The organism is Nocardia amamiensis NBRC 102102 (assembly GCF_001612745.1).
GTDB classification, from domain to species: Bacteria; Actinomycetota; Actinomycetes; order Mycobacteriales; family Mycobacteriaceae; genus Nocardia; species Nocardia amamiensis.
Window position 1 is genome coordinate 1 of sequence record NZ_BDBA01000114.1, and the last position, 42,300, is coordinate 42,300.

42 protein-coding genes and 1 pseudogene are annotated in these 42,300 nt (G+C 68.3%); 13 read left to right on the forward strand and 30 right to left on the reverse strand.

What is annotated here, in order from left to right:
• A partial coding sequence (locus NA4_RS21085) for a hypothetical protein (protein WP_067472517.1) occupies positions 1 to 508 on the forward strand: 508 nt, incomplete at its 5' end.
• 29 nt (positions 509 to 537) lie between these two features.
• Here the strand turns inward: NA4_RS21085 and NA4_RS21090 are convergent.
• The 3 genes from NA4_RS21090 to NA4_RS21100 all read right to left on the reverse strand — a co-directional run bounded on the left by NA4_RS21090 (position 538) and on the right by NA4_RS21100 (position 2,367).
• Entirely contained in the window at positions 538 to 765 is a 228-nt protein-coding gene (locus NA4_RS21090; RefSeq protein WP_067472520.1) for a hypothetical protein, read from the reverse strand.
• A 181-nt stretch (positions 766 to 946) separates the two neighbouring features.
• Positions 947 to 1,750, reverse strand: a complete 804-nt coding sequence (locus NA4_RS21095) for an SDR family oxidoreductase (protein WP_067472523.1) — start codon at positions 1,748 to 1,750, stop codon at positions 947 to 949.
• Positions 1,747 to 2,367 carry a TetR/AcrR family transcriptional regulator gene (locus NA4_RS21100; RefSeq protein ID WP_084497301.1) on the reverse strand — a complete coding sequence of 207 codons (621 nt, stop codon included), beginning with the start codon at positions 2,365 to 2,367 and terminating at the stop codon, positions 1,747 to 1,749. Before NA4_RS21100 ends, NA4_RS21095 begins: the two co-directional genes overlap by 4 nt.
• A 253-nt stretch (positions 2,368 to 2,620) precedes the next feature.
• On the opposite strand from NA4_RS21100, the gene NA4_RS21105 reads away from it, so the two are divergent.
• Positions 2,621 to 2,803, forward strand: coding sequence for a hypothetical protein (locus NA4_RS21105; RefSeq protein ID WP_067472527.1), 183 nt, complete (start codon positions 2,621 to 2,623; stop codon positions 2,801 to 2,803).
• 144 nt (positions 2,804 to 2,947) lie between these two features.
• On the opposite strand, the gene NA4_RS21110 is transcribed toward NA4_RS21105, so the two are convergent.
• Positions 2,948 to 3,424: an SRPBCC family protein gene (locus tag NA4_RS21110; protein WP_067472529.1), complete on the reverse strand. Its 477-nt coding sequence runs from the start codon at positions 3,422 to 3,424 to the stop codon at positions 2,948 to 2,950.
• 117 nt (positions 3,425 to 3,541) lie between these two features.
• On the opposite strand from NA4_RS21110, the gene fabG reads away from it, so the two are divergent.
• Positions 3,542 to 4,294: a 3-oxoacyl-ACP reductase FabG gene (gene fabG, locus NA4_RS21115; protein WP_067472531.1), complete on the forward strand. Its 753-nt coding sequence runs from the start codon at positions 3,542 to 3,544 to the stop codon at positions 4,292 to 4,294.
• 65 nt (positions 4,295 to 4,359) lie between these two features.
• Positions 4,360 to 4,707: pseudogene (locus NA4_RS21120) on the forward strand (carbohydrate ABC transporter permease); the annotation flags it as partial.
• Positions 4,708 to 4,748: 41 nt separating this feature from the next.
• Here NA4_RS21120 and NA4_RS21125 read toward each other — a convergent pair.
• Both NA4_RS21125 and NA4_RS21130 read right to left on the reverse strand, forming a co-directional pair.
• Positions 4,749 to 6,035 carry a YhgE/Pip domain-containing protein gene (locus NA4_RS21125; RefSeq protein WP_067472533.1) on the reverse strand — a complete coding sequence of 429 codons (1,287 nt, stop codon included), beginning with the start codon at positions 6,033 to 6,035 and terminating at the stop codon, positions 4,749 to 4,751.
• 23 nt (positions 6,036 to 6,058) lie between these two features.
• Entirely contained in the window at positions 6,059 to 6,553 is a 495-nt protein-coding gene (locus NA4_RS21130; protein WP_067472538.1) for a hypothetical protein, read from the reverse strand.
• Positions 6,554 to 6,748: 195 nt separating this feature from the next.
• Here NA4_RS21130 and NA4_RS21135 point away from each other — a divergent pair, with 195 nt between their 5' ends.
• Positions 6,749 to 7,384: a TetR/AcrR family transcriptional regulator gene (locus tag NA4_RS21135; RefSeq protein ID WP_067472540.1), complete on the forward strand. Its 636-nt coding sequence runs from the start codon at positions 6,749 to 6,751 to the stop codon at positions 7,382 to 7,384.
• 44 nt (positions 7,385 to 7,428) lie between these two features.
• Here NA4_RS21135 and NA4_RS21140 read toward each other — a convergent pair whose 3' ends face one another.
• The 6 genes from NA4_RS21140 to NA4_RS21170 all read right to left on the reverse strand — a co-directional run bounded on the left by NA4_RS21140 (position 7,429) and on the right by NA4_RS21170 (position 13,902).
• Positions 7,429 to 7,710: an FAD-dependent monooxygenase gene (locus tag NA4_RS21140; protein WP_067472542.1), complete on the reverse strand. Its 282-nt coding sequence runs from the start codon at positions 7,708 to 7,710 to the stop codon at positions 7,429 to 7,431.
• On the reverse strand, positions 7,707 to 8,735 hold the full coding sequence (locus tag NA4_RS21145; protein ID WP_245671516.1) for a VOC family protein: 1,029 nt from the start codon (positions 8,733 to 8,735) through the stop codon (positions 7,707 to 7,709). Before NA4_RS21145 ends, NA4_RS21140 begins: the two co-directional genes overlap by 4 nt.
• Entirely contained in the window at positions 8,732 to 9,592 is an 861-nt protein-coding gene (locus tag NA4_RS21150; RefSeq protein WP_444980041.1) for an alpha/beta fold hydrolase, read from the reverse strand. The genes NA4_RS21145 and NA4_RS21150 overlap by 4 nt, the downstream gene beginning before the upstream one ends.
• 191 nt (positions 9,593 to 9,783) lie before the next feature.
• Positions 9,784 to 10,008, reverse strand: coding sequence for a hypothetical protein (locus tag NA4_RS21155; protein WP_157129186.1), 225 nt, complete (start codon positions 10,006 to 10,008; stop codon positions 9,784 to 9,786).
• A gap of 116 nt (positions 10,009 to 10,124) precedes the next feature.
• Positions 10,125 to 11,792: a sigma-54-dependent Fis family transcriptional regulator gene (locus NA4_RS21160; protein ID WP_157129187.1), complete on the reverse strand. Its 1,668-nt coding sequence runs from the start codon at positions 11,790 to 11,792 to the stop codon at positions 10,125 to 10,127.
• Between the two features lie 808 nt (positions 11,793 to 12,600).
• Positions 12,601 to 13,902: a Dyp-type peroxidase gene (locus NA4_RS21170; RefSeq protein WP_067472554.1), complete on the reverse strand. Its 1,302-nt coding sequence runs from the start codon at positions 13,900 to 13,902 to the stop codon at positions 12,601 to 12,603.
• A gap of 101 nt (positions 13,903 to 14,003) precedes the next feature.
• Between NA4_RS21170 and NA4_RS21175 the strand changes: the two genes are divergently transcribed.
• A complete protein-coding gene (locus NA4_RS21175) occupies positions 14,004 to 14,456 on the forward strand; it encodes a MarR family winged helix-turn-helix transcriptional regulator (RefSeq protein ID WP_067472609.1) in 453 nt (150 codons plus the stop codon).
• Between the two features lie 35 nt (positions 14,457 to 14,491).
• On the opposite strand, the gene NA4_RS21180 is transcribed toward NA4_RS21175, so the two are convergent.
• The 4 genes from NA4_RS21180 to aztB all read right to left on the reverse strand — a co-directional run bounded on the left by NA4_RS21180 (position 14,492) and on the right by aztB (position 20,698).
• Entirely contained in the window at positions 14,492 to 16,339 is a 1,848-nt protein-coding gene (locus tag NA4_RS21180) for a hypothetical protein (protein ID WP_245671518.1), read from the reverse strand.
• Positions 16,340 to 16,581: 242 nt separating this feature from the next.
• Complete coding sequence (gene aztD, locus NA4_RS21185; protein ID WP_067472557.1) at positions 16,582 to 17,751, reverse strand: zinc metallochaperone AztD; 1,170 nt, start codon at positions 17,749 to 17,751, stop codon at positions 16,582 to 16,584.
• 23 nt (positions 17,752 to 17,774) lie between these two features.
• Positions 17,775 to 18,692, reverse strand: a complete 918-nt coding sequence (gene aztC / locus NA4_RS21190) for a zinc ABC transporter substrate-binding protein AztC (RefSeq protein ID WP_067472560.1) — start codon at positions 18,690 to 18,692, stop codon at positions 17,775 to 17,777.
• Positions 18,689 to 20,698, reverse strand: a complete 2,010-nt coding sequence (gene aztB, locus NA4_RS21195; RefSeq protein ID WP_067472563.1) for a zinc ABC transporter permease AztB — start codon at positions 20,696 to 20,698, stop codon at positions 18,689 to 18,691. Before aztB ends, aztC begins: the two co-directional genes overlap by 4 nt.
• Positions 20,699 to 20,739: 41 nt before the next feature.
• On the opposite strand from aztB, the gene aztA reads away from it, so the two are divergent.
• Positions 20,740 to 21,438: a zinc ABC transporter ATP-binding protein AztA gene (aztA, locus tag NA4_RS21200; protein ID WP_245671519.1), complete on the forward strand. Its 699-nt coding sequence runs from the start codon at positions 20,740 to 20,742 to the stop codon at positions 21,436 to 21,438.
• A gap of 65 nt (positions 21,439 to 21,503) precedes the next feature.
• On the opposite strand, the gene NA4_RS21205 is transcribed toward aztA, so the two are convergent.
• Positions 21,504 to 22,634 (reverse strand): MCE family protein, encoded by a 1,131-nt coding sequence (locus NA4_RS21205; protein WP_067472622.1) that lies wholly within the window; start codon positions 22,632 to 22,634, stop codon positions 21,504 to 21,506.
• 244 nt (positions 22,635 to 22,878) lie between these two features.
• Here NA4_RS21205 and cyp51 point away from each other — a divergent pair, with 244 nt between their 5' ends.
• Positions 22,879 to 24,240, forward strand: coding sequence for a lanosterol 14-alpha demethylase (cyp51, locus tag NA4_RS21210; RefSeq protein WP_067472566.1), 1,362 nt, complete (start codon positions 22,879 to 22,881; stop codon positions 24,238 to 24,240).
• Between the two features lie 121 nt (positions 24,241 to 24,361).
• Here cyp51 and NA4_RS21215 read toward each other — a convergent pair whose 3' ends face one another.
• Together NA4_RS21215 and NA4_RS21220 are read right to left on the reverse strand one after the other, a co-directional pair.
• Positions 24,362 to 25,612, reverse strand: a complete 1,251-nt coding sequence (locus NA4_RS21215; protein WP_067472628.1) for a hypothetical protein — start codon at positions 25,610 to 25,612, stop codon at positions 24,362 to 24,364.
• A gap of 5 nt (positions 25,613 to 25,617) precedes the next feature.
• Entirely contained in the window at positions 25,618 to 26,169 is a 552-nt protein-coding gene (locus NA4_RS21220; protein ID WP_067472625.1) for a nuclear transport factor 2-like protein, read from the reverse strand.
• 311 nt (positions 26,170 to 26,480) lie between these two features.
• Here NA4_RS21220 and NA4_RS21225 point away from each other — a divergent pair, with 311 nt between their 5' ends.
• Positions 26,481 to 26,876: a helix-turn-helix domain-containing protein gene (locus NA4_RS21225; protein ID WP_084497299.1), complete on the forward strand. Its 396-nt coding sequence runs from the start codon at positions 26,481 to 26,483 to the stop codon at positions 26,874 to 26,876.
• Between the two features lie 142 nt (positions 26,877 to 27,018).
• Here the strand turns inward: NA4_RS21225 and NA4_RS21230 are convergent, their stop codons facing one another.
• Positions 27,019 to 27,531: a hypothetical protein gene (locus NA4_RS21230; protein WP_157129188.1), complete on the reverse strand. Its 513-nt coding sequence runs from the start codon at positions 27,529 to 27,531 to the stop codon at positions 27,019 to 27,021.
• Between the two features lie 255 nt (positions 27,532 to 27,786).
• Here NA4_RS21230 and NA4_RS21235 point away from each other — a divergent pair, with 255 nt between their 5' ends.
• Complete coding sequence (locus tag NA4_RS21235) at positions 27,787 to 28,437, forward strand: DUF6968 family protein (RefSeq protein WP_157129189.1); 651 nt, start codon at positions 27,787 to 27,789, stop codon at positions 28,435 to 28,437.
• 168 nt (positions 28,438 to 28,605) lie between these two features.
• Entirely contained in the window at positions 28,606 to 29,970 is a 1,365-nt protein-coding gene (locus NA4_RS21240) for a WS/DGAT/MGAT family O-acyltransferase (RefSeq protein ID WP_067472578.1), read from the forward strand.
• 63 nt (positions 29,971 to 30,033) lie between these two features.
• Here NA4_RS21240 and NA4_RS21245 read toward each other — a convergent pair whose 3' ends face one another.
• A complete protein-coding gene (locus NA4_RS21245; RefSeq protein WP_067472631.1) occupies positions 30,034 to 32,148 on the reverse strand; it encodes an AMP-binding protein in 2,115 nt (704 codons plus the stop codon).
• Between the two features lie 293 nt (positions 32,149 to 32,441).
• Between NA4_RS21245 and NA4_RS21250 the strand changes: the two genes are divergently transcribed.
• Positions 32,442 to 32,675, forward strand: a complete 234-nt coding sequence (locus NA4_RS21250; RefSeq protein WP_067472581.1) for a hypothetical protein — start codon at positions 32,442 to 32,444, stop codon at positions 32,673 to 32,675.
• A 7-nt stretch (positions 32,676 to 32,682) separates the two neighbouring features.
• On the opposite strand, the gene NA4_RS21255 is transcribed toward NA4_RS21250, so the two are convergent.
• The 3 genes from NA4_RS21255 to NA4_RS21265 are packed head-to-tail and all read right to left on the reverse strand — an operon-like array spanning position 32,683 to position 34,431.
• Positions 32,683 to 33,522 carry an RNA polymerase sigma factor SigF gene (locus tag NA4_RS21255; protein ID WP_067472583.1) on the reverse strand — a complete coding sequence of 280 codons (840 nt, stop codon included), beginning with the start codon at positions 33,520 to 33,522 and terminating at the stop codon, positions 32,683 to 32,685.
• Positions 33,512 to 33,952 (reverse strand): anti-sigma factor, encoded by a 441-nt coding sequence (locus NA4_RS21260; protein WP_245671520.1) that lies wholly within the window; start codon positions 33,950 to 33,952, stop codon positions 33,512 to 33,514. The genes NA4_RS21255 and NA4_RS21260 overlap by 11 nt, the downstream gene beginning before the upstream one ends.
• A complete protein-coding gene (locus NA4_RS21265; RefSeq protein WP_067472586.1) occupies positions 33,952 to 34,431 on the reverse strand; it encodes a Dps family protein in 480 nt (159 codons plus the stop codon). Before NA4_RS21265 ends, NA4_RS21260 begins: the two co-directional genes overlap by 1 nt.
• 394 nt (positions 34,432 to 34,825) lie before the next feature.
• Between NA4_RS21265 and NA4_RS21270 the strand changes: the two genes are divergently transcribed.
• Positions 34,826 to 36,313 (forward strand): mannitol dehydrogenase family protein, encoded by a 1,488-nt coding sequence (locus tag NA4_RS21270; protein WP_084497300.1) that lies wholly within the window; start codon positions 34,826 to 34,828, stop codon positions 36,311 to 36,313.
• A gap of 188 nt (positions 36,314 to 36,501) precedes the next feature.
• Here NA4_RS21270 and NA4_RS21275 read toward each other — a convergent pair whose 3' ends face one another.
• From NA4_RS21275 to NA4_RS21300, 6 genes are all read right to left on the reverse strand, one after another.
• Entirely contained in the window at positions 36,502 to 37,260 is a 759-nt protein-coding gene (locus tag NA4_RS21275; RefSeq protein WP_067472592.1) for an acyl-[acyl-carrier-protein] thioesterase, read from the reverse strand.
• 167 nt (positions 37,261 to 37,427) lie between these two features.
• The gene (locus tag NA4_RS21280; RefSeq protein ID WP_307188596.1) at positions 37,428 to 37,931 is read right to left on the reverse strand and encodes a DUF3703 domain-containing protein; all 504 of its coding nucleotides are present in this window, start codon (positions 37,929 to 37,931) and stop codon (positions 37,428 to 37,430) included.
• Between the two features lie 222 nt (positions 37,932 to 38,153).
• Positions 38,154 to 39,158 (reverse strand): helix-turn-helix transcriptional regulator, encoded by a 1,005-nt coding sequence (locus NA4_RS21285; RefSeq protein WP_067472595.1) that lies wholly within the window; start codon positions 39,156 to 39,158, stop codon positions 38,154 to 38,156.
• 77 nt (positions 39,159 to 39,235) lie between these two features.
• Positions 39,236 to 40,654: a ribosome biogenesis GTPase Der gene (gene der / locus NA4_RS21290; RefSeq protein WP_067472598.1), complete on the reverse strand. Its 1,419-nt coding sequence runs from the start codon at positions 40,652 to 40,654 to the stop codon at positions 39,236 to 39,238.
• A complete protein-coding gene (gene cmk, locus NA4_RS21295; RefSeq protein ID WP_067472648.1) occupies positions 40,651 to 41,358 on the reverse strand; it encodes a (d)CMP kinase in 708 nt (235 codons plus the stop codon). Before cmk ends, der begins: the two co-directional genes overlap by 4 nt.
• A gap of 35 nt (positions 41,359 to 41,393) precedes the next feature.
• The coding region (locus NA4_RS21300; RefSeq protein ID WP_245671521.1) for a pseudouridine synthase at positions 41,394 to 42,300 on the reverse strand (907 nt) is incomplete at its 5' end.

Genomic DNA, 42,300 nt, shown 5'->3' on the forward strand with positions numbered 1-42,300 from the left:
CTTAGTCGGCAGTGGAGTTCCGGGCCATGTCGTCAACGGTGATATCGCGGCGCGCACGCACGCGATACCGGAGCGACCGAGCGAGTGGGACCCCGGAATGCTGTGGTGGGGTGCGCACACCGTGCTGGTGACCTACCCGACCGCACCTCGGCGCTCTGAAACCGTCAAGCATTTGGTGGTACCAGTGGACCACGGGCGGCTGGCATTCCCGGTCTCATCGCAGTCGGCCGAAGCGCGACGCCTGGCTCACGAGCAGCGAGTCATCGTGCAGGCCGGCGACTGGCGAGGCAGCCCCGCCCTGGGATCACGGCAGCATTACGGCACGGCCGAATCGGTGCGCACCGGCCCGCTGTTCGACAAGGTGCAGGCAGGCATCCGCACGAAATACGCGAAGCGAATCGGCCTGGCACGCCTGGCGCACAGGTTTGCCCTGGGTGCGGCGCCCTACGCCGACATCGCGGTGGTCGTCACCGTGCACGAGAACGGATTCTTCGATGGGGAGGTGTGAGAATCCACCGCTGCCTGCCGTCGGGTTCGCTACCCGTACGGCTCGATCCGGAGAACGTAGTCGAGGTCTCTGATTCGTTCGGCTACATCCAGCGAAGCGTTGACGACCAGCCGATTGGCGCCGCCGTCCTGGTCGACCTGGGCATCGGTGGTTTCCAGCCACTCGAAGAAGTCCCGCCGAACGGCCGTCGGAGTGGCGCCGCCGCCGGTGGCTTCCGGCTCCAGAACGATGAGATATCTGCGGTGTTGCGCCGACATGATGGCCCTCCTTCGGCCGTCCCGGATGCAGCGGCGAAAGCGGAGTGCCCGCCATCAGGACATGCCCCTGTGACGCCGGAATACCCGTCGAGGCGGACCACACGCGCGGCCTCAGCGGTGATTCCGCAGATCAGGTTCGAGCAGCGCGGCTGCCCGTTGGTCTCGGCGGGCCGCGCCGCCGTCAGCGGTAGTCGTCCACGTGGTCGACGGCCCACTGCGCGAACGTGCGGGCGGGGGCGCCGGTCACCGATTCGGCGGTAGGGCCGACCGGGCTCGGTCCGGTTCCGGCGGCGGCCCAGAGATCCAGCACCGGGCGGTAGTAGAAGTCGGCTGCCTGCTCGTAGCTCAGCTCGACGAGGTCGACGGGCTCGCCGAGGGCGGCGGCGATGGCGTCGACCTGCTGGCGATGCGAGAGGGACTCGGGTCCGGTGAGCGGGTAGATCTGACCCGCGTGACCGGGGACGTCGAGTGCGGTGATGGCCGCGGCGGCAATATCCGCTTCGTGGATCGGAGTCAGTTGCAGACCTGGGAAAGGCACCCGGACGACACGCTCGGATTCGATGCTGGAAAACCAGGTGCGCGCGTTGGCCGCGAAAGCGCCGGGCCGCAGGATGGTCAGCGGCAGACCCGACTCGCGCAGCGGGTTCTCCACCGCGAGATGCATTGCGCCGATCGGGTTCTGGTCACTGACCGCCGCGAGGGAGGACAGCAGCACGATGTGTGCGACACCGGCCGACTTCGCGGCGTCGATGAAGGTGTCCAGGCCTTCGCGCGCGGCGTAGTAGAAGACCTTGTCCACCCCGTCGAGCGCGGCGGCGACCGATCGCGGATCGGCCGGGTCGAGTCCGACCAGTTCGATACCGTCAGGGGCGCTCGCGCGGTCGGGTTGAGAACTGGCCGCCCTGACCGGCTTCCCGGCTGCGAGCAGCTGATCGACGACCGTGCGACCGACAATGCCGCGGACACCGGTGACCAGGTAGGTCATGACGTTTCTCCTTCGGAACGGGAATTGCTGAGATGGGCGAGAAGGCAGCGCAACTGTTCGCCGTAATGCCGCTCGAACTCCGCCGATTGCGCATCCATGCCGAACAACTCGCGAACCTGAGCGGACAGCAGCACCGGTACGACGACCATCCCGAGCAAAGCGAGGCGAAGGGCGGCCGGGTCGAGATCGGCGGCGATCTCGCCGCGCTCTTGGCGGCGCCTGGTGTCGGCGATGTCGTCCGCGGTCAGCGGCTGGTCGATGGATGGGGTGGCATCGGACAATGCCCGCCACATGAGCAAGCGAACGCCGCGCGGGTCGTGCAGCGCGTCGCGCAGATATTTGGTGACCACCTCCGCCAGCGGCAGCGCGGGGTCGCTGATGGTGGACTCCCGCTCCAGCCACCGCTGCCGCATCGCCTGGTAAAGACCTTCTTTGCCGCCGAAGTAGTAGGTGATCAGCTGTTTGTTGACGCCCGCTCGCTCGGCGATGTCGCCGACCCGAGCCCCCGCGTAGCCGCGTGCGGCGAACTCCTCCAAGGCGGCCTCCAGCAGGCAGCGCTTGGTGCGTTCGGCATCGCGGACGCGATTGTCGGGATCCGGAGTGCGGTGAGCGGGCACCAGCACAGGGTAAGCCATAATTTTACAAATGGATAATTAATTTAGCTGCACGGATGACTGCTACGGATTCGCCGCGTCCGCGAATTTTTTGGACAGTGCGCCCTGGTCAGCCACAGAGTCCATCGCTGGAGAGTTGCTACAGGGGCGGTTCACGCCGATACAGCCTTGTCTACGCCACCGCATCGGCGGATGATCGGAGAAGAGTCACCACTGGCTCGGGTCGGGGAAAATCGCTCAGCCAAGGAACGTCATCATGTTTACCAAAGCCGCTCAGGCGATTGCCGCAACCGCCATCACACTGTTCGTCGGCGCCCTGTTCGCTCCGGCAGCATCGGCCGCTCCGGCCTCACCCGCACCGACCACCGACGCGTTGGGTCCGGTGGTGGTATGCCTCACCGTCCCGGCGGGGTCGGTCGCTCTCAGCTTCTGCATCTGACGTTGCGATCCGGCGGAAGGTAGCGCGGCATCGGACATTCCGGTTGTCGCGCGATAGGTGGCCACGTCGAGCCCGCTCAGCCGTGTGCTGAGCGGCGTATACCGCTATGCGCGGGGCCTCCCCCACGACCCGCGACGGCATTGCCTACTGCCGCGACGAAATCCCCCGGCGCTCGGCGAGATCGGCGAGCCGGACGACGGATGCCAGCAGTTTGTCGGAGGTGGTCGCGCGGGCGCGGACCTGACGCTTCTCGTCGGTCAGCGAAGTCCAGTCGTAGGTGTGGGTGACCAGAGTCCGCGCATCGTCCACCGGTTCCAGTTCCCAGCGCCACAGATGGCCGGGCGGTTCCTTGCCCGGTTCGGACGGACGCCAAGCAATGCGGCGGCCCTCTGCGAACTCCACCACGTGGTTGTCGCGCACGGCCCCGTTGGTCAGGGTCGTGCTGAACACGTCCCCTGCCGCCCGCACCCGCTGGCCCGGCGCGGCCTCCGAAAGGTTGTCGTTGCCGTCCCAGCGTGGCTGCTGGGAAGGATCGGCGATGAGCTGGAAGATTTCGACCGCACCCGCGGCGATTTCACGGCTGGCGCTGACAATGCGAGGAACTTCGGTCTCGTCGGTCACATGCCGATCGAAACATCGAGGCCGACGACCGAGCAAGCCTGCCCCGCTGATCACTGCCACGGCCTGCCCGGTGCGGTATGACTGAATCCGACATCCGATCGACGAAGGGATGCGCTCATGAGCGAGCGAGTTGCAGTAGTGTCCGGCGCCGCGCGCGGAATCGGCGCGGCGATCGCCACGCGATTGGCGGCGGACGGGCTTCGAGTCGGCGTGCTGGATTTGGATGCGGCCGCCTGCGCCGACACCGTCCGGGCGATCACCGAGGCGGGCGGGCAGGCCGTCGCTCTGGGCGCCGACGTGTCGGACGAGGAGTCGGTCTCCGCCGCGGTCGGGCAGCTGGAGACCGAGCTCGGCGCGCCGACCGTCGTGGTCAACAACGCCGGCATCCTGCGCGACAACTTGCTGTTCAAGATGAGCGTCGACGATTGGGACGCGGTGCTGAACGTGCACCTGCGCGGCGCCTTCCTGCTCACCCGCGCGGTGCAGAAATACATGGTCGAACAGAAGTGGGGGCGCATCGTCAACATGTCGAGCACGTCGGCGCTCGGCAACCGCGGCCAAGTCAACTACTCGGCGGCCAAGGCCGGTCTCCAGGGCTTCACCAAGACTTTGGCGTTCGAGCTGGGCAAGTTCGGCGTCACCGCGAATGCCATCGCGCCCGGATTCATCGTCACGGACATGACCGCGGCCACCGCCGCCCGCGTCGGCGTCTCCTTCGAGGACTTCCAGAAGGCCGCCGCCGCGCAGATCCCGGTGCAGCGCGTCGGCCGTCCCGATGACATCGCGCACACCGCGTCGTTCCTGGTGAGCGAGGGCGCGGGTTTCGTTTCCGGACAGGTGATCTATGTGGCGGGCGGTCCCACCGACTGACCGCGCGGTCCCCCTCGGCGCCCGTCCCCGTGCGGTGCCGGACGGGGACGGTAGCGTCGCAGGACATGAGACGGCGTGGGGCTCGTTGTGCCGTGACGAGTTATGTGCTGCTGCTGCCGAGCCTGATCGGAGTCGGGGCGTTTCTGTTGTTGCCCATCCTGGTGGTGGCCTGGCTCAGCGTGCACAGCTGGAACCTGTTGGGGCCCATGGAGTTCGTGGGACTGCGGAATTGGCGCTCGGTGCTGCGGGATCCGGCCTTCGGCCATGCCCTGCTGGTGACGTCGGCGTTGACGGCGATCGTCGTGCCGGTGCAGACCGTGCTGGGATTCGCGGTCGCGGCCCTGCTGGCCCGGCGCGGTGTGCACGGTCTACGGGTGCTGTACGCGCTGCCGTGGATGTGCTGCGATCTGTCGGCTCTCGGACGCTCCGGCGGCAGGTCGCTGCAAGCTTTCCGCTACTCTGCGCCGCGGGCTCGTTCCGGGCTGCGCACAAGCCCTTTTCGGTCATAGAAGGCAGTTACCGCCGCACCGGAACACAGGCCGATGATCAGGCCGAGCAATGTCATCCAGACTCCGCGTTCCAGGCCCGCCGCGCCGCTGGCTTCGAAGTACAGGATGGCGCGAATGCCCAGAAAGACCTGGTGCATCGGCTCGAATGTCGACAGCCAGCCGAAGTAGGCGGGCGTCGCTTCGATCGGCACCGTGCCGCCGGCCGAGGGAAGGCCGAGAACGATGAACAGGATGAGGTTCACCAGCATTCCGGCCGCACCGAAGGCGGCGAGTATCGACAACGCGGTCACACCGACCGCGAGGATGGCGAAGGTGCTGTAGAGGAACAACAGCAGAGCTTTGTCGATTGGCATGTCCAAAGCCGTTCCGACCGCGAGGAATACCGCGGAAAGGATCGGTGCGGCGACGGCGAGAATGCCCCATTTCATCAGCAATGTGCGCACCCGCGAGATCGGGGTGGGGGGATAGTGCACGTACCAGGGCCCGTATTCGGTCGGGGTGAATCCGAGGGACGCATCCACCATGGTGTGGATGATCATCGCGCCGGTGAATCCGGCCAGCAGTATCAGCAGCGTGTAGAAGAAGGCCGACAGGCCGCCGCCGGTGCCTTCGGGCAGTGGCCGATACGGCGCTACGACCACGTCGATCGGTTCGGCGAGCAGCAATTGGCTGGCTCCGGCCAGTTGCGGCGGGCTTTCCCCGGAGGAGCGCAGCCGGGCGTCGACGGTGTCGGTGAGCTGCTTGCCGACGGTGGCGTTGACTTTCTCCAGCGCTTGTTCGGCGATGCGAAGCGTGATCTGGGTGGCGTACGTGCCGGTACGCGGATTGGTTTGAATGGTGATGACCGGCTGATCGACCTTGCCGGACACCACACCCGCGGCGCCGAGGATGGCGAGCCGTTTGGTGAAATCGCTGGGAATGACGATCGCGCCGTAGATCTTGCCATCACGCAGCAACCGTTGCAGTTCGGTGATACCGACGACGCGCAGGTCGACCTTGTCGGCCGGGATGTTCGCCGTCATCGCCTCGGTGATCTGATTGCCGACGTTGGCCGGTTTCCCGTCGAGTGTGTCGCCTTCGTCCTGATTCACCAGAGCGAGCGGCAGGTCGTGCAGATTCTTCTCCGGGTTGACGACGTAGCCGAGGTACATCGTGGACAGCAACGCCATGAGCAGGGTGAGCACCACGACGGGTTGGATCCACGTGCGTGCACGCGTCGGTTTCGCTGCCATGGGACCGTTCCTTTCACGGCGTACTAGCGGTGGCGTGTTCGGTTGTCGGGATCGGCGTGCTTGTTCGCGTGAGGCCGGTTCGGCGAACGCAGAGCTATCTTTACCCAGTGGTGCGGCCGCCGACCGGACGTGGATTCGGAGTTTCGCCGGTGCGGCTGCCGCGACGGGTGCAGGAAGGACACGCCCGGGTCGGACACCGACAACGCCTGGGCCTGAATCCCGTAATAGTCCATGAACGCCAGCGCTTGCTCCGGCGACCAGTCCGGTGTCGGGTATCCGCCGACGGTGACGTGGCCGTGGTCGAGCAGGGCCGCGCGGTAGTCCGGCGGCAGGAAATGCGCGTGCACGTCGATCCGGTAGGTGCCCGACGGCGCGGGCTGCTGGGTTCGGGCTGGAGCGGCCTGGGCGATCGGCATCGTCCGCACTGCCGCGGCGACACCGAGCGTTCCCGCGGCGGCGCCGCCCAGCACGCGGCGGCGGTTCATCTGTACGCGGGCGGTCCAGCGGGATTCGGGCACGGACGTCCTCACTTTCCGGATCGAGAAGCACAAGGGAGTGGTGGAATCAGCTGACGGCTGGCCGGGCCGCACCGGCCGTCGTTGGCGTGCTGCGGGGTGTAGCGCACGACACACCAGGCGTACCGAAGTCGCGATCGAATCTGATGGTTTCCTCAGATACGATTCCGGTAACGGTATCGCAGGATCGGAGGACCGATGACAGAACCCGCGGTGCGCAACCGCATCGACCGGCGCCGGGAACGCACCCGCAACGCGCTGCTGGGCGCGGCGCGGAAGTTCTTGTCCGAGGGTCGTTCCGCGGTGAGCATCCAGGAGATCACCGATGCCGCCGACGTCGGGTTCGGCACCTTCTACAACCACTTCCAGTCGAAAGAGCAGTTGTTCGACGAGGCGATACGGTCGGTGCTGCTGGTCTACAGCGAGATGCGCGACGACATCGTGGCGTTGTACGACGACCCGGCCGAGGTGTTCGCGGTGAGTTTCCGCATGACCGGCCGGTTGCAACGGCAGGTGCCGGAGATGGTCCGGGTGCTGCTGAATTCCGGCATGTCGGTGCTGCTGCGTGACGAGGGGCTGGCGCCGCGCGCCCGTCGTGACATCATCGCCGCGCAGGAGGCGGGCCGATTCGAGCCGATGGATCCCGACATGGCGGTCATGGCCGCGGGCGGGTCGCTGCTGGGCCTGTTGCAGATGCTGGATGCCCGGCCGGACGCCGACGCCGGAGCGCTGTCGGACGAGATGACGTTTCATGTCCTGCGGATGTTCGGCATGACCAAACGGGCGGCGCAGAAGCTCACCTCGACGCCGCTTCCGCCACAGCCACAGCTGTAGGCCTGCCGCCGAGTTGGGCGGCGGGCCAGGCCTCCCGTCGCGGTTCACCTGGACCCGGCGAACTGCGCCAGCACCCGGCCATCGCCGCGCACCCACTGCACGGTGCAGTCGATGTTCATGTCGGCGGCGAGTTCCTCTGCCGCACCCGCGGTTTGGAAGACGCGCATGCATTCGTCGTCGGTGTAGACCGCACGCGCCAGCCCGTAATGCTCCGGCTCGCGTTCCAGCACCAGCGCGCTCACCCCGCGCCGGCCGAGCAGATTGGCCAGGGTCAGGCCGGTCGGGCCGAGGCCGACGATCACGACGTCGAAATCCGTGGTTGTCATCGCGACAGTCCTCCCGCCAGTTCGGGAACGGTCGTCTCCGGCGTCCGCACGGTCCGCAGCGCTTGGCGGAACTGCGCGAACTTGTCCAGTACCGTCTCCCCGACCGTGGTGTGCCCCCAGATGCTGATGCCTTGATACGTCGTCGGTTCCCAGGTGGATTCCAGTTCGGGACCGATCACCACCGGATTCCAGCCCACCTCCAGCTCGAAACCGGACGGCGTCACGCAGTAGAACGACAGCTCGCGATCATTGGTGTGCTGGCCGACCGACCACGCCATGCGGAAACCGAGAGCGGTCACCCGGCCGTAGGCGGCCAGCATGTCGTCCAGGGTGGCGGACTGAATGTTGATGTGCTGCACCCGAGTGCGAATCGGATCGATCTTGACGCCCCGGATATCGGCGATCGCGATCGAGTGATGGCGTTCATTGACGCGCAGGAATCGGATCTTCATCTTCAGCCCGGAGACGTTCTCGTCGATGTAGTCCGTCAGACGCGAGTCGAAGACCGTGTGGTAGTAGCCGCGCATCGCTTCCGGCTCGCGCGACACGATCGCCACATGTCCCATGCCCGCCGCACCGGTGATCCAGCCGGAGCTGAGCATCCGCAACGGCTCCGGTGTGGTCACCGGCGCGGTGAAGATCTCCTGCGCGATGCCCTTGGGCCCCGGGAACCGCCACAATCGCTGCACACCGCGCAGCGCCGCCTCCTCCGGTGTGCACTCGATGATCGGCACGCCGCGATCGGCCACACGGGCGATGATGCGGTCGAAGCTCTCGTGATCGTCGACCTGCCAGCCCAACGCGGTGACATCCTCCGCAGGGCCGCGTCGGATGAGGAATCGGCAGGCGTGGTCGTCGAGGCGGAAGCGCAGGACATCCGCGCGGAGCTCGTCCACGTGCAGCCCGATGGCGTCCGCGCCGAACCGCCGCCAGTCGTTCAGCCGCTGCGACTCCACCGCGATGTAGCCGAGGTGGACCGCGCCGAAGACGGAATCGTCGGTGTTGGGCCGCAGGAAGCCGTTCACGAGCTCGCCTGGAGGAACTCGGTGGCCAGCGTGTTGAACAGGTCCGCCCGCTCCCACTGCACCCAGTGGCCGGTATTGGCCGACAGGTACAGGTCGCAGTTGGGCATCGCGTCGGCGAGCATGCGACCGCCCTCGGGACGGTTGACCTTGTCCGCGGCACCCCAGATCACCAGCGTGGGATGGGTGACCTCGCGCAGGCGCGCGTCGCGGGTGAAATCCATCCGCCACAGGGTGCGCAGCGCCAGCGGTCCGGACGGGCGGCGCAGCGGCGGATTCGCGATCACCTCCGGATCGATGCTGGCCCGGTAGCGTTGCTCGATCACCTCGTCGGGCACCGCTGACCCGTCGTACACCAGGTATTCGCGGATGAACCGGATGATCTTCTCCCGGCTCGGTCCGCTGCCCGGGTAATAGTTCAGCAGCTCCTGCAGGCCCTTGGTCGGGAGCGCGCGTGTTGTGCCGACACCACCCGGACCCATCAGGATCATCCGGCCCACCTTCGCCGGCCGCTCCATCGCCAGCCGCAGCGCCGCCGCACCACCGTAGGAGTTGCCGACCATATGCGCCGAGGCGATGCCGAGTTCGTCCAGCAGACCTGCGACCGCCCGCGCGAGGTAGCCGAACGGATCGGACTGATCGACCCACTTCGCCGACCGCCCGTAGCCGGGCATGTCCGGCACGATCACCCGGAAATGCCTCGCCAGCGCGTCGATATTGCGGGAGTAGTTGGACAGCCCGGTCGCCCCGGGCCCGCCACCGTGCAGCAGCACCACCGCGGGACCGGCCCCGGCCTCGCTGAAGAAAATCTCGCGCCCGCCGACCCGGACCGTCCGCCCGGTGCCCACACCCTTGTCGATGCTCGTCACAGCTACCTCCACGTCCATTACTGATGAAATCATCAGGTACGAGGAAAGCATCTGTCAAGCAGAAAATGATGAAATTGTCAGGACCGTGGCTGTCGTCATCTCAAGGGTGGCACGACGGGACGAAATGGGACATCAGCCGCCCGAGCAGCCTGTTCGAGCGCAGCTGTCCGATGGCTACGGCCCTATTCCCAGAGCCCGGCGCACGGCAGCTGCGGCAGATGCTCGTCCACGTCGTCGTCGACGGTGACGACCAGGTCGAGGTGCGGGCAGGTACGCCGCAGCGCCTCCGAGACGCTCCTGGCATGGTCATCCGAGGCGCGAAATGCCAATTTCAGGGCGCCCGATTCGATCGTGATGCGCCGGATCCGCCCCGCCGGCATGCCGGTCCACACAGAATCCGGTGTCACCGTGGCTGCGGCGGGACTTCTGCTACCGCGGTCATCCTGGTGCCTCCTGACATCGCGCTCTTCGCATGTGGTGTGGACTCCACCAACGCTAGGGACGCGACGCGGCTGCGCAGTGTTCAGGAAATGGACAGTCCGCCGTCGGTGATCCGCAATGCCTTGAGCCTGGCATACAACGTGGTGCGGCTGATGCCGAGATCTCGCGCCGCCTTGAGCTTGTTCCCGTCGTGGCGGCGCATGGCTTCGATGATGGCCTCGAGTTCGGCACGCTCCCGGCCGGACAGATGCCGCACGCGGGAAGCCACGCGATAGGGCCTCGGCAGATCGCCGACGGTCACGTCGCCTGCGCGCCGATGCCGCACCACGTGCGCCAGCACGGCCTTGAGCTCATGCAGATTCCCCGGCCATGGCTGGGCTGCCAGGACTTCGATCACGCTCGGCAACAGTCGTATGTGGGCAGCGGGATCCAATTCCCGTACAAGGCGTTCCGCGATCGCCGCGAGTTCGGGTCCCCGGTGGCACAGCGGGGACAACTCCACCCGCTGCAGGCACACCGCGGCCAACGCGGCATGCGCACCGCGCAGCTCGGACAGCGGTGGCGAGGTGAGGATCAGCCGCGGGCCACGGCCGGCGGAAACAGCCTCGGTGAGGATGTCGGCCAGCGATTCCGGCAGGAGGTCGATATTGTCCACGCACAGCGTGCCGATGGGTTGGTCCAGCCGCTCACGCAGCCGCTTCCCCCACGTTCGCTCGCCCTCGACGGCGACGTCGGCGCCGCTGCGGAACTCCACCGTGTCCTCTCGGGCGAGTCTGCGCGCCTCGGTACTGCGCCCGGTGCCGCGGGCGCCGGCGACCAGGATGGGCCCGGTGCGAGTCGTGGCCTCGACATCCCGCCGCGGGGCCAGGCGCATGGGGCGGGCGCCGGGTGAGTCGATCGGTTCGAAATGGAACAGGGTGCCGCCGCCGGCCCCGGCAATCTGTGCCAGGTGAGCACGGACGGCGACGCCGGAGGCGAGGGTCAGGTCGGTGGCGTGGGCGCCGCGTTCGAGATCGTCGGTCAGCATCCGCAGCACGGCGTAATCGGCCGGACTGAGCAGATCAAGAGCCGACTTGTTGGTCAGCACGATGTCGTCGCCGACGGCGGCGACCGCGCGACGCTGCCGGGAGACCGACTGGAAGGCGGCGAGCAGGGCGCGCTCCGATGCCTTCGACTGGTCGAGCAACCGCTGCTCGATGTCCTCCGCGGCCCGCATCAGGAACGGAGCCAGCAGCGGGTTCACCGCCGACGATGAGCCGGTGATGTCGAGGACGCCCTCCACCCGCCGCGTCACCGGGTGCCGGATGGGGTGGCCGTAGCAGGTGAACGCCTTGAAGGGTTCGATGTAGTGCTCGGCGCCATGAACGATGATCCCCTGCCGGGTTTCGATCGCCGTGCCCAGCGCATTGGTTCCGATCGTCTCTTCGGCCAGGCTGACTCCATCCCGGACGCCGAGCTTGACCAGCGCGGATTCGAACTGCGGGTCGTCGAACCAGCTGTACACCAAACGGCAGTCACGGTCGGCGAGCAACAAGCTGAACGCGGTGCCGGTGAGGGTCTCGGCCATGCGATCCAGCACCACCGCGGCGGCTTCGACGAGACGGCTGCTTGGATCGAATTCAGCCACGGGAAGATCGGCGAAACCGTCGAACTCGGGCGCTACGCCGCAGAGCTTCGAACGCTTCCACGACAGCTCGATTTCCGGTCGCGTCACCAACGCTCCGGTTCCGGGGTCGTGAATCGAGGACACCTCACTCCTCACGTGCTGCCTCGCGGCTGTCACAGACTCCGACACGAGATCGGATCCATGGCCGCCGCGCGTGGCCTTGCCATGTGCGAAATCCAGAGTACTCATCATGAGTGTTTCACATCACATCAGATACTGGTCGGCTATCACAGCACCTGTCACGGCCGCCACCGCGCCGACGCGAATCGCGAGGTCAGAGGGTTTAGGTTCCTCCTTCGTTACCTGCCCGCCCATGGTGGGTCACGCCAGCCGTTCGCCTGTGACCTCGCCGCAACATTGTCCAGAAACTGAACAGCACCCGGGCCGCGCAGCGTCATAACTTTGTTACCAGGCGATCGGACCGGCAATGGCGCCGAGTTTCCCGGCAATGGCGCCGGGAGCGTCAGGAGAGTGACAGCCGGTCACCGAGGACTTGCCGTACACGGCGGTCGCTCTCCTGACGTCCCGAACGCCCGACGATGTCCGCAAGACCCAGGAGCACGGATCGCGACCAGCTGTGTCGCGTAACCATCGCACCTGAAGCGCCGGATCCGCCGGTCGTGCACGACGCGACCGATAGCCGGTCCGGGCAGTTCACCGGAAAGAGAAGTGGTCCAGTTGCCGTATGCCAGAATGACCTCTCGCGCCACCGACAGCGGCCGGCTTCCGAACAGACACTGGATACCGGCAGCCGATACGAATCCGTTCACGCTCGACGATCTCCGCGTCGCTGCTCGTGTCCTGGGGTTTCCCGACGTGCGCTCCCTCGTCGGCAGCCTCCTCGAGCTCAGCGCGCCCGAGGGCGGACCGCAATAGCGCACTCGTCGCACGATCAGACGCCGAGGGCCGCCGCGATGGGCTCGCCTGGCGCGGCACCGGGGGGAATGGCGAAGATGGCGCTGCCGGTGTGCTGGATCAGGCCGTTGAGCCGGTCGGTGGCGGCCAGGGCGCGCTGGGCTCGGATGAATTGGTTCGGCGGGTTGTTCATGTAGGCGGCGAACAGCAGGCCCGCGTCGAGTTGGTTGTGTCCGCCGTGGGTGTGGTTCGGGTCGGTGCCCGCCGGGTGCTCGTGCGGCGGTGCGGATTCCGAGGCGCCGGCGAGTAGGACGCCGTAGTCGTAGTTGTAGCCGCGGCGCAGCATCGGGATGCCGTGGACGAGTCGCACGTGGGCGTCGGCGGGAATTTCGAGATCACCGTCCGCAGACCGGGCATCCAAGTCGATCGGGTCGAATTCGGTGCGCCCGCCGAGCGGGGCGCCGTCATCGCGGCGGCGGCCGATGATGCGGTTCTGCTCGGCGATCGGCAGCTGGTCCCATTCGGCGGTCTTCATCCGGATCTTGCGGAATACCAGGTAGGTTCCGCCGTGGAACCAATCCGGCTCGCCGGGAGATGCGACCCATACTGCGCGATCGAACTCCGGCGTTCCGGCGCGAGGGTTGGCCGTACCGTCCTTGTGCCCGAACATATTTCGTGGCGTTCCGGCACCCGGTCGGCTGAGGAAGCCCTGCTGTGTCCACCGCATGCGTGCGAGACCTGGCATGCGTGCCCGGAAGGCGCGAAAGGTGTGGCTGACGATCTGCGGATCGTCGGCGCAGATCTGGACCAGCACATCGCCGCCGCTCCACGCGGGCTGGAGAGCGTCTCCGGCGAATTCGGGCAGTGCATGCAGGTGTTCCGGTCGACGGTCCGCCAAGCCGAACCGGCCGTCGAAGATGCTCGGGCCCAGACCGAACGTCACCGTCAGCCGGGCCGGATCGAGGCCGGTGGCGAAGTCGGTGTGCGCACTGAATCCCGGTGGTGTGCCAGGCTTTTCGGGAGCCGGGTCACCAGCCGCGAGCGCGGCCGCCGTGGCCGTCCATCCGGCGAGCAGATCCCGCAGCGCCGCGCGATCCGGCCGCGCGATATCGCAGGCCAAGAACAGCGCATGCGACTGCGCCGGAGTCGCGATGCCCGCTTGCCTGGCCCCATGAAATGCCTCGACATGGGACCCGGCGGGCTCCGCGCCGATCATCCGGCCAGTCGCGACACCGGCCGTCGCCGCACCGGCGGCGGCGAGCGCCGAACCGAAAAGGCCGCGCCGCGACACCCGCCACGACGGATCATCCTTACTACTCTTGGTAGTAGATTCGCTCATACGCGCCGAGCGTACTCGAGCCGCATGTGATCTTCAACCAGATTGAAGGTTGCCCGGCCTACCCGGATCGGCTGGCCGAGGCCGTGCGAGAGACTGAAGTGGTGACCACCGACAACGGCCGCCCCGGCTTCCCAGCGACCAGCGCATCGATCGTCGTGCTGATGCTGGCGCGGCGCGTGGAGGCCGAACTCGCGGCCGCGCTCGCGCCGCTGGATCTCACCGTCGCCAGGCTCGGTCTCCTCGGTCATATCGGCAGCGTGCCCGGGGTGTCGTTCAGCGATCTGGCACGGATGTCCGGCATCAGCGTGCAGGGCGTCCACACCGCGGTGAAGGCCCTCATCGGCGCCGGGCTCGTCCGGGATCGCACGGCGCGCGCGGGGTCCGCGTCGACCATCGAGCTCACCGCCAAGGGTGCCCGCCTGCTCGGGGACGCGCAGCAGGTGGTCTCCGATGTCGACGAGCGCCTGTTCGGAGCGCAGGGGGATCCGATCCAGCGGACAATAGGCGCCGCAATTGCGCTCGCATTCGCGCAGAATCGGATACCCGGGCGGTAATTCGCCGATGCGCCGTCGACTCGGCTTCAGAGAAATCACTTGTCATACGACGCGACACCGACCGGTCCGATGCCAACGCATAGATCGAGACCTGGTGTGGCAGAAGCGATCCGGAGCGATGTGCCGCCGCCGACTATCCGGACGAATACCGTATTCGGCCCCTCCCGGACCGGGGCCGCAACGGCTTTCCCGTGCTCGAAGCCGACAGTTATCCGGCCGTCCTGGTTGGCGAAGTAGTTGAGCTGCGCGGTCCACTCGTGCTCGAACATAGGCCCGTCCAGGTGCAGATGGACCGGCGCGGCGTTGGTGATCCGGTACCCGCAGCCCGGCTGCGGACCGGGAAGGATGATTCGATTCCACCAAACCACTGCTTCGACGATCTCTCCGGTGTCGGTGATCATCCGCAGATGCGGCGTCGAGTCGGCGAAAGCGCCGGGAGCGGCGACGGGCGAGAGCACCTGACTGGTCAGGTTCTGGGGATAGGCCAGGGGATTCAGCACATGCCACGGCACTTCCTGCTCGAGCAGTGGTGCACCGTCCCACCCGGCCAGCGCTGATTTCACGTTCGTCACATACGTTCTGGTCGGGCCGACCCGCCACGATCGCACGAAGGTATAGGTGGACCACAGACTGCTCACGAGAAAGACCACCAGCGCGGCGACCACGACACGGCGCCCCGGGAACGACACCGATCCGCGTGACGGTTTCGGCCGGGCACGCGCCAGCAGCGCACCCGCGGCAGCCAGCACCACCGCCAGGTCGGCGAAGTAGCGCAGGGACTGCATCAGTTCCGCCGCGGTATTCGGTCCGCTGCGCGCCAGCGCCACCGCTAGCTGGACGACCAGAATGTAGGCCACGATCGCCAGCCAGACCGGAACCACCCGCAGCCGGGCGCGGACCGACCAGACCATCAGCCCGGCCAACGCGAGCCACGCCGCCGGCACTGCCCAGTCCGGCGGATCCGCCCACGGTGTGGACGGTAACCACCGCTCCCAGACCCAAGGGCCGCCGAACAATGCCGGGACGATGCCGAGTGATGCCGCGCCCGGCAGCAGATCCCGCAGCTCGCGCAGGTCGTCGGGCACGACGGGGCCGCCGACCACCGCGAGATAACCGATCAGCCAGCAGGCCAGCACCGAGCCGGATCCGGCCCACAGTGCCGCACCGCGTCGCGCGACCACACGAATCGGGGACTCGCCACCATCGACATAGCGAGCCAGGGCCACTGCCGCGAACGCGACTATCGGCACGATCACCGACTTCTCGAAGAACAGCAGCGCCACCGCGAACACCACGGTCCCGGAAATGGCGTACCGGCGCCGACCGCTGCGGACCAGCAGCATCGCATCGCCGATCACCCAGGCGACGGCGAATTGCAGAGGCAGCGCGTTCAGGGCAGCCGACCACCACGCGAACGCAGGCAGCGTCAGCGGGCAGAACAGATAGAAGACCAGCGGGGGCAGGATCGTCCACCGCACGCCCACCAACACCAGCAGCATCCGCAGTACCGCCACGGATGCCGCGAGCTGGAGTACCAGCAGCACGGCCACCGGCCCGGCCCAGGCCAGCGGCGCCATCGCGGTCACCGCCCACGCGGTGGCGAAGGCCAAGGGCATGAAGTGCCCGTCATGGTTGTACAGCAGCAGATCCGCCGACCACAGCGGGAATCGGGCCGCTCGGCCGACCAGGATGAGATCGTCCCAATAGAAGTAGCCGCTGTCGGCTACCCACCAGCGGATCGCCAGCTGCGCCACGATGAGACATCCGGCCGCGACGACCACCGGCCGCGCATCCCGAATCCTGCGGGCGAAGCGGACCGTCGCCGACGATGGCGGCCGAGGGACGCGCACGGGCTCCGGCACGACGAGCGCGGCAGTGTCCATGTCATCCCACGGTAGCGCCGGTCGGCTCCGGAACCCATTCCACTCGCCCCGGTGTTTCCCCGGCTTACGCTTTCCAGACCGCAACCAGTCCTGGGACCTGTCAGCATCCTGGTTCTGCGGCAGCACGCGTATCGAGCACCCGCGGTCCCGAATGGCCGGGCAGCGTGCGCTGCGCGGGGACGCTGGTCAGCGGTTGACGCGGCGACGACGTACGCCCGTCCGCCGCACCGCTGGGACCGGACTCAGTGGCCGACGACGCCGCTCAGCTCGTTCGGCGTGCCGGGCAACGTGACGGTCGCTGTTTTCGCTCCGGTCGCCAGATCGATCCGATGCACCTGCTTGGTGGCGGGATCCGAGACGTACGCCGTGCCGCCGCGGACGAACAACGCAGGTCGCGGTTTCTGCCACTGCAGCGGTTCCTGCCAGGGGGCGGTGACCGGAATGGTGCGCACGACGGCGCCCGCGACCGGATCGATCACGTGGATACGGCCGTCCGTGCCGAGGACGAGGGCCTCATCGTGCGGGCCGCGGCCGAGCGAGCGGAAGGTGTAGCTGGTGCCGAGATCGACAAGGCGCAGCGTGCCCGTGACCGTGTCGATCAGCGAGATCTGCTGTGGCCGTTCGAGTTCGGCGTCTTTGTCGCGCTTGTAGTCGCCGAGCACGATGGGTGAGGTCGCGCTGCCCGCCTGGTTGCCGATCCGGCCGTATTCGGTGGGGCTGGTCACTTTGCCGATCACGCCGTTGCGGTAGACGAGCACACCGTTCTGGCAACCGATCACGACGGCCTCGCCCGCGGCGGTCGCCTCGCCGTGCACTCCGGGGCAGTCCTCGTTGCGCGCCTTCTCGGTGCGGTTCTTGTCGAGCACCGCGATGCCGGTCCGCTTTTCTTCGGTACCGAGCGTGACGACCAGTTCACCGTTGGCGAGTTCGATCGCGACGCCGTGGTGCGGGGCGGCGGCACGGTAGGTGGAGGTCTTCGGTGTGCCCTCGGCGAGATCGGCGGGGTCGAACACGACGACTTCACCGGTGCCGTCGCTGAACAGCACGGTTCGCCCGGCATGGCGCACCACATGGCCCGGCTCGGGACCGGGGAACCGTGCACCGGTGAATTCGGCAGCGGTAGCGTCGAAAACGCGGAAACCGTCTGTGGTGGAGACGATCAGATGGCGGTCGTCCCCTGCCGGGTTGAGCCGGTTGAAGCCGTCGAGGTCGACCGTGCCCGCGAGCTCCAGAGTGGTTCCGTCGAGGACGTAGATGCCGCTGTCATGGGTGAGCGCGATCGGATCGGCGATGTGTTTTCGCGGGGTGTTCTGGTCTGCCTGCGTGCCGGCGCCGCAACCGGCGACGGTGAGAACGGCGGCCATCAAGCCGGCCAAGCCCGCCGATTTCGTGGTTCGTGATCGTGGCTGCATGGATTTCCTTCTGTTGGGCGGCGCTAACCGGTGGTGAGCCCGCGGACGATGGCCTCGGTGTTGGCGCGCATCATGTCCAGGTAGGTGCCCGCGCCGCCGCCCGGTTCGGTGAGCGACTCCGAGTACAGCGGGATCACCCGCACGTGCAGGCCGGCCTGTTCGGCGAGCACCCTGGCCAGGCGATCGGGTTGCGAGGAATCGGCGAAGATCGCCCCGACCCCGGCGGCGCGGATCGTTCCGGCGAGCGCGGCCAGATCCGACGGGCTCGGCGAGGCCAGCGTGGTGCCGCCCGGAATCACGGCGCCGACCACGGCGAAGCCGAATCGCTCTGCGAGGTAACCGAAGACGTGGTGGTTGGTGACCAATTTGCGTCGCTCGGCGGGAATCGTGGCGAACCGATCGGTCATCCAGCGGTCGAGCCGATCGAGTTCGGCGAGGTAGCGGTCGGCCCCGGCACGGATCGCGGCGGCGTCGACGCCGTCGACGTCCGCGATGATCCGATCACGGACGATCTCGACGGCTCTGCGCACGCGACGCGGGTCGGTCCAGAAGTGCGGATCCGGCCTGCCGTTCGCGTCGTCGGCGGAGTAGCTGATCGGATCGATCTCCGTGCCGACCGAGACGGCCGCGACACCGGACCGCTCGGCTGCCTCGACGTTGCGCAGCACGTTCTCCTCGAGGCCGAGACCGTTGTAGACGATCAGGCTCGCGCGTTCGAGCTGGGCGGCCTGCTGGGCGGATATCGCGAAGAAGTGCGGGTCGGCGTTCGGCGGCATCAGGACGGTGACCTCGACCGCGTCGCCGGCGATGGCACGGGTGAGGTCGCCGAGAATATTGGTGGTGACGATGATTCCGCCGCGGTCGGCGCCGGAATTCAGGCATGCGGTCAGCGCGAGCAGCGCCGCGGCGACCAGTGCGCACAGCCGGATCGCGGGCTTCATCGGCCGACCTCCACCATCACCGTCGGGCTGACATCGAGGGGGAACGTTCGTGCGCTTCGGAGGTTGTCCGCGTAGTCGATCTCGTGGATCACTTTGCCCGCAGGATCGTTGACATAGGCGCGGTGGTCGTCGACGAGGATCACCGGCGCTTGGGCGCCGGCGGCTACCGGCGCGGTCAGCGGTCGCGCCGCGGTGGACTCGCGCCCGGACGCCGGGTCGTAACCGTGCAGCACGCCGTCCTCGGTGAGGGTCAGCACCGCGGTGCCCTCCCCCGCCGTGTTAGCCGCGACCACCGGGCCCGTCTCCAGCAAGGTCCACGTCGTGCGCCTGATGTCGAGCATCCAGACGCCGCGCCGCCGGGCCGGTGCCACCAGCGTCGTGCTGCCGGGGCGATGGAAGAACTCGACCGCACGGTCGCCATCGGCGACCGCGTGCGGATACGGGATCTTCGCACCCGTGAACACCGCGTCTCGCGCCGTCACCACCAATGCCCCGTCGGCGCAACCGAAGACAACGCCACGCCACGTCACCGCCGAGCCGCGCGGGTTCGGGCATCCCTCCGCGATGGCCGCGGCCGGTGCGCCGTCCCGGGTGCGTACCTCGATGGCTCCCCTGGCAGGCACCGAAACCAGCAAGTGCTCGGCGTAGGGCACGGCTGCCCCCTCCGCGATCACGCCGCGTTCGTGCAGCGAACCGGTGCCGAGCGCGGACCGGTCGAGCAGCGTCGTGCCACCCGCTTCGAAAGCGACTGCCGTGACACTGCCGTCACCGTGCACGGCCGACATCGCACCACCGGTGAACGCGCCGAGATCCCGCGCAGGCGCTCGGTAATAGTGCACATGGTCGCCGTGGTCGACCGTCCACGCGCCCGCGTCGACGGTACGCACCCGGCCACGGCCGGACAGGAAGGCGAAACGGCCGTCGCCGCCGATACCGTCGACACCTTCGGTCCGGCCGAGGTCGATGACGTCCCCGGTGATGAGATCGACAACCCGCACAGCGCCGGTCTCCTTGTCGGCCACGACAAGACGCGGCTGCGCTTCCGCGGTCTCCTCGGCGCCCTCGACATAGCCGTGCGGCGTCACCTCCACCGGCTGGGACGGCCCGCTCGCGCCGCAGCCGAGCAGCGGCGCGAGCGCAGCGAGGACCAGCGACAATGCCAGCGGTTTCGACGTCGGACCGGTCGAGCGAACGCGATCACGCAGCCAGGCCGACAGCGCGGAGAGGAAGAACAAAGCGACGGCGGTCGCGGCGATCGTCGCGCCCGCCGCGGTGCCCGCGTGCCACGAAATCACCAGTCCGGCAGCCGTGGCCACCGCACCGAGCGCCGCGGCGGTGAGCATGATCGACCGGATGCGATGCACCCAGTAGACCGCGGCGGCGGGCGGCGCGATGAGCAGGCCGAAGACCAGCAGCGTGCCGACGATATGGAACGACGCGACGATCGCCAGGGTCACCAGACCGATCAGCGCCACATGCGCGAAACGGGGTCGCAGCCCGAGAGTGTGCGCTTTGCGCGGATCGAAGGTGAGCGCGACGAACGCCCGGTGGCCCAGTACCGAAACCACGGCCGCGAGAAGCACTGCGGCCGCCAGGTACCACAGCTCCCGTTCCCGGACGGCCAGTACGTCACCGAAGAGAAATCCGGTCAGGTCGACCGCGAACGACGGCGAATGCGACACGATGATCACCCCCACCGACAGCATCCCGACGAACAGCAGCCCGATGCCTGTGTCGGGCGCGAATCTGGTGCCGCGGCCGAGCACGGAGACCCCGACCGCCATCGCCGCCGCGCTGAATGCCGCGCCCAGCAACAGGTTTCCGCCCAGCAGGGCCGCTATCGCGACACCCGGCAGCATTCCGTGCGCCATCGCGTCGCTCAGAAATGCCATGCCGCGCACCACGACCCACGTTCCCGCGATGGCGCACAGGCACGACACGAGCAGCCCGCCACACAAGGCCCGCTGAACGAAGGAAACCTCGAACGGGGCGACCAACCACTCCATGGCGCAGCACTCTACAATGATAACGATTATCATTTCAACGAGTGATCGAGGAAGCGGTGCCGCCACCAGATATCCGTATCGCCGAACTGTCGGCCGGATACCGAGGACATCCGGTGCTGCACGAGCTGAGCGGCACCATTCCGGGCGGACAGGTGACCGCCCTCGTCGGGCCGAACGGGTCCGGCAAATCCACCCTGCTCGGCGTGCTCGCCGGTGTCATCAGGCCCACGTCGGGAACGCTCAGCCCGGGTCACGCCCGACCGGCATTCGTCGTGCAACAGAGCAGCGTCCCCGCGACCCTGCCGATCACGGTCCACGAAACCGTCGCCATGGGCCGCTGGGCGCACCGCGGCGCGTGGCGCCGCCTCACCCGGCGGGATCGGACGATCGTGCGCGAATACCTCGACCGCATGGACATCGCCGACCTCGCCGACCGCCGGCTCGACACCCTCTCCGGCGGCCAGCGCCAGCGCGCACTGCTGGCCCAGGCACTCGCGCAGGAATCCGGCCTACTCCTGCTGGACGAACCGACGACCGGGCTGGATTCCCTTGCCCAACAGGAGATTTCCGAGGCGATTGGCCGAGTCTGCGACCAAGGCGTCACGGTCGTGCACGCCACGCACAGCCGCGAGGACGCACTGCGCGCCGATCACTGCCTCCTTTTGCGCGGCGGGCGGATCGCCGCCCAAGGAGATCCGCACACCGTCCTGCACAGCGAGCGAACCACCGAACCGGCCTGAATCGCGGCGCACGGAAAACGCCGCCTCTGCACAGCAGACCGCTCTACGTTCAGGTGCACACCGAACTAGCGTGGCACTCCCGGCATTCCAGCGAAGAGAATCCGAAAGACGCTGGGAGCGTGGAGCACGACCTGGGCTGATGGAACATAAGGAGCGCCTTCGTTGGTGTCGGTGACGGCGTAGTCGGCGTGGCTGCCGGGGACGCGGTCGAGAACCCCTTCGCAGCGTGGGCCGCCGGTGGCGTTCACCTTCGGCAGATCGTCGGGGTAGGTGTAGGGCCGAGCGCCGTACATGAAACCGGCGTTGAAGATGGCGCCCGGCACGGTTCCGCCGACGATGGCTTCGGCCGCGGGCAGCGCCTTCGCGATGCCGACGACCACGCAGTACAGCACGGGTGAGTACCGGTCGAGCAGGGAGCTGGTCGGTCGCAGGAGTTCCACCGCCGCGGCGAGACCATGCTCGTTCTCGGCGAGCACCGCCCTGGTGGTGTCGGCGAACCCGATGAGCTCGAGCAGCAGGGCATCCACGTCGTGCACACCGGTGGTGATCGTCTCGCTCGCGACGGTCGCGTTGTCCACGGTGCGCAATAGATCGGGAGCGGTGTCGGCGTACAGTCCGGCGACATCCCGGGTAGCCGACAGGTCTTGTTGCAGCGCAGGCAGGCTCGGATTGAGCTGCCGCAGATAGTCATCGGCGCGGGCGAGGAGATCGCCGAACTGATCGCCGCGACCGTGCAGTGCGGTGCCCAGCGCGGCCAGCGTGGCGTTGAGCTTGCCGGGTTCGACCGCGGCGAGGATGGCGCTCAGCCGCTGGAACAGCGTGTTGTACTCGACGGTGACGGCGTCGGCGCGGATCGTCGCACCCGGCCGCAGCGGCGTCGGCGACGGCATGCCAGGCGCGACGAAAGTGACGTACTTGGCGCCGAACACCGTGGTGGAGCGGATCTCCACCGTCGCGTTGGCGGGCACCAGCCGCAGCAACTCGGGGTCGAGCGCCAGCCGCAGGCGTACATGGTCGTCGCGATATTCCACAGCGCTCACCCGTCCGAGTTCCACCCCCCGCATCCGGACCTTCGCATCGGGGTCCAGAACCAACCCTGAGCGGGGCGCCTCGACGGTGACCGTCGCGGTGGACCGGAACCGCCCCGCGTACATCGATACGGCGAGCACGACGACCGCGGTGATCAGCAGAATCATCACCGCCCCTGCGAATTTCAACCGAATCGCCCGCCACACGGCCAGCCGCGCCCGTTCGCGGGAATCTTGCTTCGGATGCACGGATCACCTCTTACCGCGGGCTGTGCAGGCGAGGCACGCCATCCGCCCTGACCCCAGTGACGGCGGCGGGTCGGTCCCCTTGCCCGACACTTCTCAATCGTAGTACTGTCCAGACACGTGTCCATGATAGGTTGCGGGCACCGATCCGGGGAAGGATTTCCACATGACGCTGGTGACACCGCCGCGGGTATCCGGAGGCGACCACGAGCACGGCCATCTGGAGGAGTTCCGCGTCGATCCGATCGGGCTGATGCGCCGGGTCCGCGAAGAGTGCGGTGACGTCGGGTCATTCGATCTGGCGGGCCGACAGGTCATCCTGCTGTCCGGCGCGGAGGCCAACGAATTCTTCTTCCGTTCCGGCGACGAGGACCTCGACCAGGCCGCCGCCTATCCGTTCATGAAGCCCATCTTCGGCGACGGCGTCGTCTTCGACGCCGGCCCGGAACGCCGCAAGGAGATGTTGCACAACCAGGCATTGCGCGCGGAGCACATGCGCGGCCACGCCGCGACCATCGCCCGCGAGGTCGAGCGGATGCTGGCGCGCTGGGGCGATGCAGGGGAGATCGACCTGCTCGACTTCTTCGCCGAGCTGACCATCTACACCTCCTCGGCCTGCCTGATCGGCGTGAAGTTCCGCGACGAACTCGACGACCGCTTCGCCCGCCTCTACCACGACCTCGAACGCGGCACCGACGCATTGGCTTACGTCGACCCGTACGCCCCGATCGAAAGCTTCCGGCGCCGCGACCAGGCGCGCGCCGAGTTGGTCGACCTGGTCCAGGCCATCATGGACCGCAGGGCCGCGAACCCGCCCGCGGGCAAGGACGACCGGGACATGCTCGACGTGCTCATCTCGATCCCGGGCGACGACGGCCGGCCGCGGTTCAGCGCCAGCGAGATCACCGGCATCTTCATCTCCATGATGTTCGCCGGCCACCACACCACCTCCGGCACGGCGGCCTGGACGATCATCGAACTGCTGCGCCACCCCGGGATATCGCGTCAGGTCGTCGCCGAACTGGACGAGCTCTACGCCGACGGCTCCGACATCAGCTTCGGCGCGCTGCGCCGAATCCCCCGGCTCGAAGCGGTGCTCAAGGAAACGCTGCGCCTGCACCCGCCGTTGATCATCCTCATGCGCGTGGCGCGAGGCGACTTCGATGTCCGCGGCCATCGCATCGCCCCCGGTGACCACGTGGCCGCCACACCAGCCATCTCGAATCGGATTCCGGAGGACTTTCCCGATCCGGACGCCTTCGATCCCGGCCGCTACCTCGACCCCAACCAAGCGGACATCGTCCACCGCTGGACCTGGATTCCGTTCGGCGCGGGCCGCCACCGCTGCGTCGGCGCCGCGTTCGCACTCATGCAACTGAAGGCGATCTTCTCACTCCTGTTGCGCGACTGGGAGTTCGAGATGACCCAGCCGCCGGACCACTACCGCAACGACCACTCCAAGATGGTCGTGCAACTCGCGCAGCCATGCACCGTCCGCTACCGGCGGCGCAAGCCCGGCACCGCGTGAGCGGCCCGTGGCCCCGAGCGGGCTCCTCGTATCGCACTTGGCGTAGACATAGGCCAGTTCGGCGGCGCGGTAGCGGTAGTCGACGTTGATCGGCACGGCCGCCGATTGCCCCTTGGAGCTGTCACACGACGGTGAGTGGAAGGGGTATCCCCCGGTCGGTGAAGGCGAACGCGGCGCCGGTGCTGAACCGCGTCAGCGCGACCTCCGTCGCCTCCCGGAACGGTTTCGCACCGAGCGCGATCTCGGCGGTCCAGCCCTGATCGGTGCCGGCGACGGCCTCGGCGCGGAAGCGCGGATTCACGCCACGCACCAGTGCGTTCAGCGGGCCGAGGTGGTGCGGGCCGAGCAGCGACGGCCAGGTTCCGTCGGTGTGGGCGCCGCTGGCCGCCGGAAACGTCAGCCGGACACGGCCGTTGGCTTCGGCTACCTCGATCCCCGTGTAGCACAGCGGGTTCAGAGCGGGATGCAGGCGCAGCACCGTAGCCAGCGCCCGGGCGTCATCGGTGAGGCCGAGGCAGTCGCGCAAGCGCTCACTGGTGAGCCCGGCGATCCCGGCGAACTGTTTGCGCCCGATCTCGAGCGCCGCAGGTGCGTCCAGCCGTGCGCGCACCGCGATCATGAACCCGAGGGTCAACAGGTGCTGTTGCAGGCAGACCTCTTCGGCGATGCGCACCAGCGCCGAGCGGGAGAAGTCGGCGAAGCGCACATCGCTGAGCAACGGCCCCGAATAGTCCGGCCGCCCTTCCTCGGCGCGGTCGATCGCGGGCAGCGCGAGCCCCGCCGCCACCGACCCGGCGACGAGTTCGGCGTTGGGCGGCACCGGCGGTGGCACGTGCGTGGGATCGATGCGGACGGTCCACGCGCACACCGGTTTCCGGTCGGCCGGTCGACGCGGAGGTCGGTGGATCGGCCGGACCTGGGCGTGCGGATTGGTGGCCAGTGCCGTCGCGTCGAACGTCGGGTCTTCGATGTCGTGGCACATCGACACGACGAACTCCTCGCCCATCGGCTCCACGTCGGCGAGCGCGCCACACTGGTCGAGCCAGAACTCGCCATGGTCGTGATCGTCGACCCGGAACCGGAAATCCATGAACTGCGGTGGCGCGCCGATATCCAGTTGCAGCCCTTTGAAGATGGTCTCCACGCCGTCGCCGGTGAAGCCGAGTGCGCGCTGCATGCGCCGGGTGTAGACCGGGCTGGCCAGCTGCCACTCCTCGATCGCGATCGCGGTCATGCCCTCCCGGCCGAACGCGGCGATGGAGTGCGGCATGCCCGAGCGGTCGATGAGGTGCCCGCACAGGAGCAGTTCGGGAACGAGCGCGGCCAGGGTCGGACGATCCAGGTCGGCGAATCGGCTGTGTGGTGTGGCCATCGCGGTCACCACAGCGAGACCGGCGATTCGCCGACCCGGTACCACCCGGGCAGCGGTCGGCCTGAGACCGAACGCTCGATGCGCCGCTGCATGCCCGGCGTGAGCGCCTTGTTCGTGATCATCTCCAGGAACAGCGCGGAGACATTGCCGAAGTCGAAGAAGTCACGCTGCCAGGACCATTGGAAGTCGCCGCCGTAGCGGAACCAGCTGCCGCCGATGCCCTCGGGCGAGTAGTTGCGCCCGTCCGGGCGTTCGGCCGCGCTGATCTGTTTCCAGAACCCGATGACGCTGCCGGTGCGTTCGTCGACGACGAACTCCTGATACGGGTAGGTCCAGCCCTCCAGCCCGGCCATCTCCTGGCCGAGGGCGAGCTCGCGGATCTCGTCGCGGCCGACAGCCATGAACTCCTGGGTCGGACCGTAGTTCCACCCGTAGGTGGCGTCCTCGGTGTACATCTGCGCGAGCGGCTTCCAGTCGCCCTTTTCCTCGCAGCGCTGATTCTCCACGATCCAGCGCTGGATCATTTCGTCGAGTTCGGCGCGTTCGAAACCTGGCATCAGTCGAACCTTTCGGGCCGGGGCGGTCTCGCCGTCGCCCGCGATCGACAAGCCTTGGTGCGGCCGTGATCACCGAGTGACGCTCCCGAGAGACACCTAGCTGGACATGTGTCTGGACGCTACCACCGCCCGTTTTGCCGGACAATCCCCGAACAGCCGGTCACCCGCAATATCGCGCGCCGCCTCGGACCGCCAGCGCCCGGCGCGTCGCAACGGGTCGGGCAACCGCGCTCGCCCATGATGTTCAGCGTTCATCGGCGCAGAGGGCGCCGCCCGGCGCCGTGTGCCGCAATCGATCGACTCGACCGAGGATGGGAGAGCGTGTGGGGAAGATGGGCAGGCGGAAGCGATCCAGGCTGATCACCAGCGGGATCCTGCGCGAAAAGCAGCAAACGAGAGAACCCGGTGATCCGGCGAAACCGGCGCCGGAACTCGCGGAGGCCGTCGAGGTCGTCGCCGCGCTGGACCTCGACGCCCTCGCGACACGCGTGCGTGCGCGGCGCCGCGAGATGAAGTGGACCCAGGCGGACGTGGCGGGCAACGGCGGCCCGGCGGCCAAAGCGGTCAGCGAGATCGAGCGGTCTCGCAATCCGCAGCCCAGCACCGAGGTGCTGGACAAACTGGACGCAGGGCTCGGCTGGCCGCCGGGCACCAGCGCGACGATCCTGCACGACGGCGTGGCCGGCGAACTGGCCGCGGCACACTGATCAGCGGTTCGAAAACCGGTCGGCCGGAGCGCCTTTCGCGCTCCGACCGGCCGCGCCGTCATGTTGCTCCGCGGACCCCTCAGCGAGTGCTCTCGCGTCGCCGGAATACGCGAGCCCGGCGGTGTGGGACGCAGAACCGCCGCTACAGCGGCGCGGTTGTCGTGTTCGAGCGTCCGACCCGTTCGTCGTTGATCAAGTGGTAGGCGCGACCCAAGTCGTCCAGCACCCGCTCCCATCGAAGCTCCGCCTCGTAGCCGCGCGGGTTGTGACTGAGCAGCAGCAGGGCCTCGGCCGCGTCCGTCGAACGCGCGGCGGCGTCCAGCAGGACCGGAACCGGCTCCACGGTGGTGCCCGCCGCCAGTGCGCCGATGCGGTCGTGCAGCCAGTGCGCGTCGAAACGTGCCTGCTCCGTGGGATTCTCGCCGTCCACCGGACGGGTGCTCACCGCGGCGGCGCGGGCGGCCTCCGCATCGTCCATGGTCGTGGTGACGACCTGCCGCAGTTCGCTGCTCGCGACGCGGTGTAGCAAACCGACTAAAAGGACACGCTCCGCGTTCGGGCCGCGCAGACCGGCATCTCCCAGCCGCGCGCCCACTTCGTCCGGGTTGATCCGGAGAATCGACAGAACCGCTCGTAACTGCGCAATCGTTACCACTTCGTCCGCCCCTCCTCGTCGTTGCGGGCCCCACCATCACATCTGGACGACAGCCTGCCAAACCCACCGCATGTTAACTGCCCAGTAGCCATCTTTCGATCCAGCGTGTCTGAAGATCACATCGCTCAGCACAGCCCGGTCCGGGTTCAGCCGACACCGGACCGTCCCGCGATTATCGTCCGCGAACCGGCTCTGCGGTCCAGGTCACCGTGATCCGCAGGATAACCGGCGAGAGAGTTGGGTACTCCATTCCCTATGAGAGCGATACCGGCGCGGGTCACTGGGGACGCGACCACGCCCGCAGTGCGCGATTCCGAGCTCGGCGGTGCGATCGCGAGCACGAAATGGCGTCGCATCAGGGAGGTGATCGCCACGCGCACCGTCGCCGATGCCACGCGGGAAGTATCGATCGAGGTCGGCAAACCACAGATGGCGCCGGGCGACACCGGCGTGGTGTGCGGATTCCGCATCCAGGGCATCGGCGAGCGCTGGGCGCACGGCGCCGATTCCATCGCGGCGCTGTACCGCGCGTTTCAGGAGATCGCCGACGAGCTGCGACAGGCGAACGACCGGGGCGCGCACTTCGAAGTGACCGAGCCGTCCGATCCGCGATTCCCCGCCACCCCGACCCGCCCGTCGCGCGCCGCGACGACGGCCATGCACGAACCGCAGGCCCTCATCGCCGCGCGCACGCTGCGCGATGCCGACAGCTCGCTCTCGATCATCATCGGCAGGCCCTACCTGGCGGCCGACCGGCGTAACCATCTGTGCCGGTTCCACATCAGCGAGCAGGGCGCCTCGGTGGCCAGCGGCGTGGACGAAATCCAGGCCCTGCACAGCGCGATCCACTTGATCAGCGAGCGCCTCGAGCTGCCCGCCGATTGGCCGGTGAGCCGCTTGTCCTGAGGCTCGCGCGGAACAATCACGGAAAACCGCCCAGCCGGTCCGGATTCGGCATCGAATCATCGGTTGGTGGATTGTCGTTCGACCGGCGCAGTTCCCCTCCGGCGCCGACACTCCCCGTGCCGAACCGGACCGTGGCGACGCCGCGGCGTCGCCAGGAGGGAACTGCCCATGGAATTCATCTCGCCGCTGGACGCCTTGTTCCTCATCGCGGAATCACGCGAGCACCCGATGCACGTCGGCACACTGCAGATCTTCGACCCGATGGACAGCACGGGACCGGAGTTCGCCCGGCGCGCGTACGCGACGCTGGCGGCCGAGGAGGACTTCCATCCCACCTTCCGCAAGCGCCCGGCCCGGCTGTTCGGCACACCGCAGCTGGCGTGGGCGGTGGAGCGCACCATCGAACTCGACTACCACCTGCAGCGGTGGGCATTACCCGAAACCGGTGGCCAGGACCCGCTGGTGGAGATGACCGCCGGACTGCACAGCACCCTGCTGGACCGCCACCGGCCGCTGTGGGAATTACACCTGATCGAAGGGCTCGCAGGCGACCGCGTCGCGATGTACGCGAAGATGCACCACGCCCTCATGGATGGCGTCGCCGCCCAGCGCCTGCTGCAACGCACGCTGGCCAGCGACCCCGACTCCCGCGAGGCGCCGGCGCCCTGGCATCTGCCGCCTTCGGACCGGCGCCGCGAGAACCCGTCCCCGCCGCGCACGCTCGGTGGGGCGGCGCGGGCGATGTTCGCCGCGGCGGGCTCAGCACCCGCCCTCTTGCGCCTTGCCCGCACCGCGTTGGTGGAGCAGCAGTTGACGCTGCCGTTCGCCGCGCCGCGCACGCTGTTCAACGTCCCGATCGGCGGGGCACGCCGCTGCGCCGTGCGCTCCTGGCCGCTGGATCGCCTCCGCCAGGTCAAGAAGATGACCGGAACGACCCTCAACGACGTGGTGCTGGCCATGGCCGCGGGAGCGCTGCGCGCCTATCTGATCGCCCATCAAGCCTTGCCCGACAAACCATTGGTCGCGATGGTGCCGGTCTCGCTGCGCCCGGAGTCCGACGAGGGCCACACCGGCGGCAACGCCGTGGCCGCGCTGCTGTGCGGTCTCGCCACCGATCTGGCCGATCCGGCGCAGCGGCTCACGGCGATCAGCTCGTCGATGCACCGCAGCAAGGAGATCTATCGCGAGCTCTCCCCCGTGCAGGCGGTCTCGCTGTCGGCGCTGACGCTGAGCCCGCTCGCGCTGGCCCTGCTCGTCCCCGCCACGACCGCGCTGACCAACCCGCCGTTCAACATCGTCATCTCCAACGTTCCCGGCCCGCGCGAACCCCGGTACTGGAACGGCGCCCGCCTTGATGCCGGCTACCCGCTGTCCATCCCGCTGGACGGCCAGGCGGTGAACATCACGCTCACCAGTAACGCCGACGCGCTCGATATCGGCATCGTCGCCTGCCGCCGCAGCGTGCCGGACGTGGCCACGCTGCTCGACCACCTCGAGACGGCGCTGTCCGATCTGGAAGACACCGTCTACTGACTGCCGGCTGAGGGAGCGGACGGGCCTCCTGCCGCTCTACTCACCCGGGTGCCCTGTTCCCGTTCATGTCGAGCCTGCCGTGCCCAGTCCGTTGATCGAGGGCGGCAGCGGCTGTGGCATCGCGCCGGGACGGGCCAGCAGGCGCTTGAGGATCTTGCCGGTGTCGCCGCGCGGGAGTGCCGCCAGGAACGTGACCTCACGGGGCACGGAGAAGCGGCTCAAGCGATTTCGGATATAGGTGCGGACCATGTCCGAATCGAGCCCGGCGCCCTCGCGTTTGACCACGAAGGCCACCAGCCGCTGGCCGAATTCGTGGTCTGGCACGCCGACCACCGCGACGTCGCTGACCTGCGGCAGGTGCGCGAGCGCTTCTTCCACCGGGCGCGGGAAGACGTTCTCGCCGCCGGAGATGATCATCTCGTCGTCGCGGCCCGCGATGAACAACCGTCCCGCGGCGTCCAGGTAGCCGAGGTCGCCGGTGTCGAGCATGCCGTGCGCCTCGTCCGGCGGCGCTGCGTTGACGTAGCCGTCGAACAGCATGTGATTACCGACGAAGATGTGCCCGGTGGCGCCGATCGGCAGCCTGCGGTGGTCCGGCCCGAGCACGGCGATCTTGGTGCCCAATGGCGGGCGGCCCGCCGTGGTCGGCGAGGTGTGCAGATCCTCCGGGGTGGCGACGGTCGCCCAGGAGACCTCGGTGGAGCCGTAGACGTTGTACAGGACGTCGCCGTAGGCGTCCATGAATCGCTCGACGGTCGCACCGGCGAGCGGCGCGCCGCAGCTGATCACGTGGCGCAGGCTGGAGGTGTCGTACCGTGCGCGCACGTGCGCGGGCAGATCGAGGATGCGCTGCACCATGGTCGGCACCACGATCACGGTGTTGACCTGGTGTTCGGCGATGCGGCGCAGGCAGTCCTGCGCGTCGAACCGTTCCGCGAGCACCACGGTCGAGCGCAACGCGGTGCTCAGTTGCAGCCCGGCCAGTCCCCAGGTGTGAAACAGCGGAGCCGGAATCAGCATGGTCTCGTTCATCTGCATCGGGATGCGCGACAGCAGAGCCGCGATGGACCCGAAGCCCTTCGGATGCGGCCTGCGCGCACCCTTCGGCGTTCCGCTGGTCCCGGAGGTGAGCACGATCAGCCGTCCCGGCTGGGCCGGTGTGCGAAAAGTGCGGTGTCCCTGCGCCACCAGATCGTTCACGGTGACCCGGTCGGGCGCCGGGGGCCGCTCGTCGGTGTTGTAGCGCGGAATGTCGGCGTGCAGGTATTGCACCAACTCCTCGAGGTCACCGTCGACGAACAGCGCCGACAGCCGGTCGCGCTGCACGATCTCCTCGATGGTGCGACCGGCCAGCCCCGAGTTGAGCAATGCCACGTCCACGCCGAGTTTGCCTGCGGCGACCATGCATTCGACCATGCCGGCGTGGTTGCGTGAGAGCAGTCCGACGGCGTCGCCGGGCCCGAGTTCGAGCGCGGCCATCGCCGCGGCGAGCGCGTTGGTCCGCTCGTGCATGTCGGCGAAGGAGCGGCTGCCGCGGTCGTCGATGATCGCGGTCCGCTCCGGATCGAACGCCGCGCCCGCCGCGTACCCACCGGCCAGGTTGAACCCCCACTTCGCCAGCGAGCGCAACTGTTTGATGCTGCGATCCAGACGGGCGGGCAGCACTACGACGCCGGAGGCCACCATCTGCCGTGCGACGCCCGCGTTCCGCCGGATCGGCGAGTCCTCCCCGTTGACGATCAGCGACGTCCGCGCGCCCTTGGCGACGTCGGCCACCCGGCGCAGTCCGCTCTTGGTCCAGTCCGCGATGGCCACGTTGGACAACTCGGCGACGCGCGGGTGCACCCGGCTCGGCGCGAAGTAGGTGACCGTGACCTTGGTGCGCTCCTCATCGCCGTGCAGCCGCACCGACGCGAAACTGCCCAGTGCGGCGTACTGCATTTCGAAACTTTCGTACCAGCGACCCACGCTCAGCCGAATCTGATGCGTGCGGATACCGGTCTCGTGGGTGCCGACGCGCATCTGCCACACGACGTTGCCGTCGGCCGATTGGATCTGCTCACACGCGCCGATACCGGGGAACATGCGCGGGTAGGTCTGCGGTTCGAGCAGCAGATCCCAGAGGGCTTTGCGGGTGATCGCGAACTCGGCGACTACATCGATGACATCGGTAACCAACTTGGCGCACTTCTCGTCGGCCGGTTCGAAGAACTTCGGGTCGGCGGGTAGCTCCTTTGTAACGTCAGTCACACGCGAGGTCAAGTATCTCGGACATTATCGCTACTACCAGCAAAACGCGCGAAAACCCCTGCGATTGCCAGGCATTCACCTGCCGCTGGGACCGTGCCCAATCGAGTGGGGCGGCGGCTGTGAATTCGCCCAATGATCGCCGGAATCCAGGTACCCGCCGACCGGCGCTCCTAACGTCGCAGGCGCCTGCTCGGCAGGACGATACGCTGGCTGGAGAGGTGATGGACTACAACGCCACCCGACGACTCGCGCACTCCCGCGCGGAGGAGATCCTCGATTTCTTCGGCAAATGCCGCGCGTGCGGCTACCCCGCTTACGCGGAGACCACGACGCTGCGCTACGACAACGGCGACATGGAGACCAAGGTGATCGCCAGCTGCGCGCTGCCGTGCGGCTGGACCGGCGAAGTGTCGTCCACGCCGATGACCGACTCCCGAGCCCGCCGCCGCAGGTGACCCGAGCTCACGCGACCCGCGACGCTACCTCGTCGGTGCCGAGCGCACGCTCGCGCAGTTCGCCGAGAATCCGGGCCAGGATTCGGGACACCTGCATCTGCGAGACGCCCAGCCGTTCCGCGATCTGGGCTTGGGTCCGGGATTCGAAGAAGCGCAGGATCAGCACGTGGCGGTCGCGCGGCGGCAGCTCGGCGATCAGCGGTCCTACCGCCATCGCCTGCTCCAGCAGCTGGTAGCACGGTTCCTCGGAGCCGAGGGTGTCGGCGAGCGGTTGTGGCGCCCCGTCGTCGTCGTGGCGAGCGGCGGAGTCCAGCGAGTTGGTCTGGTAAGCGTTGCCCGCGATGAGCGCCTGGGTGACCTCACTCAGCTCGACGTCGAGCTCGGCGGCGATCTCCCTGGCCGTCGGGCTCCGCCCCAGGCGGTGCGACAGCGTCTCGGTGGCCGGGCCGATGCGCAACTGGATCTCCTTGAGCCGTCGCGGCACCCGCAGCGACCACGTGTTGTCCCGGAAATGCCTGCGCACCTCGCCCATGATGGTGGGAACCGCGAACCCGAGAAACGAACTGCCGCGGGTGCTGTCGAATCGGTCCACCGCCAGCACCAAGCCGACGCGGGCGATCTGGAGCAGGTCGTCGAAGGACTCGCCACGGCCGGCGAACCTGCGCGCGATGTGTTCGGCGAGTGGAAGGCATCGCCGCACCACCTCCTCGCGCAGCTCCGCGTGGTACGGGTCGGTTTCCGCCACCGCGGCGAGCTTTTCGAACCACGGTTCGATGTTGTCGTAGCTGTCGCCTTCACGCGTGCGCCGAGCTGTGTCGTTCCGGTCGGTCGTGAACTCACGTGTCATCAAATGGTCCTCGTTCCCAACTGAATTCGATGACCGTCGGGTACCCACGAACGTCCGGGTCAAAAGGGTCACGGGAAATCGACAGGGAACTGGTGAGCATCCGGACCAGTTCCCAGCTCAGCGGATCACCACTGACTTCGTCCTCGGTCGCGGCGGTCGCCTCGGCGCGCATGCTCATGCGATCGGTGCCGTAGGTGAACGCACAACCGAGCATCGAACCGGGTACCGAGCCCGCGACCAGCATCGTGGCGATCTCGGTGATCGCCAGCCGGATGTCGGCGGCCGCACCGAGCGGCAGCTCGGCGACCAGGCACACGGTGTCGCCCAGCCCCCGGATCAGGGCCAGGTGCCGCTCGTCGGCGGGAATCCGCACGGCGACCGTGGTGGTCTCGACGGCAGGCGCGCCGAACGCGCAGGTGATCACCTTCATCAGACCGTGGCGAGCTGGGCTTGCCACATCCAGTGCAGCTGCTCGAGGCGCGCGGTGATGTCCAGGAACAGGTCCTGGGTCACCGGGTCGGCCTTCTCGGTCGCGGCGATCCGCTCGCGTAGTCGCTTGATCACCGCGGCGAGGTTGCTCACGATCGCGTCGATGACGTCGGTGTCCTGCTGCCAGCCTTCGCCGATGCCGACCGTGCCGGAATCCCGGGCCACCGTCGACGCGCGTCCGTCCGGGCTGACCCCGACGGCGGTGGCGCGTTCCGCGGCCGCGTCGGTGAATTCCCTTGCGACCATGACTAATTCGTCCAACGCCAGGTGGACCGACCGGAAATTGGTGCCGACCACGTTCCAGTGCGCCTGCTTGGCGATCAACGACAGGTCGATCAGGTCGACGACGGTCCCGCGCAGCGTCTCGCCCGCGATACGCTGCTGCTCGGGGTCCAATGTGCTCGTGATCGGTTCCGACATCGCTCCTACCCTTCTGGCGTTGATGCTGGTCATCGACGGTCTACCCAGCTGAGCCGCGCTAAACCTCCCGGTACGGTCGTCGGCCGACGCCAGGAACAGGGGCCGGTGACGGGTCGCCCGGCCCGCGCCGGGCCGTTTCGGCGACAGGGCCGTGACCGGTGGGTTGTCCTGCTCGCTGTCGCACAGGCCATGGCCGACGTCCGCGGCTCGCTCGCCCCTCCCCGTGCCGGATGCCGATACCGCGACCATCGCATTCCGGCCTGCCCCTGGTGCATCGCGCACCCAGCGCGGCCTATCGCCGGCAGCAGGCGGCATGGCGCGAGCGGATGTCGGCGGCCACGAATCCGTTCCTCCTGCACTAGAATGTGATCTCCACAACACCGGGAGGTGCGGGATGCCAGAGGATTCGGCGACGCCCTTGCGGGCGGCGACGCTGCCGGAGGTCAGCGGTCGCGTCTCGGCGCCGGCCTACGACCGATCCCGGATCTCCACCGGCATAGCGCATTTCGGGGTCGGCGGGTTCCATCGCGCGCATCAGGCGATGTATGTCGACCGACTGCTCGAGCGCGGCCTTGCGCACGACTGGGGCATCTGTGGTGTCGGCCTGCTGCCCGGCGATCGCCGGATGCGCGACGTCCTCGCGGCACAGGACGGCTTGTACACACTGTCGACGGTCGCGCCGGACGGAACCTGGGCCACGCGGGTCATCGGTTCGATTGTCGAGTACCTCTACGCGCCGGAGGATCCCGATGCCGTGGTGGAGAAGCTGGCCGATCCGGCCACCCGGATCGTCTCGCTCACCATCACCGAGGGCGGCTACCGCATCGCCGCCGACACCGGGCAGTTCGACGCCGACGATCCCGGCGTCCGTGCCGATCTCGCGGGCAACACGCCGCCCGTCACAGTATTCGGGCTTGTCACCGAGGCCCTGGTGCGGCGCAGATCGCGCGGTGTCGCGCCGTTCACCGTGCTCTCCTGTGACAACATCGAGGGCAATGGGCACGTCGCGCGACGCATGTTCGGCGCGTTCGCCGCGCTGCGCGATCCCGGACTCGGCGACTGGGTGGCCGAACGGGTGCGTTTCCCGAATTCGATGGTGGACCGGATAACTCCGGTGACGCCGCAGGCCGCGACCGGCGAGATCGAGCGGCGCTACGGAATCAGCGACCGCTGGCCGGTCGTGACCGAACCGTTCGTGCAGTGGGTGCTGGAGGATTCGTTCGGACTCGGCCGCCCTGCCTTCGACGACGTCGGCGTCCAGCTCGTCGATGACGTCACGCCCTATGAGCTGATGAAACTGCGGCTGCTCAACGCGAGCCACCAGGCGCTGTGTTACTTCGGCTATCTGAGCGGTTATCGACTGGTCCACGAGGCCGCGCAGGACCCGGCCTTCCGGCGATTCCTGCTGCGTTACATGGACGCCGAGGCCACACCGACCCTGCACGAGGTCCCCGGCGTCGACCTGGATCGCTACAAGCAGACGCTGCTCGAGCGGTTCGCCAACCCCGCGATCGGCGACACCATCGCACGACTGTGCGCGGAATCCTCCGACCGCATCCCGAAATGGCTGCTGCCGGTGGTCCGGGCGCAGCTCGACTCCGGCGGCGAAATCGACTGCGCGGCCGCGGTGGTCGCGAGTTGGGCGCGCTATGCCGAGGGCGTGGACGAGCAGGGTGCGCCGATCGAGGTCGTGGACCGCCTGCGCGACCAGCTGGTTCCGCTCGCGCGACGGGAGCGCGAGCAGCCCACCGCCTTCCTGGGCGAGCGTTCGGTATTCGGCGATCTCATCGACCGGCCTCGGTTCGTCACCGCGTACCAGGCAGCATTGCATTCACTGCACACCAAAGGCGCCCATGCCACGGTCGAGGACTTGGCGCATTAGGCGTACCTCCGCCTTCGCTCCGGCCATGCGCGGGCTGAGGACGGACCACGTCCGACAGCGCCCACCCTGCGTACCTCCAGCCTTCGCTCCGGCCATGCGCGGGCTGAGGACGGACCACGTCCGACAGCGCCCATCCTGCGTACGTCCACTCCGGCCATGCGCTCGAGCGGCTGCGGCTGCCCTGCCCGTCATCGCGGCGTGACGCGGGCGACCGCGCGCGCGTCCGCGCCGACGGCGAACCAGACGTCCAGGCTCGAGCCGTCGCAGCGGGAGACGAGCCGCAGATCCTCGCCGGACCGCACCGGCTTCCCGTACTCGATCACCACTCGGTGCGGTCCGGATTTCAGTTCGGCGTGATCGGCGAGAACTTCCTCGAGAGCGGTCAGGTAGACCGCGTTGTTCACGTGATCGAGCAGGTCTATGTCGGTGACGCGCAACGGGAACGGACGAATCCGCACGCCAGGCTCGCCTGCCCGCGGCATCGGGTCGGTGAGTTCGGCGTTCCACCGGAGCCGGTGTTCGGTCGTGCAGTCCAGCATGGGCGCCAAGAAGCGGTCGCTCATCCGGGCCGGGACTCCGGTTTCCGAGCCGAAGTGGATCAGGAAGGCCTCGGTCTCCACCAGGCCACCCCCGCCGCCGCAGATCTGGACGCGCATCGTGCACCAGCGGGTGGACGTCGCCGAGGGCCAGCGCCGCAGCGTGGCCCACTCGCCGAACTCGATGGGTTTGAGTGCGTCGATCACCGTCCTGCGGACCACCCACAGGCGGTGGATGTCGCCGTCGTCGAGAACCCCGAGATGGTCGTAGCCGACGTCTTGCAGGTACCGTGCGACGCCGTCCAGCCGCAGGTGCTGGTCGCCGCCGGTGTCGCCGAGGCGCACCGGCCATCCCGTCTCGAACACGGGCACGTGGGCTCGGCTTTCCGGCAGGACGCTGGGAATGGCCATGATCGGATCATGCCAGGTGTTTGCTGCGATTCGCGCTCAAACTCGCTAAGTAACGCATATGCAACAAACATCCGGATATATCACAGCCTTCCATGCCGAGTCTGACATTCACTGGCGATCGCTGAATATTCGCCAACTCTCCAGTATGCGAGCTCCGCTCGCCGGCCTCACCGCGAAGAGCGCGCCACACCATCGGCGAGGACGCGGGCCAGATCCTCGGGAATCGGCACGGTGACCATCAGTCCGACCGTGGCACGCCCCGGGTTGCCCACCGGTACTCGCCCGATCGACGAGCCCGGCCCGGCAACCAGCAGCCGGACGAGCTGGCCGATGATCTCCCGCGAATCGTGGCAGCGCACGGCCAGCCGCAGCATGTGCCAGTGCGCACGGGTATGCGGCAACGCCCAGGGCTGGGAGAGGATGTGGGCGCGTTCGAGCGAACGCCACCGGGCGTCGAGATCGTCGGTCGCCCAGGCATCTTCGAGCTCCTTGTCGAAGGCGGCGCGGACGGTCGGCGGCATGGGGGCCATGGGATCACTCCAAAAGTCGCAGGTTCTGGTGGAATCAGCATCGACCGCGGACTCGTTGGCGAGCTTGAACAAACCTGCTGTCGCGTGACCGGACGATGAGTCCCGCTCGGCGCCGTCGTAGTACTCCGCGAAACCGGACACCGGCCGAGATCCGCCCCAGGCACACCGGCATCTCGGGCGCGCGATCGTCAACAGCGCGAGTCGACACGCGGCGCTCGGCAAGCGTGATCGCGTCGTCGGGACGGGGTGCGATACCGGTGCGCTCCGCGGCGGCAAGGTCGCCGCTCGAGACGTCCGCACGTCGCGTCACCGGTCACACCGAACGGTGGGACAGCCGGGACGCCGACGACCGGCGCCGCGATCTCAGCGCGGGAATTCGCGCACGTCCCGTACCCAGCGGATCGCCCCGAAGTCCGACGGCGGAGCGCCGAACATGGCGCGGCAGGTGCGGGTCAGGTGGGCGCTGTCGGCGAAACCGGCACCGTGCGCCGCGGCCGTCAACGATCGGCCGGTCGCGATCAGCTCCACGGCCCGCTGGATGCGCAGCCACCGGACGTAGGGCCGCAGCGGCAGTCCGATCTCGTCCGAGAAGACGTGCGCCAAGCGGCTTTCCGAGAGATGGACCGTGCGCGCGAGGTCGGCGAGCCGGATCGGGCCCGCGTCCAGGCGGGTGGGAAGGATGCGAAGAATCTCGGCGACCGCTGGGTGCCGAGCGACTTCCACCGCGCCGCCGTTGCCCACCGATCGAGATTCAGCCTCTGGCTCCGGCCAGGGCTGCATGGGCACTTCCCCGCGCAGCCATTCTGTCCCAGAACCGTGCCGCAGGGCGTCACGAACCCAGGCTTGCACCTGAACACACGGCCGGGTTGCGGTCGCCGCCCAACCGTCTCCGATTGCGCGTTCGGTGGGACGCGGGATCGGTCTGTCAGGGATGGCCGCGCCCCGGCTCGCGCCATTCGACGCAGCGGAATCCGGTGCGATGCGATACTCGCCCCACAACCACCGAAATCCGTCATCGATACCGAGTTCGCTTGCCGCGCGGGACCATCCCCCGGCCCGATCGGCGGGGCGCGGCATCCCGCCCAATTCCACGGCTACCGCGACCTGGGCGTCGAAAAGCACCAGCAGCCCGTCGGCGACGCCGCGGACCACCCGGTGTGGGACATTCGGCGGAATGATCGCGGCGCGGCAGGCTGATTCGGCGCCGAAACGGTCGCCGAGCACGACGTCGCCCTCTCGCGCGACGAGCACCTGCACGGTGTGATGCGCGTGCAGGTCAGCAGCGCCGATCGCACCGCGGAGGACGAGCAGGCCCGGTCGGAGCAAAGCGGCCCCGCGCCACTGCGGCCGCACCCGTCGCTCGTCCATGCACCCAGTCTCGCCGAGAAGACCAACCGGCAGGCACGAGGTCTCGGAACAGGCAGGTCCGAGACCTCATGGCACCGTCACTTCTTGGAACGATCCCGCTTCTCGCGCACCCGCACGGAGATCCGCACCGGCGAACCGGCGAAGCCGAATTCCTCGCGCAGTCTGCGCTCCAGGAAGCGACGGTAGCCCGCCTCCAGGAAGCCGGTGGTGAACAGCACGAAGGTGGGCGGCCGCGTAGTCGCCTGGGTCGCGAACAGCACGCGGGGCAACCGGCCGCCCCGCATCGGCGGCGGGGTCGCGGCGATCACTTCCTTCAGCCAGGTGTTCAGCCTGCCCGTCGGAATGCGCTTGTCCCAGGACTCGAGCGCGGTCTCCATGGCGGGCACCAGCTTCTGCACCGCGCGGCCGGTGTGCGCGGAGATGTTCACCCGCTGCGCCCACGGCACCCGGACCAGGTCCCGGTCGACCTCGCGCTCCAACTGCAGGCGGCGGTCCTCGTCGACCAGATCCCACTTGTTGAACGCCAGCACCAATGCGCGCCCCGAGTCGGCGACCATGCTGATCACGCGCAGGTCCTGTTCGGTGATCGGTTGCGCGGCGTCGATCAGCATGATCGCCACCTCCGAGGCCTCCAGCGCGGACTTGGTGCGCAGCGACGCGTAGAACTCGGTGCCGCTCGCGTTTGCGACCTTGCGGCGCAACCCGGCGGTGTCGACGAACTTCCACACCTTCCCGCCCAACTCGACCAGGGAGTCGACCGGGTCCACCGTGGTGCCCGCGACATCGTGCACCACCGAGCGCTCGTCGCCGGACAGCTTGTTCAACAGGCTCGATTTGCCCACATTGGGCTTGCCGACCAGAGCGACGCGGCGCGGACCGGTACCGCCGGTCCCCTCCCGCGGAGTCTCCGGGAGCACCTGGAGCACGTCGTCGAGCAGGTCGCCGGTGCCGCGGCCGTGCGCGGCGCTGACCATGCGCGGCTCGCCGAGACCGAGCGACCACAGCGCCGCCGCCTCGGCTTCCACCCGCTGGTCGTCGACCTTGTTGGCGACCAGGATGACCGGGACCGCGGAGCGACGCAGCTTCTTCACCGCCGCCTCGTCGGTGGCGGTGGCGCCCACCACGGCGTCGACTACGAGCAGGATCGCGTCGGCGGTCTGCATGGCCAGTTCGGCCTGCCTGGCCACCGCTTGCTGCAACCCTTTCGCGTCCGGCTCCCAGCCGCCGGTGTCCTGGACCAGGAAGCGGCGACCCGCCCAGTTCGCCTCGTAGGACACGCGGTCGCGGGTCACCCCGGGAATGTCCTCCACGACCGCCTCGCGGCGACCCAGGATCCGATTCACCAGCGTCGACTTGCCCACGTTCGGGCGGCCGACCACCGCGAGCGTCGGCATCGCGACGTGCGCCTGGTCCTCGAACTCGCCCTCCAGATCGGCCAGCTCCCAGTCGGCCTCGTCGCTCCAGACGCCGTCACCGGCCAGCACCTCACCGTTCACCGGTCACCTCCGCCGGCGAGCGCCGAAAGCTGCTGCGCGACAACGCGGTACAGCTCGTCGATGACCTCGTCCATGGACAGCTCGCTGGTGTCGACCAGCACCGCGTCCGCGGCGGGGCGCAGCGGGGACACCTTGCGGGTGGAGTCCAGGGTGTCGCGGCGCTGGACGTCGGCGAGCACGCCCGCGTAGTCGTCGCCCCGGCCTTCGGCGATGTTCTGCTGGTTGCGCCGGTGGGCGCGCGCCTCCGCGGAGGCGGTCAGGTAGATCTTGGCCTCCGCCCTGGGCAGCACGACGGTGCCGATGTCGCGGCCCTCAACCACGATCCGGCGCGCGACCGCCGTGATGTCGCGCTGCATCGCGACCAGCAGCTCGCGCACCTCGGGCACCGCGGAGACCGCCGAGACGGCCTTGGTGACGGCGTCGCCGCGAATCTCCGACGCGACGTCCTCACCGTCGAGCTCGATCACCTCGCGGCTGGGCTCGGTGCCGATCGATAGGGGCAGCTCCTTGACCGCGGCGGCGATGGCCGCGGTGTCGGTGAGCTCGATACCCGCGCGCAGCACACGCAACGTCGCCGCCCGGTACATGGCGCCGGTGTCGAGGTACTGCGCGCCGAGCCGGGTGGCCAGGCGCCGCGACACGCTCGACTTCCCGGTGCCCGATGGCCCGTCCATGGCGATCACCAGCGGGCTCGTACCGGACATGCGCGCCGGCGCCTGCACCGGGATCTCCAGACCGTTCACAACGACACCGCCTCGTAGAGTTTGCCGATTTCATCGCGACCGAGCACGCGCAGTGTGCCGGGCCGTTGGTCGCCCAGCGCGACCGGGCCGATATGCGTGCGCACCAGCCGGATGACCGGGTGGCCGACCGCGTCCAGCAGGCGGCGCACGATGTGTTTGCGCCCTTCGTGCAACACGATCTTCACCAGGGAACGTCCCTCCCCCAGCTCGAGCACCTGGAAACGGTCCACCTTGGCTGGACCGTCCTCCAGCTCGACGCCGTCGCGCAACCGCTTGCCGATCGCACGGTTGTTCACCTCACCGTGCACGGTGGCCAGGTAGGTCTTGGAGACCTCGAAAGACGGGTGCATGAGCCGGTGCGCGAGGTCGCCGTCGTTGGTCAGCAGCAGCAGGCCCTCGGTATCGGCGTCCAGCCTCCCGACGTGGAACAGACGCTGACCGGCGGCGATCCGCTCGGCAACGATGTCGCCGACGCAGGGGCGGCCCAGATCGTCGGACATGGTGGACTGCCAGCCCTTGGGCTTGTTCAGCGCGACGTGCACCAGTTCCTCGCGCACCATCACGCGGGTGCCGTCGACGCGCACCACCGCGTGCTGCGGGTCGATGCGCAGGCCCTGCTCACGCACGATCATGCCGTCGACTTCGACGCGGCCCTGCGCGATCATCTCCTCGGCGGCGCGGCGCGAGGCGACGCCCGCTTTTGCGAGGACCTTCTGCAGCCGCTCGCCCTCGCCCCACGGCAGTTTGGTGTGCCCTTCGGCCTGCTCGACGTTCTGGTGGCGCGCGGGCTTCGCGTTGCTCAGCAGCGTCGGCTGCGCGGCCTGCCGTTGCGGCTTCGGCTTCTTCTTGCCACCCGAGTTGGCGTGCCGCTGCGGGGCCGGTGCGGCCGCGCGTTGCGTCGCG

Coding starts and splice junctions, on each gene's coding strand:
- aztD (WP_067472557.1), bottom strand. CDS start 17,751: ATGCAGCCACGATCACGAACCACGAAATCGGCGGGCTTGGCCGGCTTG.
- aztB (WP_067472563.1), bottom strand. CDS start 20,698: ATGGAGTGGTTGGTCGCCCCGTTCGAGGTTTCCTTCGTTCAGCGGGCC.
- NA4_RS21275 (WP_067472592.1), bottom strand. CDS start 37,260: ATGGCCATTCCCAGCGTCCTGCCGGAAAGCCGAGCCCACGTGCCCGTG.
- aztC (WP_067472560.1), bottom strand. CDS start 18,692: ATGAAGCCCGCGATCCGGCTGTGCGCACTGGTCGCCGCGGCGCTGCTC.
- NA4_RS21240 (WP_067472578.1), top strand. CDS start 28,606: ATGGAATTCATCTCGCCGCTGGACGCCTTGTTCCTCATCGCGGAATCA.
- NA4_RS21270 (WP_084497300.1), top strand. CDS start 34,826: ATGCCAGAGGATTCGGCGACGCCCTTGCGGGCGGCGACGCTGCCGGAG.
- NA4_RS21135 (WP_067472540.1), top strand. CDS start 6,749: ATGACAGAACCCGCGGTGCGCAACCGCATCGACCGGCGCCGGGAACGC.
- NA4_RS21215 (WP_067472628.1), bottom strand. CDS start 25,612: ATGGCCACACCACACAGCCGATTCGCCGACCTGGATCGTCCGACCCTG.
- NA4_RS21235 (WP_157129189.1), top strand. CDS start 27,787: ATGAGAGCGATACCGGCGCGGGTCACTGGGGACGCGACCACGCCCGCA.
- NA4_RS21095 (WP_067472523.1), bottom strand. CDS start 1,750: ATGACCTACCTGGTCACCGGTGTCCGCGGCATTGTCGGTCGCACGGTC.
- NA4_RS21140 (WP_067472542.1), bottom strand. CDS start 7,710: ATGACAACCACGGATTTCGACGTCGTGATCGTCGGCCTCGGCCCGACC.
- NA4_RS21125 (WP_067472533.1), bottom strand. CDS start 6,035: ATGGCAGCGAAACCGACGCGTGCACGCACGTGGATCCAACCCGTCGTG.
- NA4_RS21090 (WP_067472520.1), bottom strand. CDS start 765: ATGTCGGCGCAACACCGCAGATATCTCATCGTTCTGGAGCCGGAAGCC.
- NA4_RS21205 (WP_067472622.1), bottom strand. CDS start 22,634: ATGATTCTGCTGATCACCGCGGTCGTCGTGCTCGCCGTATCGATGTAC.
- NA4_RS21225 (WP_084497299.1), top strand. CDS start 26,481: ATGGGAGAGCGTGTGGGGAAGATGGGCAGGCGGAAGCGATCCAGGCTG.
- NA4_RS21255 (WP_067472583.1), bottom strand. CDS start 33,522: ATGACACGTGAGTTCACGACCGACCGGAACGACACAGCTCGGCGCACG.
- cmk (WP_067472648.1), bottom strand. CDS start 41,358: ATGTCCGGTACGAGCCCGCTGGTGATCGCCATGGACGGGCCATCGGGC.
- NA4_RS21170 (WP_067472554.1), bottom strand. CDS start 13,902: ATGAGCGAATCTACTACCAAGAGTAGTAAGGATGATCCGTCGTGGCGG.
- cyp51 (WP_067472566.1), top strand. CDS start 22,879: ATGACGCTGGTGACACCGCCGCGGGTATCCGGAGGCGACCACGAGCAC.
- NA4_RS21220 (WP_067472625.1), bottom strand. CDS start 26,169: ATGCCAGGTTTCGAACGCGCCGAACTCGACGAAATGATCCAGCGCTGG.
- NA4_RS21105 (WP_067472527.1), top strand. CDS start 2,621: ATGTTTACCAAAGCCGCTCAGGCGATTGCCGCAACCGCCATCACACTG.
- NA4_RS21250 (WP_067472581.1), top strand. CDS start 32,442: ATGGACTACAACGCCACCCGACGACTCGCGCACTCCCGCGCGGAGGAG.
- NA4_RS21260 (WP_245671520.1), bottom strand. CDS start 33,952: ATGAAGGTGATCACCTGCGCGTTCGGCGCGCCTGCCGTCGAGACCACC.
- NA4_RS21180 (WP_245671518.1), bottom strand. CDS start 16,339: ATGGACACTGCCGCGCTCGTCGTGCCGGAGCCCGTGCGCGTCCCTCGG.
- NA4_RS21285 (WP_067472595.1), bottom strand. CDS start 39,158: ATGGACGAGCGACGGGTGCGGCCGCAGTGGCGCGGGGCCGCTTTGCTC.
- NA4_RS21265 (WP_067472586.1), bottom strand. CDS start 34,431: ATGTCGGAACCGATCACGAGCACATTGGACCCCGAGCAGCAGCGTATC.
- fabG (WP_067472531.1), top strand. CDS start 3,542: ATGAGCGAGCGAGTTGCAGTAGTGTCCGGCGCCGCGCGCGGAATCGGC.